Origin of the sequence: Klebsiella sp. D5A (genome assembly GCF_001620885.1) — a bacterium.
Classification (GTDB): domain Bacteria; phylum Pseudomonadota; class Gammaproteobacteria; order Enterobacterales; family Enterobacteriaceae; genus Klebsiella; species Klebsiella variicola.
Genome location: NZ_KV407481.1, coordinates 481,910 through 539,580 on the forward strand (window position 1 = coordinate 481,910; position 57,671 = coordinate 539,580).

At 59.2% G+C, this 57,671-nt stretch carries 48 protein-coding genes and 2 tRNA genes; 31 read left to right on the top strand and 19 right to left on the bottom strand.

Going from position 1 to position 57,671, the window contains the following annotated elements; genetic code table 11:
• Nucleotide 1: 1 nt before the first annotated feature.
• Both AS136_RS02385 and AS136_RS02390 read right to left on the bottom strand, forming a co-directional pair.
• A tRNA-Met gene (locus tag AS136_RS02385) sits at nucleotides 2-78 on the bottom strand.
• Between the two features lie 35 nt (nucleotides 79-113).
• Nucleotides 114-190 (bottom strand) — tRNA-Met (locus AS136_RS02390).
• A 210-nt stretch (nucleotides 191-400) separates the two neighbouring features.
• Between AS136_RS02390 and mltA the strand changes: the two genes are divergently transcribed.
• Both mltA and tcdA read left to right on the top strand, forming a co-directional pair.
• On the top strand, nucleotides 401-1,498 hold the full coding sequence (gene mltA / locus AS136_RS02395) for a murein transglycosylase A (protein ID WP_002915579.1): 1,098 nt from the start codon (nucleotides 401-403) through the stop codon (nucleotides 1,496-1,498).
• Between the two features lie 87 nt (nucleotides 1,499-1,585).
• Nucleotides 1,586-2,395 carry a tRNA cyclic N6-threonylcarbamoyladenosine(37) synthase TcdA gene (gene tcdA / locus AS136_RS02400; protein WP_008806278.1) on the top strand — a complete coding sequence of 270 codons (810 nt, stop codon included), beginning with the start codon at nucleotides 1,586-1,588 and terminating at the stop codon, nucleotides 2,393-2,395.
• Between the two features lie 140 nt (nucleotides 2,396-2,535).
• On the opposite strand, the gene csdE is transcribed toward tcdA, so the two are convergent.
• Together csdE and csdA are read right to left on the bottom strand one after the other, a co-directional pair.
• Nucleotides 2,536-2,973 carry a cysteine desulfurase sulfur acceptor subunit CsdE gene (gene csdE, locus AS136_RS02405; RefSeq protein ID WP_012967316.1) on the bottom strand — a complete coding sequence of 146 codons (438 nt, stop codon included), beginning with the start codon at nucleotides 2,971-2,973 and terminating at the stop codon, nucleotides 2,536-2,538.
• Entirely contained in the window at nucleotides 2,973-4,178 is a 1,206-nt protein-coding gene (gene csdA, locus AS136_RS02410; protein WP_023323207.1) for a cysteine desulfurase CsdA, read from the bottom strand. The genes csdE and csdA overlap by 1 nt, the downstream gene beginning before the upstream one ends.
• Before the next feature lie 197 nt (nucleotides 4,179-4,375).
• Between csdA and AS136_RS02415 the strand changes: the two genes are divergently transcribed.
• From AS136_RS02415 to rlmM, 4 genes are all read left to right on the top strand, one after another.
• Nucleotides 4,376-4,600 carry a YgdI/YgdR family lipoprotein gene (locus tag AS136_RS02415; protein ID WP_002915549.1) on the top strand — a complete coding sequence of 75 codons (225 nt, stop codon included), beginning with the start codon at nucleotides 4,376-4,378 and terminating at the stop codon, nucleotides 4,598-4,600.
• Nucleotides 4,601-4,951: 351 nt separating this feature from the next.
• Nucleotides 4,952-5,869 carry a glycine cleavage system transcriptional regulator GcvA gene (gcvA, locus tag AS136_RS02420; protein WP_002915545.1) on the top strand — a complete coding sequence of 306 codons (918 nt, stop codon included), beginning with the start codon at nucleotides 4,952-4,954 and terminating at the stop codon, nucleotides 5,867-5,869.
• A 19-nt stretch (nucleotides 5,870-5,888) separates the two neighbouring features.
• Nucleotides 5,889-6,284 (top strand): DUF423 domain-containing protein, encoded by a 396-nt coding sequence (locus AS136_RS02425; RefSeq protein ID WP_002915543.1) that lies wholly within the window; start codon nucleotides 5,889-5,891, stop codon nucleotides 6,282-6,284.
• Nucleotides 6,277-7,377 (top strand): 23S rRNA (cytidine(2498)-2'-O)-methyltransferase RlmM, encoded by a 1,101-nt coding sequence (rlmM, locus tag AS136_RS02430; protein ID WP_008806275.1) that lies wholly within the window; start codon nucleotides 6,277-6,279, stop codon nucleotides 7,375-7,377. The genes AS136_RS02425 and rlmM overlap by 8 nt, the downstream gene beginning before the upstream one ends.
• 48 nt (nucleotides 7,378-7,425) lie before the next feature.
• Here the strand turns inward: rlmM and fucR are convergent, their stop codons facing one another.
• The 5 genes from fucR to fucP form a co-directional block, all read right to left on the bottom strand.
• Complete coding sequence (fucR, locus tag AS136_RS02435) at nucleotides 7,426-8,136, bottom strand: L-fucose operon activator (protein WP_012540709.1); 711 nt, start codon at nucleotides 8,134-8,136, stop codon at nucleotides 7,426-7,428.
• A gap of 58 nt (nucleotides 8,137-8,194) precedes the next feature.
• Nucleotides 8,195-8,617 carry an L-fucose mutarotase gene (gene fucU, locus AS136_RS02440; RefSeq protein ID WP_008806274.1) on the bottom strand — a complete coding sequence of 141 codons (423 nt, stop codon included), beginning with the start codon at nucleotides 8,615-8,617 and terminating at the stop codon, nucleotides 8,195-8,197.
• 1 nt (nucleotide 8,618) lies between these two features.
• On the bottom strand, nucleotides 8,619-10,037 hold the full coding sequence (fucK, locus tag AS136_RS02445; protein ID WP_016161733.1) for an L-fuculokinase: 1,419 nt from the start codon (nucleotides 10,035-10,037) through the stop codon (nucleotides 8,619-8,621).
• A 107-nt stretch (nucleotides 10,038-10,144) separates the two neighbouring features.
• The gene (gene fucI, locus AS136_RS02450; protein ID WP_016161732.1) at nucleotides 10,145-11,920 is read right to left on the bottom strand and encodes an L-fucose isomerase; all 1,776 of its coding nucleotides are present in this window, start codon (nucleotides 11,918-11,920) and stop codon (nucleotides 10,145-10,147) included.
• A gap of 32 nt (nucleotides 11,921-11,952) precedes the next feature.
• A complete protein-coding gene (gene fucP, locus AS136_RS02455) occupies nucleotides 11,953-13,263 on the bottom strand; it encodes an L-fucose:H+ symporter permease (protein WP_023323205.1) in 1,311 nt (436 codons plus the stop codon).
• A gap of 566 nt (nucleotides 13,264-13,829) precedes the next feature.
• Here fucP and fucA point away from each other — a divergent pair.
• Together fucA and fucO are read left to right on the top strand one after the other, a co-directional pair.
• Nucleotides 13,830-14,477 carry an L-fuculose-phosphate aldolase gene (gene fucA / locus AS136_RS02460; protein WP_012540715.1) on the top strand — a complete coding sequence of 216 codons (648 nt, stop codon included), beginning with the start codon at nucleotides 13,830-13,832 and terminating at the stop codon, nucleotides 14,475-14,477.
• Between the two features lie 27 nt (nucleotides 14,478-14,504).
• Entirely contained in the window at nucleotides 14,505-15,653 is a 1,149-nt protein-coding gene (fucO, locus tag AS136_RS02465; protein ID WP_023323204.1) for a lactaldehyde reductase, read from the top strand.
• A 70-nt stretch (nucleotides 15,654-15,723) separates the two neighbouring features.
• Here fucO and xni read toward each other — a convergent pair whose 3' ends face one another.
• Entirely contained in the window at nucleotides 15,724-16,479 is a 756-nt protein-coding gene (gene xni / locus AS136_RS02470; RefSeq protein WP_023298149.1) for a flap endonuclease Xni, read from the bottom strand.
• A gap of 96 nt (nucleotides 16,480-16,575) precedes the next feature.
• Nucleotides 16,576-18,519, bottom strand: a complete 1,944-nt coding sequence (locus AS136_RS02475; protein ID WP_008806268.1) for a sigma-54-dependent Fis family transcriptional regulator — start codon at nucleotides 18,517-18,519, stop codon at nucleotides 16,576-16,578.
• 77 nt (nucleotides 18,520-18,596) lie between these two features.
• On the opposite strand from AS136_RS02475, the gene AS136_RS28555 reads away from it, so the two are divergent.
• The 9 genes from AS136_RS28555 (at nucleotide 18,597) to AS136_RS02515 (ending at nucleotide 28,325) form a co-directional block, all read left to right on the top strand.
• The gene (locus AS136_RS28555) at nucleotides 18,597-18,713 is read left to right on the top strand and encodes a hypothetical protein (RefSeq protein ID WP_004219275.1); all 117 of its coding nucleotides are present in this window, start codon (nucleotides 18,597-18,599) and stop codon (nucleotides 18,711-18,713) included.
• 77 nt (nucleotides 18,714-18,790) lie between these two features.
• Nucleotides 18,791-19,963 carry an FMNH2-dependent alkanesulfonate monooxygenase gene (gene ssuD, locus AS136_RS02480; RefSeq protein WP_063266658.1) on the top strand — a complete coding sequence of 391 codons (1,173 nt, stop codon included), beginning with the start codon at nucleotides 18,791-18,793 and terminating at the stop codon, nucleotides 19,961-19,963.
• Nucleotides 19,964-20,009: 46 nt separating this feature from the next.
• Entirely contained in the window at nucleotides 20,010-21,407 is a 1,398-nt protein-coding gene (locus AS136_RS02485) for an FAD/NAD(P)-binding protein (RefSeq protein ID WP_023323203.1), read from the top strand.
• A 73-nt stretch (nucleotides 21,408-21,480) separates the two neighbouring features.
• On the top strand, nucleotides 21,481-22,887 hold the full coding sequence (locus tag AS136_RS02490; RefSeq protein ID WP_002915313.1) for an LLM class flavin-dependent oxidoreductase: 1,407 nt from the start codon (nucleotides 21,481-21,483) through the stop codon (nucleotides 22,885-22,887).
• Nucleotides 22,884-23,906, top strand: a complete 1,023-nt coding sequence (locus AS136_RS02495; protein ID WP_008806264.1) for a methionine ABC transporter ATP-binding protein — start codon at nucleotides 22,884-22,886, stop codon at nucleotides 23,904-23,906. The genes AS136_RS02490 and AS136_RS02495 overlap by 4 nt, the downstream gene beginning before the upstream one ends.
• A complete protein-coding gene (locus AS136_RS02500; RefSeq protein ID WP_023323202.1) occupies nucleotides 23,903-24,601 on the top strand; it encodes a methionine ABC transporter permease in 699 nt (232 codons plus the stop codon). Before AS136_RS02495 ends, AS136_RS02500 begins: the two co-directional genes overlap by 4 nt.
• Complete coding sequence (locus AS136_RS02505) at nucleotides 24,598-25,476, top strand: MetQ/NlpA family ABC transporter substrate-binding protein (RefSeq protein WP_008806262.1); 879 nt, start codon at nucleotides 24,598-24,600, stop codon at nucleotides 25,474-25,476. Before AS136_RS02500 ends, AS136_RS02505 begins: the two co-directional genes overlap by 4 nt.
• 193 nt (nucleotides 25,477-25,669) lie before the next feature.
• Nucleotides 25,670-27,091 carry an MFS transporter gene (locus tag AS136_RS02510; protein WP_012540719.1) on the top strand — a complete coding sequence of 474 codons (1,422 nt, stop codon included), beginning with the start codon at nucleotides 25,670-25,672 and terminating at the stop codon, nucleotides 27,089-27,091.
• Between the two features lie 10 nt (nucleotides 27,092-27,101).
• Complete coding sequence (locus AS136_RS02515) at nucleotides 27,102-28,325, top strand: acyl-CoA dehydrogenase family protein (RefSeq protein ID WP_016161727.1); 1,224 nt, start codon at nucleotides 27,102-27,104, stop codon at nucleotides 28,323-28,325.
• Nucleotides 28,326-28,370: 45 nt separating this feature from the next.
• On the opposite strand, the gene AS136_RS02520 is transcribed toward AS136_RS02515, so the two are convergent.
• The 5 genes from AS136_RS02520 to queF form a co-directional block, all read right to left on the bottom strand.
• Complete coding sequence (locus AS136_RS02520; RefSeq protein WP_023323201.1) at nucleotides 28,371-29,312, bottom strand: aliphatic sulfonate ABC transporter substrate-binding protein; 942 nt, start codon at nucleotides 29,310-29,312, stop codon at nucleotides 28,371-28,373.
• 138 nt (nucleotides 29,313-29,450) lie between these two features.
• The gene (locus AS136_RS02525; RefSeq protein ID WP_023323200.1) at nucleotides 29,451-30,818 is read right to left on the bottom strand and encodes an L-serine ammonia-lyase; all 1,368 of its coding nucleotides are present in this window, start codon (nucleotides 30,816-30,818) and stop codon (nucleotides 29,451-29,453) included.
• A 65-nt stretch (nucleotides 30,819-30,883) separates the two neighbouring features.
• Nucleotides 30,884-32,173: an HAAAP family serine/threonine permease gene (locus tag AS136_RS02530; RefSeq protein WP_008806259.1), complete on the bottom strand. Its 1,290-nt coding sequence runs from the start codon at nucleotides 32,171-32,173 to the stop codon at nucleotides 30,884-30,886.
• 509 nt (nucleotides 32,174-32,682) lie between these two features.
• A complete protein-coding gene (ppnN, locus tag AS136_RS02535) occupies nucleotides 32,683-34,050 on the bottom strand; it encodes a nucleotide 5'-monophosphate nucleosidase PpnN (RefSeq protein ID WP_008806258.1) in 1,368 nt (455 codons plus the stop codon).
• A 111-nt stretch (nucleotides 34,051-34,161) separates the two neighbouring features.
• Nucleotides 34,162-35,007 carry an NADPH-dependent 7-cyano-7-deazaguanine reductase QueF gene (queF, locus tag AS136_RS02540; RefSeq protein WP_023323199.1) on the bottom strand — a complete coding sequence of 282 codons (846 nt, stop codon included), beginning with the start codon at nucleotides 35,005-35,007 and terminating at the stop codon, nucleotides 34,162-34,164.
• A 68-nt stretch (nucleotides 35,008-35,075) separates the two neighbouring features.
• Here queF and syd point away from each other — a divergent pair, with 68 nt between their 5' ends.
• The 8 genes from syd to AS136_RS02580 all read left to right on the top strand — a co-directional run bounded on the left by syd (nucleotide 35,076) and on the right by AS136_RS02580 (nucleotide 43,562).
• On the top strand, nucleotides 35,076-35,621 hold the full coding sequence (gene syd / locus AS136_RS02545) for a SecY-interacting protein (protein ID WP_008806256.1): 546 nt from the start codon (nucleotides 35,076-35,078) through the stop codon (nucleotides 35,619-35,621).
• A 632-nt stretch (nucleotides 35,622-36,253) separates the two neighbouring features.
• Nucleotides 36,254-36,583 carry a YqcC family protein gene (locus tag AS136_RS02550; protein WP_008806255.1) on the top strand — a complete coding sequence of 110 codons (330 nt, stop codon included), beginning with the start codon at nucleotides 36,254-36,256 and terminating at the stop codon, nucleotides 36,581-36,583.
• Nucleotides 36,583-37,377, top strand: a complete 795-nt coding sequence (gene truC, locus AS136_RS02555; protein ID WP_008806254.1) for a tRNA pseudouridine(65) synthase TruC — start codon at nucleotides 36,583-36,585, stop codon at nucleotides 37,375-37,377. Before AS136_RS02550 ends, truC begins: the two co-directional genes overlap by 1 nt.
• A 4-nt stretch (nucleotides 37,378-37,381) precedes the next feature.
• Nucleotides 37,382-37,825, top strand: coding sequence for a flavodoxin (locus tag AS136_RS02560; protein ID WP_008806253.1), 444 nt, complete (start codon nucleotides 37,382-37,384; stop codon nucleotides 37,823-37,825).
• A 471-nt stretch (nucleotides 37,826-38,296) separates the two neighbouring features.
• Complete coding sequence (locus AS136_RS02565) at nucleotides 38,297-39,655, top strand: MFS transporter (protein ID WP_008806252.1); 1,359 nt, start codon at nucleotides 38,297-38,299, stop codon at nucleotides 39,653-39,655.
• Nucleotides 39,652-40,992 (top strand): enolase C-terminal domain-like protein, encoded by a 1,341-nt coding sequence (locus AS136_RS02570; RefSeq protein ID WP_012540724.1) that lies wholly within the window; start codon nucleotides 39,652-39,654, stop codon nucleotides 40,990-40,992. Before AS136_RS02565 ends, AS136_RS02570 begins: the two co-directional genes overlap by 4 nt.
• Before the next feature lie 17 nt (nucleotides 40,993-41,009).
• Nucleotides 41,010-42,350: a glucarate dehydratase gene (gene gudD / locus AS136_RS02575; protein WP_008806250.1), complete on the top strand. Its 1,341-nt coding sequence runs from the start codon at nucleotides 41,010-41,012 to the stop codon at nucleotides 42,348-42,350.
• A gap of 72 nt (nucleotides 42,351-42,422) precedes the next feature.
• Nucleotides 42,423-43,562 carry a glycerate kinase gene (locus tag AS136_RS02580; RefSeq protein ID WP_008806249.1) on the top strand — a complete coding sequence of 380 codons (1,140 nt, stop codon included), beginning with the start codon at nucleotides 42,423-42,425 and terminating at the stop codon, nucleotides 43,560-43,562.
• 229 nt (nucleotides 43,563-43,791) lie between these two features.
• On the opposite strand, the gene barA is transcribed toward AS136_RS02580, so the two are convergent.
• Nucleotides 43,792-46,542 (bottom strand): two-component sensor histidine kinase BarA, encoded by a 2,751-nt coding sequence (gene barA / locus AS136_RS02585; RefSeq protein WP_023323198.1) that lies wholly within the window; start codon nucleotides 46,540-46,542, stop codon nucleotides 43,792-43,794.
• 112 nt (nucleotides 46,543-46,654) lie between these two features.
• Between barA and rlmD the strand changes: the two genes are divergently transcribed.
• The 5 genes from rlmD (at nucleotide 46,655) to eno (ending at nucleotide 54,819) form a co-directional block, all read left to right on the top strand.
• Nucleotides 46,655-47,959, top strand: a complete 1,305-nt coding sequence (gene rlmD / locus AS136_RS02590; RefSeq protein WP_023323197.1) for a 23S rRNA (uracil(1939)-C(5))-methyltransferase RlmD — start codon at nucleotides 46,655-46,657, stop codon at nucleotides 47,957-47,959.
• 121 nt (nucleotides 47,960-48,080) lie between these two features.
• Entirely contained in the window at nucleotides 48,081-50,318 is a 2,238-nt protein-coding gene (relA, locus tag AS136_RS02595; protein WP_008806246.1) for a GTP diphosphokinase, read from the top strand.
• A 412-nt stretch (nucleotides 50,319-50,730) separates the two neighbouring features.
• A complete protein-coding gene (mazG, locus tag AS136_RS02605; RefSeq protein ID WP_023323196.1) occupies nucleotides 50,731-51,522 on the top strand; it encodes a nucleoside triphosphate pyrophosphohydrolase in 792 nt (263 codons plus the stop codon).
• A 280-nt stretch (nucleotides 51,523-51,802) separates the two neighbouring features.
• On the top strand, nucleotides 51,803-53,440 hold the full coding sequence (gene pyrG, locus AS136_RS02610; protein WP_008806244.1) for a glutamine hydrolyzing CTP synthase: 1,638 nt from the start codon (nucleotides 51,803-51,805) through the stop codon (nucleotides 53,438-53,440).
• 80 nt (nucleotides 53,441-53,520) lie between these two features.
• Complete coding sequence (gene eno / locus AS136_RS02615; protein WP_008806243.1) at nucleotides 53,521-54,819, top strand: phosphopyruvate hydratase; 1,299 nt, start codon at nucleotides 53,521-53,523, stop codon at nucleotides 54,817-54,819.
• A 63-nt stretch (nucleotides 54,820-54,882) separates the two neighbouring features.
• Here eno and AS136_RS02620 read toward each other — a convergent pair whose 3' ends face one another.
• Entirely contained in the window at nucleotides 54,883-55,992 is a 1,110-nt protein-coding gene (locus tag AS136_RS02620) for an SDR family oxidoreductase (protein ID WP_008806242.1), read from the bottom strand.
• A gap of 475 nt (nucleotides 55,993-56,467) precedes the next feature.
• Between AS136_RS02620 and queE the strand changes: the two genes are divergently transcribed.
• Nucleotides 56,468-57,139 (top strand): 7-carboxy-7-deazaguanine synthase QueE, encoded by a 672-nt coding sequence (gene queE, locus AS136_RS02625; RefSeq protein ID WP_008806241.1) that lies wholly within the window; start codon nucleotides 56,468-56,470, stop codon nucleotides 57,137-57,139.
• A gap of 43 nt (nucleotides 57,140-57,182) precedes the next feature.
• Here queE and queD read toward each other — a convergent pair whose 3' ends face one another.
• Nucleotides 57,183-57,548, bottom strand: coding sequence for a 6-carboxytetrahydropterin synthase QueD (gene queD / locus AS136_RS02630; RefSeq protein WP_012967329.1), 366 nt, complete (start codon nucleotides 57,546-57,548; stop codon nucleotides 57,183-57,185).
• Nucleotides 57,549-57,671 lie beyond the last annotated feature (123 nt).

Here is a 57,671-nt window from a genome sequence, read left to right on the forward strand (position 1 = left end):
TTGGTTGCGGGGGCCGGATTTGAACCGACGACCTTCGGGTTATGAGCCCGACGAGCTACCAGGCTGCTCCACCCCGCGTCACCGTACTGCTTTGTACTTCATCAAATTTTAATTGGTTGCGGGGGCCGGATTTGAACCGACGACCTTCGGGTTATGAGCCCGACGAGCTACCAGGCTGCTCCACCCCGCGTCCGTGGAAGCGCACTATACTCCGCTAGCGAGATGATGCAACCTTTTTTCGACCAAATCGACATTTTTGTAAGAATTGGCTTATAAAACGCCATCTTGTGGTCTTTTTTTACACAAATCTGTGCCATCGATGAGATCGCGCATTTCAATAGCCCCGGCGCTTTGTTATCTTCAACACGCACTAAGGCTTCGCAGCAAAAGATGAGACACCATGAAAGGACGTTGGGCAAAATATGTAGCGACGGGGGCAATGCTGGCTATGCTCGCCGCCTGTTCCTCAAAACCGACCGACCGCGGTCAGCAATATAGCGATGGCAAGTTCACCCAGCCGTTTTCACTGGTAAACCAGCCGGATGCCGTCGGGGCGCCGATCAACGCCGGCGACTTCTCCGAGCAGGTTAATCAAATTCGTAACGCCTCGCCGCGCCTCTATAATAGCCAGAGCAACGTCTATAACGCGCTGCAGGAGTGGCTGCGCGCCGGCGGCGACACCCGCACGCTGCGCCAGTTTGGCATCGACGCCTGGCAGATGCAGGGCGTCGACAACTATGGCAACGTTCAGTTTACCGGCTACTACACGCCGGTGGTGCAGGCGCGCCACACCCGTCAGGGCGAATTCCAGTACCCCATTTACCGGATGCCGCCGAAACGCGGTAAGCTGCCGTCCCGCGCCAGCATCTATGCCGGCGCGCTGAGCGATAACTATGTGCTGGCGTACAGCAATTCGCTGATGGATAACTTCATCATGGACGTGCAGGGCAGCGGCTATATCGACTTTGGCGATGGTTCGCCGCTCAACTTCTTTAGCTATGCCGGGAAAAACGGCTGGCCCTATCGCAGCATCGGCAAAGTGCTGATCGACCGCGGGGAAGTGAAGAAAGAAGATATGTCGATGCAGGCGATCCGCGAGTGGGGTGAAAAGCACAGCGAAGCGGAAGTGCGCGAGCTGCTGGAGCAGAACCCGTCGTTCGTGTTCTTTAAACCGCAGTCTTTCGCGCCGGTGAAAGGGGCCAGCGCTGTGCCGCTGATCGGCCGCGCCTCGGTGGCCTCTGACCGGTCGATTATTCCGCCGGGAACCACCTTGCTGGCCGAGGTGCCTCTGCTGGATAATAACGGCAAGTTTAACGGCCAGTACGAACTGCGCCTGATGGTCGCTCTCGACGTCGGCGGGGCCATCAAAGGCCAGCATTTCGACATCTATCAGGGCATTGGGCCTGACGCAGGCCACCGTGCCGGCTGGTATAACCACTATGGCCGCGTATGGGTGCTGAAAAACGCCCCGGGCGCGGGGAATGTTTTTAGCGGCTAACTCCCCTGGCCCTGCCTGTTGACCAGGGCGCCCGGATGACGCCGTTTACGGCGGCCTCCGGGCGCTGTCATTTTGTTCTGAGGTTCTATGTCTGTTGTAATCAGCGATGCCTGGCGCCAGCGTTTTGGCGGTACGGCACGTTTATATGGTGAAAAAGCGCTGCAATGTTTTGCCGATGCCCACGTCTGCGTGGTCGGGATCGGCGGGGTCGGCTCCTGGGCGGCGGAAGCGCTGGCGCGAACCGGCATCGGGGCGATCACCCTTATCGATATGGACGATGTCTGCGTCACCAACACCAATCGTCAGATCCACGCCCTGAGCGGCAACGTCGGGCTGGCGAAAGCGGAAGTGATGGCAGAGCGTATTCGTCTCATCAACCCGGAGTGTCGGGTGACGGTGGTGGATGATTTCGTGACCCCGGAAAACGTGGCGGAATATCTTGGCGTCGGCTTTAGCTATGTTATCGACGCGATCGATAGCGTCCGGCCGAAAGCGGCGCTTATCGCCTGGTGTCGCCGCTACAAAGTGCCGCTGGTCACCACCGGCGGGGCGGGCGGTCAGATTGACCCAACGCAGATCCAGGTCGCTGACCTGGCGAAGACCATCCAGGATCCGCTGGCGGCTAAACTGCGCGAGCGGCTGAAAAGCCAGTTTGGGGTGGTGAAAAACAGCAAAGGCAAGCTCGGCGTGGACTGCGTCTTCTCTACGGAAGCGCTGGTCTACCCGCAAGCGGACGGCAGCGTCTGCGCGATGAAGAGCACGGCGGAAGGGCCGAAACGGATGGACTGCGCTTCCGGCTTTGGCGCGGCCACCATGGTGACCGCGACCTTTGGCTTCGTCGCGGTATCGCATGCTCTGAAGAAGATGCTGGCGAAGGCGGAGCGGCAGACGACGTAAATCCCGGGCCGCGGCGCAGGCGCCTTACCCGGTCTACAGGACAATTCCCCGGAGGCGGCGCTGCACACCTGTCCGGGCGACAAAACTGCATGAGCCCGTAGCCCGGGCAAGGCGCGTCAAGCGCCGCCCCCGGGATGAGCTTAAACCTCAACCTCGCGGGCGGCGGCGAGCACCGCCTCGCTGAGGGCGCTGAGGCCCTGGCTGCGCGAGGCGCTGAGCTGGCCGCGTAGCCCCAGCTCGTCGAACAGCGCCAGCGGATCCTGCGCCAGGATCCCGGCGCGGGTTTTTCCTTCCACGGCGGTCAACAGCACCGCCAGCAGACCGCGCACAATCCGGCCTTCGCTGTCGCCAAAGAAGTGCAGCCTGCCCTCGGCATCCTCCTCATAGCCCAGCCAGACGCGGTTTTCACACCCGGCAATCTCCCGGGCCTGCGCTTTGCGCTCATCGGTCAGCGTCGGCAGCTTTTTGCCCAATAAAATCAGCTGACGATATTTATCCTCCCACTGGTTCAGCGGGGCGAAGGTCTGGCGCAGCGTGGCGTCGGTAATGGTTGTGCCGAAGGGGTGCAGAGTTGTCATTAATCCACCAGAATTTCCAGGGCGCGATCCACCGCGTGGACCAGCGCCGCAACATCGTCTTGGGTATTGTAGGGGGCGAAAGAGGCCCGCAGCGTGCCGCTGACCCCTAAGGCCGCCAGCAGCGGTTGGGCGCAGTGTTGCCCGGCGCGCAGAGCAATGCCGGACTCCGCCAGCAGCGTCACCAGATCGCTGTGATGAACACCGTCGAACTCAAAGGCCAGCAGGCTTGACTGCTGGCAGCGGAAAGAGCGGAAGCCCGGCCGTTTCGCCAGCGCCTCTTCCGCCAGACTCGCCAGACTGCGGCTCCAGTTTTCCGCCTGGCCGATATCGCTCTGCGCCAGCCACTCCAGGGCGGCGCTAAGGCCGATTACCCCGGCGACATTCGGCGTGCCGGCCTCGAGACCATAAGGGGCCGGCTGCGGCGTAAAGCCGTCAAAGCTGACCTCGGCGATCATTTTCCCGCCGCCGAGCCAGGGCGACATCGCCGCCAGCAGCTCGCTTTTGCCGTACAGGGCGCCGATCCCGGTCGGGCCATATAGCTTATGGCCGGAAAAGGCGTAAAAATCGATATCCAGCGCCTGCACGTCAGCGGGGAAATGCACCGCGCCCTGGGCGCCATCGACCATCACTACCATCCCGGCGGCGTGAGCAAGGCGGATAGCCTGCGCCAGGTCCGGGCAGCCGCCGGTGACGTTGGACATCTGACCGATGGCCAGCACCCGGCTGCGCGGGGTGATGAGCGCGCTGAGGCTGGCAATATCCGGCAGGCGGTCAGCGCCAAGCGGTAGTTTGACCACTCTGGCGCCGGTCTGCCCGGCTACCATCAGCCAGGGCACGAGGTTGGCATGATGCTCGGCTTCGCTAACGATAATTTCATCGCCAGGCTGCAGGCGCGGCCGGAAGTAGCTCTGCGCCACCATATTGATGGCCTCGGTGGTTCCTCGCGTCCAGACGATATCTTTGCCGGACGGGGCGTTAAGCCATGCCGCCACGCGCTCGCGGGCCGCCTCGTAGCGCTCGGTCAGCCGCTGGGCGGCGGCGAACTGGCTGCGATGGACGTTGCCGGCGCTCAGGCGATAAAACTGGTCGCTGGCGTCGATCACCGCCTGCGGTTTGAGCGCGGTCGCCGCGCTGTCGAGATAGACGCCGGCATCGGCCAGAGCCGGAAACTGCGCGCGAAAGTGCGCCGGGTTGAATGCGTTCATGGAATTCCTCGTATCAATCCCGCGATCGTCGCGCAATTTGCCGGGCGTGACAAGGCCTCTGTGCCCTGTGGAATTGTCCGAATGTGACTCCAGGTGGGTCAAAGAGGGTTATGCTGAAAAGTGTTGGGTTTGTGTTTTAACCTATTACTTAACGAGTCACGAATAGTATAAATAGCCGTAAGGAGAGAAAAATGAAAATGACTAAGGCCGCTGCGATTATCTCTGCCTGTATGCTGACTTTAGGCCTGAGCGCCTGTTCCTCTAACTATGTGATGCATACCAATGATGGGCGAACCATCGTTACCGACGGGAAACCGCAAACCGATAATGATACTGGCATGATCTCGTATAAGGACGCGTGGGGCAACAAACAGCAGATCAATCGCTCTGACGTGAAACAGCTGGGTGAGCTGGACGAGTAAGGCAGTAAAAAGGCAAAAAAAAGCACCGCGCGTTGCGGTGCTACATTAAATCACTATGGACAGACAGGGTAAATGTACAGGAAGTGAAAAGGGGTAGCTTTGCTACCAGGGTCTGCAAAGACAGACCAATTGCAAACACAACAACACAACATCACAACCGTAAGCCAAAAGCTTGATGGAACACGCATTCCAAAAAAAGCTTCTCGTTCCGGCTCAGGAAGTGCCGCCACTATAGGTATTTGCTGGTAGAACCTCAACGGACAATTTATAATGGCTCAGATAAAAAAAACTAATAGGTTAATCATTGTTTCCTATTTGTTAAATTGAGTTAACATCTAAGCCAGAATAACCATGTCGAAGCGATTACCACCTCTGAATGCATTACGTGTTTTTGATGCAGCCGCACGTCATCTCAGCTTCACTCGGGCAGCCGATGAGCTTTTTGTGACGCAGGCCGCAGTCAGCCATCAAATCAAGTCTCTCGAGGATTTTCTGGGCCTTAAGCTGTTCCGGCGGCGCAATCGTTCGCTGCTGTTAACGGAAGAAGGGCAGAGCTATTTTCAGGATATTAAAGAGATTTTTTCGCAACTGACGGAAGCGACGCGTAAACTGCAGGCGCGCAGCGCCAAAGGGGCATTAACGGTCAGTTTATTGCCAAGTTTCGCCATTCAGTGGCTGGTGCCGAGACTGACAAGCTTTAACTCAGCTTATCCGGGAATCGACGTCAGGATCCAGGCGGTAGACCGCCAGGAGGATAAGCTGGCGGACGATGTCGATGTGGCGATTTTTTACGGCCGCGGCAACTGGCCGGGCCTGCGTGTGGAAAAATTGTACGCCGAGTATCTGCTGCCGGTCTGTTCCCCGCTCTTGCTCACCGGCGACAAAGCATTGAAAACGCCTGCCGATCTGGCGCAACATACGCTGCTTCACGATGCGTCCCGTCGCGACTGGCAAACTTATACCCGCCAGCTTGGTCTAAGCCATATTAATGTGCAACAGGGGCCGATTTTCAGCCATAGCGCGATGGTGCTGCAGGCGGCCATTCACGGGCAGGGTGTGGCGCTGGCCAACAACGTGATGGCGCAGTCCGAAATTGAAGCCGGTCGTCTTGTGTGTCCGTTTAATGATGTTCTGGTCAGTAAGAATGCGTTTTACCTTGTTTGCCATGACAGTCAGGCAGAACTGGGTAAAATAGCCGCTTTCCGGCAATGGATCCTGGCGAAAGCGGCAAGTGAGCAAGAAAAATTCCGCTTTCGTTATGAACAATAAATACTTGTAGGGTAAAAACATGACCAGCCGTTTTATGCTGATATTCGCCGCGATTAGTGGCTTTATCTTTGTGGCTCTGGGTGCCTTTGGCGCGCATGTATTAAGTCAATCGCTCGGCGCGGCGGAGATGGCCTGGATCCATACCGGCCTGGAGTATCAGGCCTTCCATACCCTGGCGATTTTTGGTCTGGCGGTGGCGATGCAGCGTCGGATCAGTATCTGGTTCTACTGGAGCAGCGTGTTTCTGGCGTTAGGGACCGTGCTGTTCAGCGGCAGCCTCTATTGTCTGGCGCTGTCTCATTTACGTCTGTGGGCGTTCGTGACCCCGGTGGGCGGCGTAAGCTTCCTCGCCGGTTGGGTTTTAATGTTAATTGGTGCAATTCGTCTGAAACGTAAGGGCGTTGTTCATGAATAAGGTTGTCCTCTATTGTCGCCCTGGGTTTGAGAAAGAGTGCGCAGCAGAAATTACCGATAAGGCCGCCCGCCTTGAGGTGTTTGGTTTTGCCCGGGTCAAAGAAGACTCTGGTTATGTGATTTTTGAAGGTTATCAGCAAGACGACGGTGAGAAGCTGGTACGCGATCTGCCGTTCAGCTCGCTGATTTTCGCCCGTCAGATGTTCGTGGTCGGCGAACTGCTGCGCGACCTGCCGCCGGAGGATCGCATTACCCCGATCGTCGGCATGCTGCAGGGCGTGGTGGAGAAGGGTGGCGAGCTGCGTGTGGAAGTGGCGGATACCAACGAAAGCAAAGAGCTGATGAAGTTCTGCCGCAAGTTCACGGTGCCGTTACGCGCGGCGCTGCGCGAGGCGGGCGTGCTGACCAACTATGAAACGCCAAAGCGACCGGTGGTGCATGTGTTCTTTATCGCACCCGGCTGCTGCTATACCGGCTACTCGTACAGCAACAACAACTCACCGTTCTATATGGGCATTCCGCGGCTGAAGTTTCCGTCCGATGCCCCGAGCCGTTCCACCCTCAAGCTGGAAGAGGCGTTCCACGTCTTTATTCCGGCGGACGAGTGGGACGAGCGCCTGGCGAACGGCATGTATGCCGTCGATCTCGGCGCCTGCCCGGGCGGCTGGACCTATCAGCTGGTGAAGCGCAACATGTGGGTCTCTTCGGTCGATAACGGCCCGATGGCCCAGAGCCTGATGGATACCGGCCAGGTGACCTGGCTGCGCGAAGATGGCTTCCGCTATCGTCCGAACCGCAACAACATCTCGTGGATGGTCTGCGATATGGTGGAGAAACCGGCGAAGGTGGCGGCGCTGATGGCGCAGTGGCTGGTCAACGGCTGGTGCCGGGAGACCATCTTCAACCTCAAGCTGCCGATGAAAAAGCGCTATGAAGAGGTGTCGCAGAATCTGGCCTATATTCAGGCCCAACTGGACGAGCACGGCATCAACGCCCAGATCCAGGCGCGTCAGCTGTATCACGATCGTGAAGAGGTGACCGTTCACGTGCGTCGCCTGTGGGCCGCCGTCGGCGGACGTCGCGACGAGCGTTAATCCTTCCCCCTCAGGCCGGAGACGCGTGCGCGTCCTCCGGCCTTCCCCTTAAGGCTGCGGCGCATCCGACACAATATGCGTCACGTCATCCAGATGACCAATTCTCGCCTCGCCGGAACGGTTGAACTTGCTTTTGTCGATCAGCAGTAGCGACTGCGCCGCGCGCTTAAGCAGGATCGATTTAAAGTCGGCATTGAACGCATTGGAGTCCCATAGCGCGCCCTGCGGGTCGATGCCTTCGCAGGAAAAAATAAACAGATCGATCTCCAGCGATTTCAGTTGGGAAATCAGCGCCGGGTTCACGTAGCAGCCATATTTCCGCTGCAGAGTGCCGCCGGAGCAGGTGAGCGTGATTTGGTCGCGTTTGGCCAGCTCCTGGCAGATGGGCTGGCTGTTGGTAAAGACGTGCAGCGGGCGGTCCGGCAGCTGGCGGGCGAGATACCAGCAAGTGGAGCTGGCATCGAGGGCGATCACCATCCCTTCGTCAATCCAGGCCAGCGCTTCGCGGGCGATATCGGCTTTATGCGCGTAATGGCTTTTCAGCCGCATGTGAAAAGGGTCGCCGCTGTCCTGGCTGCGCTGATGGATCACTTTGGCCCGGCCGTGGTTGCGCAGCACTTTGCCCTGCGCCTGCAGCTCGCTCAGATCGCGGCGAATGGTTTCCCTGCTGACGTTGAGCTGTTTTGACAAGGTTTCGGTGGTCAGGCTGCTGTGGTTGATCAGGAGATCGACGATCGCCTGCTGGCGGGCTGCTTTCATTTATTCTCATCCCATCATTGATTGAGCGTCTGCATCAGGCAGACGCTCCGGCATGAGATTACGGCGTGACTCCTTTTTTTAAAAGGATATTTCCGTACTTAGCACGCTCTCCTGTGATAACGATCGCAAAGGCTTTTTGCGCCCGGTCGTAGAAGGCAAAGCGGTCAATCCGCACGATATCCGGGCAGGGGGCCTGCGCCGATAGCGCCTGCCGATAGCGCTGTTCCACCGTCGGGTCCAGCGCATCGCCTTCGACGGCGGCCATCATCACCAGCGGCGGCGCGTAGCTGTCTAACTCGAACAGCGGGATAATCGCCTGCAGCAGATCGCTGACCCGCAGGCCATCGGCGCGGATCACCTGTGGCCCCATGCTGTGCGCCGGGAAATGGGCATCGGAAAAAATGATTTCATCCCCATGGCCCATTTCGGCCAGCACTTTCAGCAGCTCCGGCGATATCAGCGGGGAAATGGTTTTGAGCATCTCAGGCTTCCTCTGTTAATTCAGGTTCAGTTTGCGGCCAAAAATAGCGGTAGCGGTACGCGACCTGCGCTCTGGCCTGTTCCGGCGAAGAGAACTCGCCCACGCCATACCAGCCAAACATCGCCGCGCCGGCCACCGTGGTTTCGGCATCATCGAGAACTTTGATCGGTATTCCAAGCCGGTCGGCCTTGATCTGGTTCCACAGCGCGTTGCGGCTGCCGCCGCCCACCAGCAGCAGCTCTTTCGCCCTGAAGCGGCCGATGTTTTCCAGGGTTTGCAGATGCTGCGCCAGCTGGTCGCTTAACCCCTCCAGCGCGGCGCGGTAAAAATGGCCGCGGGTGGTGTTGAGCGTGACGCCCTGCCAGCCGGCGTGCTGGCTGGCGAGCAGGTCGCACTGCATCCTGACGCCCTGGGCGCCGGGCGGGATCGCCTGCGCTTCGGCAATCAGCGTCTGCCACGGCGTGTCAGCGCTCCACAACAGCTTGCGCACCCATTCGAGCACGCCGGAGGCCAGCCACTGCATTCCCGGGTTATAGCGGCCCGGCTGGCTGTCCAGCTCGCAGGTGGAGCCGCTGTAGTCGCAGAGCAGCGAAGTGTCGACCTGGGCGCTGCGCACCATCAGGATCTCCCAGGTCCCGGAGGAGAGCACCGGCTCATCCTGCCCGGCGCCGGCGCCAAACAGAGCGAACTGGGTGTCATGCCCGGCCGAGATAACCGGGATCCCGACGGGAAGGCCCAGCAGCGCAGCGGCCTCCGGCAGCAGGGCGCCGATCGGCTGGCCTGCTTCAACCAGCCGCGGGAACAGGCGGCGCGGCAGGCCGGTCGCCTGCAGGATTGGCGCGCTGAAATCGCGCTGCCGGAGATCGAGCATCTGGCTGGTGCCCGCCATGGTGAGGTCGGTGGTGAACTCCCCGGTCAGCCGATGGTTGATCAGCGACGAAATAAACAGCCAGGCATGGGCCTGCGCCAGCAGCTGCGGGTGGCACTCTTTCAGCCAGATCAGCTTATACAGGGTGTTGAACGCAAACGCGCCGACGCCGGCAATCTGCTGCAGCTGGTGTGCTGGCATATACTGGCTGATATTCTCCATCACCGCCGCGGTGCGCGGGCATTTCCAACTGATGATCGGATACAGCAGGGCACCCTGCTCATCCACCAGCGCGCCATCGACGCCAAAGGTCGTGACGGTGATGCCGCGCACCGTGCAGGAGGCCAGCTGGTCATGGATCTGCCGACAGCAGTCGGCAAAGCGCTGCATAATGGCCTCCAGCGACCACTGGTGCCAGTCGCTGTTCTCCGCCGCGATGTCGCTGGCGTTCGCCGTTGCGGCGCGGGCGATAATGTTTCCCTGTCGGTCAACGGCCATCGCCCGCACGTTGGTGGCGCCGCAGTCGAGGACCAGGATAACGTCTTGCTTCATAGTGACTCCCGAAACAACATCGCCGGATGGCGCGGCGCTTATCCGGCCTACAGACCGCGCGCATCTGTAGGCCAGGTAAGCCTGCGCCACCGGGCGAAACCAACCTGTTAACGCTTATACAGCGGCCCGTAGTTCTGGCAGGCGCGGTAGTCCTGGCCCTCGATATTCATGCCATGCGCAGCCCAGGCGGAGGGGCGGTAGATTTTCGCCGCTTCCACGTTGTGCATGCAGACCGGAATGCGCAGCATGGCGGCGAGGGTAATGAAATCCGCGCCAACGTGGCCGATGGTCAGCACGCCGTGGTTGGCGCCCCAGTTAGCCATCACCGAGTACACATCGCTGAACGGACCCTTGCCGGTCAGGCGTGGGGCAAACCAGGTGGTGGGCCAGGTGGAGTTGGTGCGGGCGTCGAGCTGGTCGTGCATCGCTTTGGGCAGCGCCACGCTCCAGCCTTCGGCAATTTGCAGCACCGGCCCCAGACCTTTGATGATGTTCACCCGGGTCATGGTGAACGGCACGCCGCCTTCGGTCAGGAAGCGGGAAGAGAAGCCGCCGCCGCGGAAGTATTCGTGGATCGCCGGGCACCATTCGGTCGCCGCGAGGCAGGCATCCGCCTCGTTCTGTTCAATCTCCCAGTGAGGTTTCATCGTCGGGTTGCCCTGCGCGTCGCGTTGCTGGCAGGAGCCGTCCAGCGCCGCAGAGCCGGAGTTAATCAGGTGAATAATGCCGTGCTCCGCCCGCCCGGTGAGCGGCTGCCCGGTGACCCGCTCAACGGCGTCCGGCGACCAGTAGGTGCGCACGTCGGCAAACACCTGGGCGGTGCCGGTGAGCTGATGACCCATCAGCATGGCCACGCCGTTGAGGCTGTCGTTTTCGGTAGCGACGACAAATGGCTCGCGCACCCCGTTCCAGTCAAAAGAGCTGTTGAGCAGCGCTTCGGCGGTATCGCCATTGGGGTATTGATCGGTCCAGTGGCGCTGACCCTGGAAACCGGCGGCGATGGCGTTGTAGCCCAGCGACTCCTCCACCAGCCCTTTTTCCGCCAGTTTCGGGTTGCCCTGCATCATGTCGCGGATGCACATCGCCATCAGCAGGCTCTCTTTCAGCACCGCGCGGCTCTGTGTTTCATTGCGCTTATACTGCTCAGCGTTCTGATCTTCGCCGTAGCGGAAGTGTTTATCCGCCCACGCCAGCGCCATCTCCAGCTCGGTTTCATCATAGATTTTCTGATCGATTCGCCGGCGCAGCTCCGTCATGTCGACAGCCTGGACCTTCATGCCGAGCCAGGATTCAAAGAAATTGTGGTCGACGATGGAGCCGGCGATGCCCATTGAGACGCCGCCCAGCGACAGATAGCTTTTCCCTTTCATACTGGCGACGGCCAGGCCGGCGCGCGCGAAGCGCAACAGTTTTTCTTCGACATCCGCCGGGATCGAGGTGTCATCGGCATCCTGCACGTCATGTCCGTAGATGGAGAACGCCGGGATCCCTTTCTGGCTATGGGCCGCCAGCGCGGCGGCCAGATAGACCGCCCCCGGACGTTCGGTGCCGTTAAAGCCCCAGATGGCCTTCGGGCGCAGCGGATCCATGTCGATGGTTTCGCTGCCGTAGCACCAGCAGGGGGTGACGGTGATGGTGACGCCGACGTTCTGGCTGCTGAATTTCTCTTCACAGGCGGCCGACTCGGCCATGCCGGCGATGCAGGTATCGGCAATCACGCACTCCACCCGGGCGCCGCAGGCGTGGCGCAGTTTCTCGCTGATAAGCGCGGCGGTGGCTTTCGCCATGTTCATGGTTTGCGCTTCCAGCGACTCGCGGACCCCCATGCGACGACCATCGATTACCGGGCGGATACCGATCTTCGGTAAGCTGATTTTTTTCATTACAGATCCCTCAGGTTATGCGGATAACAGGTTTAGTTCGTCGCCGCTTGTGAACGGAAACGGGCAAAAATAAAGATGATGGCGAAGCACAGCGCCGGGACCAGTTCGGCGGTCGGGATATTGCCGGCGGCGTCGCTGACAAAGCCCATCACCGGGGTGACGATCCCGCCGCCGATAATGGTCATGACGATAAAGGACGAGCCATATTTGGTGTCCTGGCCCAGATGCTTAATCCCCAGCGAGAAGATGGTCGGGTACTGAATGGACATAAAGGCGCTGCACAGGGTCAGGGCCAGCAGACCGACGTGGCCGCCGCTGAAGGCGGAGAGCAAACAGAGCAGCATGGCGATAAACGCATAGATAGCGAGCACGTTATGCGGTGCAAAGCGGCGGATAAGCCAGGTGCCGGTAAAACGGCCAATAAAGAAGCAGACCATGGTGGCGGTCAGGTAGTTGGCGGCGAAACCGGCCGTCATGCCCGGGATCTCTTCGATAGCGTAGCGAATCAGGTAGCTCCAGCAGGCGGTTTGCGCGCCGACGTAGCAGAACTGGGCCAGCACCGCCCAGCGCCAGTGACGGATGCGCATCAGGCGCGTCAGCGAGGCGAGGAAGGTGCTCTGCGCGCTGTCGCTGTGGTCATCGCTCTGCAGGGAGGGGAAGCGGGTGCAGACGATCAGCAGGGCGACCAGCAGGACGATGGCCACGATAATCATATAGGGGGTTTGTACCGACAGGACCAGGCTGTGCTTCCAGGCGCTGAGCTGTTCTGGCGTCATTTTATCCAGCACATCCTGCGGCTGATGCGGGACGTTAGACAAAATAAGACTCTGGCCAAATACCACGGCAATAATGGCGCCAAATGAGTTAAAGGTCTGGGCCAGATTAAGGCGGAAGTGACCGCCGCTTTCCGGACCGAGAACGGTCACAAACGGGTTGGCCGCCGTTTCCAGGCAGCCAAGCCCGGCGGCGATAATAAATAATCCAATCAGGAATAAAGTGTAGTTCATCACTTCGGCGGCAGGCCAGAACAGCGCGGCGCCGCAGGCATATAAAAACAGACCCGTAAGAATGCCTGTTTTATAGCTAAATTTTTTCATCAGCATCCCGGCGGGGATGGGAATAATAAAATAGCCAAAATAAAAGGCCGACTGAATTAATCCGGCCTGGAAATTAGTCAGAGTAAAGGCCTGTTGAAATTGCGGTAATAAAATATCATTCAGATTATTAGCCACCGCCCACAGAAAAAAGAGGGAGCACAGCAGAGCAAAAGGAATAATGTAGCTCTTACTCTGCCCGCTCTCCATGGCGCGGTAACTTTGCGTTGGTATCGTTGTGTTTCCCATAGCGTCCTCATCAGTTCAGAAGCATTTACAACAGCATTCAGGGCGCAGTCTGGTGCTGCAGCAGACCGCAAAATTAAGTGAGCTCAGGTGACGCGCCGGTGAGTGAAATGAAAGTCACGGCGGAACTCATGACTTCATTTTCAAATAAAAACCGTCTGTTAATATGATGATGGTCACACTTAACGCGCTGTGGACCATTTTATGTGATAATTGTCACTTTAATTTTTCAAAAACGCTGACCGTTTGAGAAAATAAATTCACAAAACCACAACGCTAATGACCGAATGAATGTATATCGTGGAAAACGGGCAAATGTTACAAAGAAATAAAATGCCCGCTTGATGAAATATTATTAAGAACGGGCATTTTAAACACTCTCTTAACCGGCATAATTCCTTTATTTATGCTGGAATAATTGACGCGGCTCACAAAATATAGTCATGAAAATTCCCCTTCGATTATTCAGGTTGATGATGAAGACCATTATTCACCTTATCCCACGGTAGCCGACGATATTTCTGTTGCCCTGCCGTTGACGGATGATGAGTCACCACAAGAGGAACGCAATGGAAAGAAACAGACTGGCCCGGCAGATTATCGATACCTGCCTGGAAATGACCCGCCTGGGGTTAAATCAGGGGACCGCCGGCAATGTCAGCGTGCGCTATCAGGGAGGAATGTTGATCACCCCCACCGGTATCCCGTATGAAAAGCTGACGGAAGACAAGATCGTCTTTATTGATGCCGACGGCCAGCATGAGCAGGGAAAACTGCCCTCCAGCGAATGGCGTTTTCATCAGGCGGCCTACCAGACGCGGCCCGATGCCCAGGCGGTGGTCCACAATCACGCTGTCCATTGTACGGCGGTGTCGATCCTCAACCGGCCCATCCCGGCCATCCACTATATGATCGCCGCGGCCGGCGGGAATTCGATCCCCTGCGCGCCCTATGCCACCTTCGGCACCCGCGAGCTGTCTGAGCATGTCGCGGTAGCGCTGAAGCACCGCAAAGCCACGTTGCTGCAGCATCATGGCCTGATCGCCTGCGAGGCCAGCCTGGAGAAAGCGCTCTGGCTGGCGCATGAAGTGGAAGTCCTGGCCCAGCTCTACCTCAGCACCCTGGCGATTATCGACCCGGTACCGGTGCTGAATGACGAGGCGATCGCCATCGTGCTGGAGAAGTTCAAAACCTACGGATTACGTATTGAAGAGTGATGCCGCAACGCTAACAGGAGAGACGCGATGGCAAACCGAATGATCCTCAACGAAACGGCGTGGTTTGGCCGGGGGGCGATAAACGCATTAACCGATGAAGTAGCGCGGCGCGGCTATCGCAAAGCATTGATCGTCACCGACAGCACCCTCGCCCGCTGCGGCGTGGCGGCGAAAGTCACCGACAAACTGGATGCCGCCGGGCTGGCATGGGATATGTTCAGCGACGTGATCCCTAACCCGACCATTGCCGTGGTCCAGCAGGGGCTGCAGGCCTTTCAGCGCAGCGGGGCGGATTACCTGATCGCCATCGGCGGCGGTTCGCCGCAGGATACCTGTAAGGCGATCGGTATTATTCAGCGTAACCCGGAATTCGCCGATGTCCGTAGCCTCGAGGGGCTGTCGCCCACCCGTCAGCCCAGCGTGCCGATCTTCGCGGTGCCGACCACCGCGGGTACCGCGGCGGAGGTGACGATTAACTATGTCATCACCGATGAAGAACAGCGGCGTAAGTTCGTCTGCGTCGATCCGCATGATATCCCGCAGGTGGCCTTTATCGATGCCGATATGATGGACGCCATGCCGCCGGCGCTGAAGGCGGCCACCGGCGTGGACGCCATGACGCACGCTATCGAAGGATATCTCACCCGCGGCGCCTGGGCTTTGACCGATGCGCTGCACCTCAAGGCCATCGAGATCATTGCCGGGGCGCTGCGCGGCTCAGTTGCCGGGGACGCCGGCGCGGGCGAAGCCATGGCGCTGGGCCAGTACGTCGCGGGGATGGGATTTTCCAACGTCGGACTCGGGCTGGTGCACGGCATGGCGCATCCGCTCGGCGCTTTTTACAACACGCCCCACGGCGTGGCGAATGCCATCCTTTTGCCGCACGTGATGCGCTTTAATGCTGAGGCGACGGGGGAAAAATATCGCGATATCGCCCGGGCGATGGGCGTCAGGGTGGAAGCGTTAAGCCTGACAGCTGCACGCGAGGCGGCAGTGGAGGCGGTCTACGAGCTAAACCGCGATGTCGGTATTCCCGGCCATCTGCGCGAGGTGGGCGTCAGGAAAGAGGATATTCCGGCGCTGGCGCAGGCGGCGCTGGAGGATGTGTGTACCGGCGGTAACCCGCGTGAGGCGAGCCTGGCCGATATCGTCGGGTTATATCAGGCGGCCTGGTGATTGCCTGGCCCGGGTAAAGCAGGCAGTGCCGGAGGCAGTTACCCTGCACCGGCGCACCTCTTAACGATAGTTAGCGCGTCAGCCGCAGCTGCTGCAGATTGCCGTCCAGCTGGAGGTCGGTCTGCAGGCGGGCCACTTCCCGGCAGGTGAAAGCCATCTCCTGATGCGCGGCCAGTTTTTTACGCCACTTCTCCGGCACCTCGGCCAGACGGGCGTACAGCCCCTCCAGGTCCTGAAACTCGTTCAACAGCTGGGCGGCGCTTTTGGGGCCAATGCCCGCCACGCCCGGTACTTTCGAGCTGCTGATCCCCGCCAGCCCCCAGTAATCCGCCAGTTGCTCCGGAGTGACACCGAACTCGCTGGCGATAAAGGGCGCATCCAGCCAGCGCTTCTGAAAGTAGTCGCGGATGCGGATGGTGGGCGACAGCAGCTGACAGTAGCCTTTGTCGGTGGAGACAATGGTGGCCTGATGGCCCGCCTGGGCCACCTTTACCGCCAGGGTGGCGGCGAGGTCGTCCGCTTCGCTGCCCGGCAAGGCCCAGCAGCGGATCCCCCGCTGTTCGAAGGCCGCCCGCAGCGCTGGCATCTCGGCCACCAGCGTCTCCGGCATCGGCGCGCGGCCGGCTTTGTACTCTGGCAGGCGCTGGTGGCGCCAGCCGTGGGCGCGATCCTCATCATCGAACACCGCCACCGCGTGGGTGGGCTGACTGTGGACGATCAGCTGCTCTAGCGCATGCAGGCAGGTATCGACGCAGGGCGAACCCTGCACCGCATGGATGCGGCGGATCAGATTTAACGCGTCGACGATTAACAGATGAACAGCCACAGATACCCCCTTATTCTCAGCGTCTTTAGGGTAACATCGCCATCAGATCGAGGCTATCTGCGCCTGAACAATCAGGAAGATAACGCGCAAATTTCGCTAACTGACCGCCATCAGCGGGCTGATGACGCCCGGCGCGGGTTCGCCGTACCACACCGCTTCGCGCACCGGGACCGGTTTGGCGATAAGCCCGAGGGCGTAAAAGCGATCGGCGATGGTCTGCTGGGCGCGGATCACCGACAGATCCATCGGCCGCGGGCGATGGCTGCGGCGGGCGAGGGCCATGCTCAGCGACCGGGCGTCAATCCCCAGCTCTGCCGAGAGTAAGCGGGCCGCTTCGCCACGATGCGAGTCGATAAACTGCCCGGTGTGGGTCAGCTCCGTCAACAGACGGCGCATGATATCGCCATGCTGAGCGAGGTAGTCCCGTCGCGAAAGATAAAACTGATGGTTGTTGACTCGTCCTTCGCCGCTGGCGACCACCCGCAGCTCGCCGGTGTGTTCGGCGTCGCTGAGCAGCGGGTCCCACATCATCCAGGCGTCAACCGCCAGGTAGTCGCTGGCGGTCAGCGGGTATTTCGGCGGGGTATACACCACCCGCACGTCGTTCAGCCCCAGCCCGGCGTCTTCGAGGATCTGCAGCAGCAGCCAGTGGACATTCGACCCCTTATTGAGGGCGATGCGTTTGCCGCGCAGATCGCTGAGCTGGCGAATGTCGCTCTCCTGCGGGACGACCATCGCCACGCTGCGCGGCGCCGGCGGCTCCCATGCGACGTACATCAGTTCGCTATTGCTGGCCTGGGCAAACACCGGCGGCGCTTCCCCGGTGGTGCCGAAGTCGATCTCGTTGCAGGCGAGGGCGTGGAGGAGCTGCGGTCCGGCAGGAAACTCACTCCACAGCACGTTGACGCCGAGGCTGGCGAAGGCGGTTTCCAGACTCTGACGGGCTTTCAGGATCCCGAGGCTGCCGAAGCGCTGGTAGCCAATGCGCAGTTCGCGATCGGCCCCGGCTGCGTTGGCGAACGCCCGCGGCGGCGCAGGCGGGCGGCGGCGGCTTTTGATCAGCCCGAGGTTAGCGAGCTGGGTGCGCAAGGTATGCCGGCTGATCCCCAACAGCGCGGCCGCCTGGCTCTGGTTATCGTCGCAATGCGCCATGGCGTGGCGAATCAGGGCGCTGGTCACTCGCTGCCACAGCGGCTCGCCGGGAAGCGCCAGCTGGTGGCGAATAAAGTCGTCCAGTTCATGATCGCTCGCCGGCGCCGGGGCGTCGTTGAGCGTCGCCAGGCGCAGCTGGGCAGGACTGATCTCCTCTTCTTTACTGAGCAGCACCGCGTTGTGCAGGGTGTTTTCCAGCTCGCGAATATTGCCCGGCCACGAATAGTCCATCAGCCGGGCCAGTGATTCCGGCGCCAGACGCAGGGTTGGCCGCCCGAGGCGCCGGGCGTAGAGTGATAAAAAGTGGTGTGCCAGCAGCGGGATATCCTGCCGACGCTGGCGCAGCGGCGGCAGCGGCACCACCGCGATATTCAGTCGATAGTAGAGATCCTCGCGAAAGCGGCGCTCGCGGATCGCCTGGGCCAGGTCGACGTGGGTGGCGGCAATCACCCGGACATTCACTTTAATCGCTTTGCGTGAGCCGACGCGGGTAATTTCACGCTCCTGCAGCACTCGCAGCAGCTTGACCTGCAGCGGCAGGCTTAATTCGCCGATCTCGTCCAACAGCAGCGTCCCCCCTTCCGCGGCTTCAAACCAGCCGGGCTGTCCCTGCTGCGCGCCGGTGAAGGCGCCTTTCTCATGGCCGAACAGTTCGGCTTCGGCGAGGCTCTCGGTCAGCGCGCCGCAGTTAACGGCCAGAAACGGCTGCTGGCGACGGGCGCTGTGATGATGGAGATAGCGGGCCACCACCTCCTTGCCGGTGCCGGTTTCGCCCACGATCAGCACGGTCGCCTCCGTTGGCGCGAGCTTGTCCAGCAGGCTCTGGAAGGCCTTCGACGCCGGGTCGATCAGCGCGGGAGCGGTGGAAGGGGATTCTGGGTTCAGCATAGCGGGCCTCCGATCGTTGACGCTCTGAACTTATCCTGCGGCGGCCGCAGAAACCAGAGGGGGAAGGCCCGCGGCTGTTGCAAATGCGCCAGCGGATGCGCGGCGGCTGCGCGATTTGCAACAGCGCGGCGCGGAGAAGCCGTTTTCAGTGCATTGATTTTAAAAGATTAATTTTTTATTCACCATTGGCATGATTATCGCTAACACTCATATAACCAAATTAAAACATCTCTTCGATAAATATCGGATATGGTTATATAGGAAATAGATAATGACGCAGCAAGCTCCCGACAAGATCAATGTCTTCTGGTTCTTACCTACCCATGGCGATGGCCGTTATCTGGGTACCACCGAGGGTGGACGCCCGGTCGATTTACCTTATCTGCAGCAGGTGGCGTTGGCGGCCGACAGTCTGGGCTACTACGGCGTGCTGATCCCCACCGGTAAAAGCTGTGAAGATTCGTGGCTGGTGGCCTCGGCGCTGGCGCCGTTGACCCGCCGTCTGCGCTATCTGGTGGCGGTCAGGCCGGGCCTGCAGCCGCCAACCCTGGCGGCGCGGATGGCGGCCACCCTCGACCGTTTATCGGAAGGTCGGCTGCTGATCAACGTCGTTACCGGCGGCGACCCGGTGGAAAACAAAGGCGACGGTATCTTCCTCAGCCACAGCGAGCGCTATCAGGTGACCCGCGAATTTCTTGATGTTTACACCCGCCTGCTGCGCGGGGAAAAAGTGGACTATCACGGCGAGCATATTCACGTGGAAGGCGCTGAAGTGCTGTTCCCGCCGGTACAGGAGAATGGCCCGCCGCTCTATTTCGGCGGCTCTTCTGATGCGGCCATTGATGTGGCGGCCGAGCAGATCGACAGCTATCTGACGTGGGGCGAACCCCCGGAACTGGTGGCGGAGAAGCTGGCGGTGGTGCGCGAGCGCGCCGCGGCCCGCGGACGCACCCTGCAGTACGGCATTCGTCTGCACGTCATTGTGCGCGAAACGGAAGAAGAGGCATGGGCCGCCGCCGACCGGCTGATCGCCCATCTTGACGACGATACCATTGCCCAGGCGCAAAAGATCTTCGCCCGCATGGACTCGGCCGGCCAGGCGCGGATGAGCGCCCTGCATCAGGGGTCGCGCGATAATCTGCGCATTGCGCCCAATCTGTGGGCCGGCGTCGGACTGGTGCGCGGCGGCGCGGGTACCGCGCTGGTAGGTAATCCGCAGCAGGTAGCGGAACGCATCCGCGAATATCAGGCGCTCGGCATCAGCAACTTTATCTTCTCCGGCTACCCACATCTGGAAGAAGCGCACCGCCTTGCTGAGCTGGTGATGCCTCTGTTGCCGCTGGAAAACGCGGCCTCGTCGAAGGCGCGTAGCGTGAACACCGGTCCGTTTGGCGAAACCATCGGCGGCGATAAGCGCCCGGTGCGCCAGGTCAGCGCCAGTTGATGGCCCGGAGCGCGACCATGAGACAGCATACCGGAGGAGGGCAGCGATGAGTGCAGAACCGCATATCGTGATTATCGGCGGCGGCTTTAGCGGCGCGGCGGTGGCGATTGAGCTGCTGCGCCTGGCGCCGAACGGGGTGCGCGTGACGCTGCTGGAGCCGCGCCAGTCCCCCGGGGCCGGGGTGGCCTACTCCACTGCGGAGCCGACGCACCGGATTAACGTCCCGGCCGCTCGCATGCAGCTGGCCGGCGACGAAGAGGGCGCCTTCGATCATTGGTACCGCCATCAGCCTGCCTTTGCCGTCGATGTGCAGGCGCTGCGCCCGGACGGTTCCGTCTACCCTCAGCGCGGCCAGTTTGGTCGCTATGTGGCGCAGCGTTTTGCCGACGCCGTGGCGTCCAGCGGCGGACGGCTTCGCCACCTGCGCGATCGGGCGCTCGCTTTTCACCAGGGGACGGTGACCACCGACGGCGGCCTGCAGCTTAAGGCCGATCTGCTGGTGCTGGCGATCAGTCATCCACCGCCTTCGCTGCCGCCGCAGGCCGAAGCCTGGCGTCATCATCCGGCGCTGATTGCCAACCCGTGGCAGCCCGGCGCGCTCGATGCCATCGCCCCGCACGCCCGGGTGGCGGTGATGGGCACCGGATTAACCATGGCCGATACGGTCGCGACGCTGGACCGGCTGGGCCACCGCGGCAGTATCGTCGCCTTTTCGCGCCACGGCCTGCTGTCGCGCGGCAACCTTAGCGGCGCAGGGACAACCTGGCCCGGCGACTATCAGCAGGGTAACCTGCGTCAGCGCCTGCGTCAGATCCGCCTCGACGTCGCGTATGCGGCGCAGCAGGGCCTGAGCTGGCAGGTGGTGCTGGATGCGGTTCGTCAGCAGGGGCAGCGGATCTGGCAGGCGCTCAGCGTCGCCGATCGCCAGCGTTTTCTGCGCCATCTGCGCCATTACTGGGATGTCCACCGCTACCGCGTGGCGCCGCAGGTCGCCGAGGTGCTGGAGGCGCGCCAGCGCACGGGCAGTCTGCAGGTGCAGGCGGCCAGGCTACTGTCGATAAGCGGTGAAGGCGAAACGCTGCGACTGACGCTGGCGCGGCGCGGCGGCGGCGTGCAGACGCTGAGCGTCGATCACCTGATCCTGACCACCGGACCCGCACACCGCGCCCTGACCGACAGCCAGCCATTTTTACAGGACCTCGCCCGCCGCGGCCTGATTCGCGCCGATGCCCTCGGCATGGGCCTGGAGGTGGACAGCCGTTCCCGGGCAGTGGCTGAGCCGCACGTTGAGGCGCTGCCGGTGCTGGTGGCCGGTCCGGCCGCCCGCGGGCGTTTTGGCGAACTGATGGGCCTGCCGCAGGTAGCCGACCATGCCGCTGACGTGGCGGCGCAAGCGTTACTCACGCTCGGGATCCCGCAGGACTCCCGATGTCCTGCGTACTGAATACCTCCCTTTATTTTCCCTGATTCATTTTGACGCGTGCGCCCTGGCGACGGGCCGCGCTATGGAGATTGCTATGTCATCACAACGTGAAATTCGTCTTAACGCTTTCGATATGAACTGCGTCGGCCATCAGTCGCCGGGCCTGTGGGCGCATCCCCGGGATCGCTCCTGGCAGTATAAAGATCTGGAGTACTGGGTGGATCTGGCGCGGCTGCTCGAGCGCGGCAAGTTCGACGGGCTGTTTATCGCCGACGTGCTGGGGATCTATGACGTACTGAACGGCAGCGGCGACGCGGCGATCCGCCAGGCGACGCAGGTTCCTGTCAACGATCCGCTGGCACTGATCACCCCGATGGCGCTGGTGACGGAGCATCTGGGCTTCGGCCTGACCGCCTCGCTGTCGTTTGAGCATCCTTACCCCTTCGCTCGTCGTCTGTCGACGCTCGATCATCTGACCAAAGGGCGGGTGGGCTGGAATATCGTCACCTCCTATCTGGAGAGCGGGGCGCGCAATATCGGCCAGCAGACTCAGACCGACCATGACACCCGCTATGACTATGCCGATGAGTATTTGCAGGTGATCTACAAACTGCTGGAGGGAAGCTGGGAGGATGGGGCGGTGCTGCGCGACAGAGAGCGGAAGATCTTCAGCGATCCGCGGAAAATCCATCCCATTAACCATCAGGGACAGTTCTTTTCCGTGCCGGGGATCCACCTCTGCGAGCCATCCCCGCAGCGCACGCCGGTGCTGTATCAGGCGGGGGCGTCCAGCCGCGGCAAACAGTTCGCCGCCGGCCATGCCGAATGCGTCTTCGTCGCAGCGCCGTCGAAGGTGCTGCTGAAGAAGACGGTGGCGGATATTCGCCGCCGGGCAGCTGAAGCGGGGCGAGATCCGCACAGCATCCTGATCTTCAACCTGCAGACGGTGATTGTCGGCGACACCGACCGCGAGGCGCAGGCGAAGTGGCAGGAATATAAGCAGTACGTCAGCTATGAAGGCGCGCTGGCGCTGCTCTCCGGCTGGACGGGGATCGATTTCGGCCAGTATCAGCCGGATCAGGTGCTGAAGTATCTGCACACCAACGCCATTCAGTCGGCGGTGGAGGCCTTTTCGACCGCTGATCCGAACCGCCAGTGGACGGTGCAGGCCCTGGCCGATTGGGCGGGGATCGGCGGCTTCGGTCCGCTGGTGGTTGGCAGCGCGCAAACCGTGGCGGACGAACTGCAGTCCTGGGTCGAAGAGACGGACGTCGATGGCTTTAACCTCGCCTATGCCGTCACTCACGAAACCTTCCGCGACGTCGTCGAGCTGCTGGTGCCTGAGCTGCAAAAGCGCGGCGTCTTTAAGCAGGAGTACCGCGAGGGGACCCTGCGCGAAAAACTGTTCGGCGGCGGCCCGCGTCTGGCCGCGCCTCACCCGGGCGCCAGCTACCGCCGCGATGCGCGCACGGCGGCATCGGTAGAGGAGAAGGTGACATGATCGCTATTGATGACCTGCATAAAAGTTACCGCACGGCGGATGGCCGGCTCAGCGCGGTGCTGAAAGGGCTGTCGCTGCAGGTGCCTGAGCGCTCCATCACCGCGGTGGTGGGGCCGAGCGGCGCCGGTAAATCAACCCTGGCGCGCTGCATCAGCCTGCTGGAGCAACCGGACAGCGGCAGCATTCGTATCAATGGCCAGGATCTGTCGGCGCTGTCCGGCGAGGCGCTGCGCCGGGAACGGCGGGCGATTGGCACCGTTTTCCAGTCTTCGGCGCTGTTGAGCCGCAGGACCGCCTGGGAGAATGTCGCCCTGCCGCTGGCGTGGCTGGGTGTGGTGGAGCGCGATATCAAGGCGCGGGTTGGCGAGCTGCTGGAGAGCGTCGGCCTGAGCCACAAAGCGGATGCTTGGCCGGCCCAGCTCTCAGGCGGCCAGCGCCAGCGGATCGGCATTGCCCGCGCGCTGGCGCTGCGCCCGTCCGTTCTGCTGGCGGATGAAGCCACCTCCGGCCTCGATCCTCAGGCCACGGCCTCGGTGCTGGCTCTGCTCAAGCGGCTGCGTGATGAGTACCAGCTGGCGATCGTCCTGATCACCCATGAAATGGACGCAGTGCGCACGGCGGCGGATGCGGTGGCGGAGATCCGCGACGGGACGATCGTCCAGTACGGGCGGATCGAAGATCTGCTGGCGCGTCCCGATTCTCTGCTCGGCCAGCAGCTGTTGCCGCTGACGCCGGCGGCAGCGGCCCACAGCGATCTGCTGCTGCGTCTGAGCTACCGCTGGGATGTGCCGGTGGCCACCGACTGGATCAGCCGCCTGAGCCAGCAGTGGGCGCTGCAGATCGATCTCCTTGGCGGTCACGTCGAGGTGATTAATGGTCGGCTGGCCGGTCGCCTGCAGGCCGGAGTGCGCTTTCAGGGCGAACGCCTGTCGCCCGCGCGACTGCAGGGCCTGCTGGCGCAGCTCGGCATAACGGCGGAGATCCTCGACAGCGCGCCGTTGCTCAGGGAGGTGGTATGAAACCGACAGTCATCAGCCAGGATACCCCCTGGGGCGAAATCCCTTCGCTGCTGCTCCCCGCCTATGGCGAAACCTGGCTGATGGTGGCCATTGTGATGCTGTTTGTCGTCACGCTGGGGGGGCTGGTGGGGGTGGTGTTGTTTAACGCCTCGCCGCGGGGCTTATTTCCGCACGCGCTGCTGTACCGGCTGCTGAACTGGGTGGTCAATATGGGACGTTCGCTGCCGTTTCTGGTGCTGATGGCCGCCATTATCCCGTTCACATACTGGCTGACCGGCACCACGATTGGCATCCCCGCCGCGGTGGTGCCGATGATCGCCGCCGGCGTCCCGTTCTTTGGCCGTCTGGTGGAGAACGCGCTGCGCGAGTTGCCGGCGGAGGTCACCGCGGTGGGGGTCGTCTGCGGCGGGTCGCGCTGGCAAATCATTGCCAGCGCACAGCTCAGTGAAGCCTTGCCCGCGCTGGTGGCGGCGGTGACGCTAAACCTGGTCTCGATGATTGAGTATTCGGCTATCGCCGGGACCATCGGCGCCGGCGGCATCGGCTACCTGGCCGTGGTGTACGGCTATCAGCGCTTCGACAACCACATCATGATCGCGACGATTGTTGCCCTGATCGCCACGATCCAGTTGATTCAATTTTTGGGTGACCGTCTGGTCTACCGTTTACGCCACACGCAGGGGAACCTTGTATGACAACAGAGCAATTTGAGTTACGTAAAGCGCGGCGCTGGCCCTGGCTGGCGGCGCTGGCGGTGATAATCCTGCTCGCCATCGCCTTCTGGTGGTGGCGGGGACATACCCAAAGCCAGCAGGTGGTCTTCGGCAGCACGTTAAAAATTCACTACGAGCCGGCGATGGCCGGCGAGCAGCGGATCATTGAGTATATTAATCAGCATATTGCGCCCGATTACGGTCTGAAACTGGAGGCGGTGGGGGTGCAGGATCCGGTCCAGGCTGACCGCGCGGTAGCGGAAGGACAGTATGCCGGGACGATCTATCAGCATCAGTGGTGGCTTAAACAGGTGGTGGACGCTAACGGCTTTGCGCTGTCGACCACGGTGCCGGTGTTCCAGTGGGCGTTTGGCATCTATTCCGACCGCTACTCGTCGGTACAGGCGTTGCCCAACGGCGCGACCATTGTCGTGCCTGACGATGGCGCCAATCAGGGGCAGGCCCTTTGGCTGCTCCAGCGCATTGGGTTGATCTCGCTCGACCCGGCGGTGGAGCCGCGTACGGCGAAGCTGAAAAATATTGTCGGTAACCCGCATCAGTTTGTCTTTAAAGAGCTGGATCTGCTGACCATGCCGCGGGCGTTAAATTCGGTGGATGCCGCCATCGGCTATGTCTCGCAATTTGACGCCGGGAAAGTGCCGCGTGAGAAAGGCATATTATTCCCGCCGGCGCCGCGCACCTTTGCTTCGCAATTAGTGATTGGTACACCGTATTTATCGCAGGAAAATATCGTCAAATTAAAACAGGCTTTTTCTGACCCGCGGATCCAGACGTGGTTACAAACCACCGATGACCCGCTGGTAAAAGACGTATTAGTTCCAGTGTCCGCGGAATAAGCGTCCTGCACGACGTCTATTTTCGTTGTTATTTATTTCCCTTGAGGATGCGCGAAAGCGCGTCCTTTTTGTGCTGGTAATATTTATTAACTTATTGATTATATTGATTTTTATAGAATGATTTGTTGTTTTGATTCTCGTCGCGCGCGGTCTATAACCGCTGATGACCTGCACAAAATAATAAGGTGAAAAAATGAGTACATTACCAGTGGATAATCCCGGTATCGCTTCGGTACCGGTCAGTAGCGTCGGGGATGTGGCGCGGCTAATTAATTCCGGCAAGGAACAAGCGAAATATGCGCGGATGATTGTCTTCCTCGCGCTGGGGGGCGTTTTTCTCGACGCATATGACTTAACCACGCTCTCCTACGGTATTGATGACGTTGTACGTGAATTTCAGCTCTCACCGCTGCTGACCGGCCTGGTGACTTCGTCCATTATGGTCGGGACTATCGTCGGCAATATTATCGGCGGCTGGCTGACCGATAAATATGGTCGCTATTCGGTTTTTATGGCCGATATGTTCTTTTTCGTGATTTCGGCTATCGCCGCCGGGCTGGCGCCGAACGTCTGGGTGTTGATTGGCGCCCGCTTCCTGATGGGCATCGGCGTTGGCATCGACCTGCCGGTAGCGATGTCCTATCTGGCCGAGTTTTCCCGCTTTGCCGGCAAAGGCAACAAAGCGGCTCGCCTCGCGGCGTGGTGCCCGATGTGGTACGCCGCCTCAACCGTCTGCTTTCTCATTATCTTCGGCCTCTATTTCCTGCTGCCGCAGGAGCATCTTGACTGGCTGTGGCGCGCCTCCCTGCTGTTCGGCGCCGTGCCGGCACTGCTGATTATTGCCGTCCGCAGTCGATTTATGAATGAATCCCCGCTGTGGGCGGCGAACCAGGGCGATCTGACCTCTGCAGTGCGTATTTTACGCGACTCCTGGGGGATCCATGCCCATGAGGTCCCGGCGGCGAAGCCCGCGCCAGCGCCGAAAGTGAGCTTCCGCGTGCTGTTCGAAAAACCCTACCGCGAGCGGACTATCGTCGCCGGGGTGATGAATATCTGTATCTCCTTCGAGTACACGGCGATTGCCTTTTTCCTGCCGTCAATTCTTGCCCAGTTCCTCGGGGCTGGCGTCTTCGAAACTATTTCGGCATCGCTGGGGCTGAACGCCCTGTTTGCTTTTACCGGCGGGCTGCTCGGTATGCATCTGGCGTGGAAATATCCTTCGCGTCATGTGGCGATAGCCGGCTTCGCCCTGCAGTTTGTGGCGCTGATTGTGCTGGCGATGGTGGGGCAACCGCACGCGACGGCAGGTATCGTGCTGGCTATCGCGATGCTGGGGCTGTGGCTGTTCGCCGAAGGGTTTGGCCCGGGGGCGCAGCTGATGATCTACCCGGCGCTCTCCTATCCTACTGCCATTCGCGCCACTGGGGTCGGTTTCAGCCGGGCGCTCTCCGGGATCGGCAGCGCGCTGGCGTTGTTTATTCTGCCGCTGCTGCAGGCCTCCCTCGGCACGCAGATGTTCTGGGTGGTCTCGCTTGCCGCCATTATTCCCATTTTCTTCCTGCTGGCGGTCCGTCATGAACCGACGCGAGAAGATATCGACGCACTCCATGAATAAGGAACTGACAATGACCCTGCTCTCCACTGGCACCGATTATGACGCGCTGGCGGCCGCCTTCCGCCCGATATTCACCCGTATCGCCCAGGGCGCTGCGGAGCGCGAACAGCAGCGCATTCTGCCCGATGAGCCGATCCGCTGGCTGAAAGAAGCGGGCTTCGGCACGCTGCGTATCCCGCGCGAGAAGGGCGGCTGGGGCGCTTCGCTGCCGCAGCTCAGCGCGCTGCTGATCGAGCTGGCGCAAGCGGACTCTAACCTGCCGCAGGCCCTGCGCGCGCACTTTGCCTTTGTGGAAGATCAGCTGAATCAGCCGGATTCCGCCGGGCGCGACCGCTGGTTTCGTCGCTTCCTCGACGGTGAGCTGGTGGGCAGCGGCTGGACCGAGATCGGCGCGGTTAAGCTGGGAGAGGTGAACACCAGAGTGACGCCGACAGAGGGCGGCTGGCGACTCGACGGCGAGAAGTTTTACAGCACCGGCGCGCTGTACGCCGACTGGATCGATGTGTTTGCCCGGCGCAGTGATACCGCCGGCGATGTGATAGCCCTGGTCAGTACCCAGCAGACCGGCGTGGCGCGGGAAGATGACTGGGATGGCTTTGGCCAGCGGTTGACCGGCAGCGGAACCACCCGCTTTACCGGCGCTCGGGTGGAAACCGAACATGTCTATGATTTTGCCCAGCGCTTTCGCTATCAGACCGCCTTCTACCAGCATGTGCTGCTGGCGACCCTCGCGGGCATTGGCCTGGCGGTTGAGCGGGATGCCGCGCAGGGCGTCAAACATCGCTCCCGGATGTACAGCCACGGCAACGCCGCCGTGCCGCGCGATGACGCTCAGGTTCTGCAGGTCGTTGGGCAGATCAGCAGCTGGGCATGGGCGACCCGGGCCGCGGTCCTGCAGGCCGCGGAATCGCTGCAGCAGGCCTATGTGGCGCACGTCAGCGACGACGAAGCATTGATTGCCCGGCGTAACCAGCTGGCGGAAGTGGAAGCGGCGCAGGCGCAGGTGATCGCCAGCGACTGGATCCCGCGGGCGGCGACGGAGCTGTTTAATGCCCTCGGGGCGTCGGATACGCGAACTCGCCTTGCGCTGGATCGCCACTGGCGCAATGCGCGGACGGTCGCCTCGCATAATCCGGTGATTTATAAGGCACGTAATATCGGTAACTGGCTGGTGAACGGTGAAGCGCCCACCTTTATCTGGCAGATAGGCAATGGTGAGAAAACGGCGGGGTAAGCCTGTCGGCGACGGGAGGCGCAGTGCTTCCCGTCGTCAGGAAAATCAAGGTTTATCCAGCGACCAGGTGGCGCTGCGCACGTCGACTTTCACCGGCAGCAGGCCGATGCGCGTAAAGGTATCCGCCAGCGCCTGCTGTTCGTTATACACCGCCGGGGTCATGCGTTCGGCACCGTAGGGCAGGCGGGCCAGGGTCTTCAGCCAGATGGCTTTATCCAGTCCGGTTGAGGTCGACAGCAGCCCGGCGGCCTCGTCCTGATGGCTGTTCGCCCACGCGCTGAGTTTACCCAGCTCATCCACCACCTGCTTTGCTGTCTCCGGGTAGGTATCTGCAAACTTGCGGCTGGCGAGATAGAAGGTGTAGTGAGGCACCAGCCCCTCGGCATTGCGGATCTGTCGGGCTTTCGTGTTGGTTTCCACTTCTGCGAGGAACGGATCCCAGATCACCCACGCATCAATCGCCCCGCGCTGGAAAGCGGCGCGGGCATCCGCCGGCGGCAGATAGACCGGGGTGATGTCTTTATAGCTGAGGCCCGCTTTTTCCAGTGCGGCAACCAGCAGGTAGTTGACGTCAGACCCCTTGTTCAACCCCACGCGCTTGCCCTTCAGGTCGGCCACGCTGTGGATTGCCGACTGTTCAGGCACCACAATCGCTTCCGTTTTCGGGTTAGCGGGGGAATGGGCAAGGTAGACCAGATCGGCTTGCGCCGCCTGGGCAAAGGCCGGAGGCGCATCGCCGGTCGCGGCCAGATCGATACTACCGACGTTCAGCCCCTCCAGCATTTGCGGTCCGGCGGGGAATTCGACCCAGCGTACGGCAATACCCTGTTTTTTCAGGCTCTCATCCAGCGTGCCGCGATACTTCAGCAGCGCGAAGATATTCGCCTTTTGATAGCCGATGTTGACGGTTTCCGGCGCTTTGGCCAGCGCGGAGGTAGAGAGGGCGGCGAGGACCAGCAGCCAGGCGGGGCGGAATCGGTTGGACATTGTCTGTTCTCCTTAGCGGTTTTGCGTAAGGTAACAAACAGCGCTTATAACCATTAAATAACTAAAATTTTATTGATATAACAAAAAGAGTTATTCAGGACGATGACCCGACACGTCGACGCGTGCCGGGTCTGAGGATTAATCGCAGGCGACGATCTTCATCGCCAGGCCACCGCGAGAGGTTTCCCGGTACTTGGCGTTCATGTCTTTACCGGTTTCGTACATGGTCTCGATCACTTTATCGAGGCAGACGCGCGGCTCGCTGGTTCGGCGCAGCGCCATTCGCGCGGCGTTGACCGCTTTCACGGCGGCGATAGCGTTGCGTTCGATACACGGTACCTGCACCTGGCCGGCAACCGGGTCGCAGGTCAGGCCGAGGTTATGCTCCATGGCGATCTCTGCCGCGATGCACACCTGACCCGGACTACCGCCCAGCAGTTCCGCCAGACCGGCCGCCGCCATCGAGCAGGCGACGCCCACTTCACCCTGACAGCCGACTTCGGCGCCGGAGATTGACGCGTTCATCTTATACAGCGAACCAATCGCGCTGGCGACCAGCATATAGCGGGCCAGAGAGTTGCTGTTCACCTTGCGGATAAACTTGTCATAGTAGGCCAGCACCGCCGGCACGATACCGCAGGCGCCGTTGGTTGGCGCGGTAACGACCCGGCCACCGGCGGCGTTCTCTTCGTTCACCGCCAGGGCGAACATATTGATCCAGTCGACCACCGCCATCGGATCGCTGTTGGTGGTGTCCTGACTCACCAGCATGCGGCGCAGCGCGGCGGCCCGGCGCGGCACGCGCAGTTTGCCCGGCAGAACGCCTTCGGTGGTGATGCCGCGTTCGATACCGGCGCTCATCACTTCCCATACCGCGGCAAAGTGTTGCTCCAGCGCTTCTTTGCTGTGCAGCGCCAGTTCGTTCTGCATCATCAGCCCAGAGAGCGACAGCCCGGTTTCACGGCAGTGACGCTGCAGGTCGGCGGCGTTTTTATAAGGGTAAGGAACCGCACCCGGCGCATCGGCGATCTGGCCGAAGTGCGCTTCGTCGACGATAAAGCCGCCGCCGATAGAGTAATACGTCTGGCTGTAGATCACCTTGTCACCGGCCAGGGCGGTAATGCGCATGCCGTTCTCATGCAGCGACAGGTTGTCGGCATGGAAATTCATGCACTGATCGACCGGGAAGTCCACTTCGTGCTGACCGTTGGCCAGCATCAGGCGGCCATGGGTGTTAACGTCCTGAATAAAGCCCGGAATGGCGTCGATGTCGACGGTGTCCGGCAGGTTGCCGGCGAGTCCCATGATAATCGCGATGTCGGTATGGTGGCCTTTACCGGTCAGGGAGAGGGAGCCATAGACGTCGACGACGACTTTGCTGACGTCGGCCAGCAGGCCGCGTGCGATCAGATCGTCAGTGAATTGTTTGCCCGCTTTCATCGGTCCAACGGTATGGGAGCTGGAAGGGCCAATGCCGATTTTAAAGATATCGAATACGCTGATCATATGTATTCCCGTGCTGTCGGAAAGCGCGCCGCCGTTAAGCGGCGCGGGGGGAGGTATTGACTGAATTAGCTGAACAGCGAGTAGAAGATCGCGGAGATGGCAATCAGACCCATAATCACCACGAAGACGTTGCTGATATGGCCGCTGTATTTACGCATCGCCGGCACTTTCTGAATCGCGTACATCGGCATCAGGAACAGGATCATCGCGATAATCGGGCCGCCAAGGGTCTCGATCATCCCGAGGATGCTCGGGTTCAGCGTCGCCACAATCCAGGTGGTCACCAGCATGAACAGCGCGGTCAGCTTGTTCAGTTTGTTGACTTCGATAGATTTGCCTTTACTGCGCAGGGATTTAATCACCATGCCGTTAAAGCCTTCGCGGGCGCCCAGATAGTGGCCGAGGAAGGATTTGGTGATGGCGATCATCGCGATGATCGGTGCCATCCAGGCGATAACCGGCGCGTTAAAGTGGTTTGCCAGGTAAGACAGAATCGAGATGTTCTGCTCTTTCGCCGCCGCCAGGTCCGCCGGAGAGAGGCTCAGGACGCAGCTGAATACGAAGAACATCACGGTCAGCACCATCATAATGTGAGCGCGGGCCAGGATGCTGGAGCATTTCTTCTCGGCGCCTGCGCCGTACTCTTCACGCTTGGCCACCGCGAAGGAGGAGATGATCGGCGAGTGGTTGAAGGAGAAGACCATCACCGGGATCGCCAGCCACAGGGTCATCAGCAGGCCATTGCCGGTTGCGGAGGCGCTGCTCAGGGAGAGCGTCTCCAGCGCCGCGCCGTTCCACTGCGGGATCAGGTACAGCGCCAGAATCATCAGGGCGATAACGAACGGGAACACCAGGATGCTCATCGCTTTCACAATCATCTGCTCACCGAAACGCACGATGGTCATCATGCCGACGATCAGGATCAGCGACAGAATGGCGCGCGGCGGCGGCGTCATGTGCAGCTGGTGCGCCATGAAGGTTTCGACGGTGTTAGTGATCGCCACGCTGTACACCAGCAGGATCGGGTAGATAGCGAAGAAGTAGAGCAGGGTAATCAGCTTCCCTGCGCCTACGCCAAAGTGTTCTTCCACCACTTCGGTGATGTCTTCGCCCGGATTTTTCCCGGAGAGGACGAAGCGAGTCATACCGCGGTGAGCGAAGAAGGTCATCGGGAAGGCCAGAATCGCCATGATAATCAGGGGGATCATGCCGCCGACGCCGGCGTTGATCGGCAGGAACAAGACGCCCGCGCCGATCGCTGTACCGTACAGGCCCAGCATCCACATGGTGTCGGTTTTACGCCATCCGCTGCGGGTTTCGCCCGAAACGATGGTGCTGGTTTGAGTGGTTTCCATCTGTATCTCCTGGAGGAATCAACAAAATCTAATGAACAAATACAATTGCGTAACATGAAATTCGTTTAATTACGGTTTTTTTAGAAATTTTCTCCGTAATAATTGGGCCGGAAAGATACATTTATATGGTTTATGCATCAGTGATCGCGATCTCAAATGCAATAATCCACTTTCAATGTGCGTATTTTTAGTCCAACAGCCTGTTTCTGGTGATCAGCCAGCGATTTGTGGCGCGCAGGCTACCATTTGCAGCATATGAGATAAAAGCGGAGCGGCGTAATAACGAGGGATTTACTGTAAAAAAGAGATGTAGTCGACGTTTTTGCGCTTAAAACCATTTTTTGCAGTGATAATTGTCGCAGTTTTTACCAACGCAAACGATTGGCTATGTAGAAATGATTCAGGTGACTGAATAATAACAGAAAGGTTTTTAGCGTGTTCTGGAAGTCAGAGGAAGAGAGCCCGCCGGGGGCAGGCTGTAGAAGATACCCCGGCGGGAGAGTGAGAAATCAGGCGATGATTTCGTAGCAAGGAATATAGGCGGTGCCGCCCGGCAGTTTCATACGATGCTGGGCGACGAAGCCCTGCAGCAGATCGTCCATGCGGCGCATCATCTCCGGATCGCCATGCAGCTTGTAAGGACCGTACTGCTCAATGGCCTGGATGCCCACCTCTTTGACGTTACCCGCGACAATCCCGGAGAAGGCGCGACGCAGGTCGGCGGCCAGCACTTCCACCGGTTGGTCCGGGGAGAGCTTGAGATTGGCCATGTTTTCATGGGTCGGATCAAACGGCATCTGCAGGTCCGGCGAGATGCGAATCGACCAGTTGAAGCTGTAGGCGTCATCGGTCTCGCGACGGCTCTCTTTCACCAGCGGCATCGCTTTTTTCATCTGCCGCGCCACTTCCGCCGGATCGTCGATGATGATCCGATAGTGACGACGGGCGGACTCGCCCAGAGTATGGGTGATAAACTCGTCCAGCACGCGGAAGTAGTCGGCGCTCTCTTTCGGTCCGGTGAGGATCAGCGGCAGCACCTGCGCTTTGTTCTCCGGATGCATCAGAATACCCAGCAGATAGAGCAGCTCTTCGGCAGTGCCGACGCCGCCCGGGAAGATAATGATCCCGTGGGCGATGCGCACGAAGGCTTCCAGACGCTTTTCGATATCCGGCATGATGATCAGTTCGTTGACCAGCGGGTTCGGCGGTTCTGCGGCAATGATGGACGGTTCGGTCATGCCGATAAAGCGGCTGTCTTTGTAGCGCTGCTGCGCGTGGCCGACGGCGGCGCCTTTCATCGGGGCCTCCATTGCGCCAGGCCCGCAGCCGGTGCAGATGTTCAGTTCGCGCAGTCCCAACTGCGTACCGACGCGGCGGGCGTAGAGATATTCGTTTTCATTAATGGAGTGACCGCCCCAGCAGACGATCATGTTCGGTGCTTCGCCGACGTGCAGCGCGCGGGCGTTGCGCAGGATCGAAAACACCAGGTTGGTGATATGGACCGAACTTTCCAGATCGAGGTTCGGGAAGCGAACGGTATTGTGGATCTGGCCGTAAACGAACAGGATATCGCGCAGCACGGCGAACAGGTTGGCCTGCAGGGAACGGATAATACGCCCGTCAACGAAAGCCTCTTCCGGCGGGTTGATCAGTTCCAGCTTCACGCCACGTTCGCGACGCAGCACGTTAATATCGAAGTTTTCAAAACGGGAGAGCAGCTCCTTGCTGTTATCGGTCAGGCTCCCCGAGTTGAGCACAGCAAGCGAGCAGTTGCGAAAGAGTTGATACAGGTCACTGCTGGCGGTGCGCTTAAGCATATCCACTTCCAGCTGCGACAGCATATCCATTGAACCAAGCGGGCTAACATGTGTAATCAAGTGAACTCCTTACAGGACGCTTATGGTCTTCCTGTGATTACAATAGCCCTGCGAGCGGCGTTTCCACAACCTTGCGCGCGCCTAAACGCACGCATATTGTGAAATTATTTATTATTGTCGGGCGAGGCGGCCAGTGGCGGGGGAAAAGTCGCCGTTGCTGCGCCAGGGGTTGATATCCAGACCGCCGCGTCGCGTATAGCGGGCGTAAACGGAAAGCGATTCCGGCTGGCAGAAACGGAGAATATCGTTAAAGATGCGCTCGACGCACTGCTCATGGAATTCGTTATGATGGCGGAATGAGACCAGATAGCGCAGGAGCTGCTCGCGGTCGATTTTCGCCCCCCGATACTGGATCTGCACCGAGCCCCAGTCCGGCTGGTGGGTGATCAGGCAGTTGGATTTCAGCAGATGGCTGACCAGCGTCTCTTCCACGATTTTGCCGCTGGCGGCGCCCTGCAGATAGTCGGTGCTGAACTGATAGTTATCGATCTCGATATCCTGATCGTCGATGCAGGCGCCGTGCAGGTGGGCAATCGGCTGGCCTTCCAGTTCATCCAGCCGATACAGCGCCACCTTGACCTCGCCCTGCGCGCAGGCGCTCAGATCGCGAGTCAGCGTCTCTGCAACGTCCTGCCAGCTGGCGAAACGCGTCTGGTTAAAGCTGTTGAGATAGAGCTTAAAGCTTTTTGACTCCACCAGATTGGCGCTGGTGTCGGGGAGTTCGACGTGGCCGACGGCCACCTGCGGCAGGCCTTTGCCGTTCAGCCAGGAGAGTTCGTACAGCGTCCAGATATCGGCGCCGTGGAACGGCAGGTTATCGGCATGCAGGCCCAGCGGATCGCGGTTAAGGCTGCGCGGGACACCCTGCAGCAGCGAGGCGTCATAAGTATCGCGGTAATCGGTTGATTTACCGAGCGTCAGGCCGGCCAGCGCCTGATGATTATCGTAAGAAGACATGTTTCACCATAGTAAAGCGGGTACACTATCTCTCCAGTGTATCCTGTCTAACGTGAAGAGAGAAACCGGTGGACCATCAGACCGCAGAAGCGCTGCGCGCTTTTACCCAACGTTACTGCGCCGCCTGGCAGCAACAGCGCAACAGCCTGCCGCGCAGTGAAGAGCTTTACGGCGTTCCGTCGCCTTGCGTCGTTGATACCCAGGGCGAGGCCGTATTCTGGCAGCCGCAGCCGTTTTCGCTGGCGCAAAATATCAGCGCGGTTGAACGCGCCCTGGATATTGTGGTACAACAACCGCTTCATTCTTATTATACCACTCAGTTTGCCGGCGACATGACCGGCCGGTTTGCCGACGAAACGCTGACGCTGCTGCAGACCTGGAGTGAAGAGGATTTCCAGCGGGTGCAGGAAAACTTAATCGGGCACCTGGTGGTACAGAAGCGCTTGAAGCTGGCGCCGACGCTGTTTATCGCCACCCTCGAGAGTGAACGGGATGTGATTTCCGTCTGTAATCTCAGCGGCGAGGTGATCAAAGAGACCCTCGGCACCGCCAAACGCATCACGCTTTCCCCCTCGCTTGCGAGTTTCCTCAGCCACCTTGAGCCGGTTCTGTAATCCAGTCTACCTGGTCGTTTGTGAGAGATCTCTTACAAAACCTGTAAGAGATCGTCATCATTTAAGGCAAATTTAATCCCTTCTTTTTTTTATAAGTCATTGGTATCAAATCAGATCTTAATTTTTTCGTCCTTTTGAGTGGGGACTAATCTTAAGAGATTGTCTCAAGAAGGGTTGTAAGACGAGGCAGAATCAGTGATCCTATGTCTGTCGACAGGAAGTCGCGAAATGAAGCGAACATCAGGATGATGGCGCTTCTGCAGGACCCGCCAGGATGGCGTTGCAAGGACAGGCTTCAGGATGAAGCAAGGATAACGCAGGAACGCGTAATGGACACCTCCAGGATGGAGAACGAGAGCCGCTCAGGATGAACGGTGGATCAGGAAGATCGGGACAAACTTAAGGATAAGTCATTTCGCATCGGGGTGGTGTGAAAGCAGGATGCGCGAGTTTATGGATGAACATTGGTCAGGAGACCTCAGGAAAAGTTTTCAAGGACGAGCAGGGAGCACCAATGTAGCGGGAATGCTGCAAAACGAACCGGGAGCACTGTTTATACAGTGCTCCCTTTTTTTATTTCTTCTGCGGATTTGCTATCCTGCGCCCGGTTTTTAACTCATCGAGGTTTCCCCATGACTCTTCACGATAGCGTGCGCGATCGCCTGCGCGCCATTGAAGCCCTGCTGCGCGAAACAGAGCACTGGCAGGCGACGGCGCCGGACAGCAGCGCCTTCGCCAGCGATAAGCCGTTTTGCCTGGATACCCTGGAGCCGCTGGAGTGGCTGCAGTGGGTCCTGATCCCGCGTATGCACCAGCTGCTGGAGAGCGGTCAGCCGCTGCCGCAAAATTTTGCCGTTGCGCCTTATTACGAGATGGCTCTGGATCAGGCCCACCCGGTCCGCGAATCCATGCTGGCGGAACTTCTGCTGTTAGACGCGCTGTTTGCCGGTGAGCAGGCCTGATGCTGGAGATTATCTACCAGGACGACTGGCTGGTGGCGGTCAATAAACCCTCGGGCTGGCTGGTGCATCGCAGCTGGCTCGATCGCGACGAGAAAGTGGTGGTGATGCAGACCGTGCGCGACCAGATTGGCCAGCACGTTTTTACCGCTCATCGTCTCGACCGGCCCACCTCCGGCGTCCTGCTGATGGGGCTGTCGAGCGAGGCGGGCCGCCTGCTGGCGCAGCAATTTGAACAGCATCAGATCCAGAAGCGCTACCATGCGATCGTCCGCGGCTGGCTGATGGACGAAGCGCTGCTGGATTACCCGCTGGTGGAAGAGCTGGATAAAATCGCCGATAAATTTGCTCGTGAGGACAAAGATCCGCAGCCGGCGGTGACCCACTACCGCGGCCTGGCGACGGTGGAGATGCCGGTGGCAACCGGGCGTTATCCCACCACGCGCTACGGGCTGGTGGAACTGGAGCCGAAAACCGGCCGCAAGCACCAGCTGCGCCGTCATCTTGCTCATCTGCGTCATCCGATCCTTGGCGACAGCAAGCACGGCGATCTGCGGCAAAACCGCAGCGCCGCAGAACATTTCGGCTGTCACCGCCTGATGCTGCACGCCAGCGAGCTGTCGTTAACCCATCCGTTTACCGGCGAGCCTCTGACCCTGCGCGCTGGTTTTGACGAGGTCTGGATGCGCGCCCTGTCGCAGTTTGGCTGGCGCGGGCTTCTCCCGCTAAATGAAAGGGTTGAGTTTGCCGACGACTGCGGTCAGGATGAAGGGAATAAGGTCAATCCAGGGAGATAATAGCATGGCGGAAGTCGGAATTTTTGTCGGCACCATGTACGGCAACTCGCTGCTGGTCGCGGAAGAAGCGGAAGCGATCCTCAGCGGACTGGGACACAAGGCAACCGTGTACGAGGATCCGCAGGTCAACGACTGGGAATCCTATACGGGTAAATATGTGCTGGTGGTCACCTCCACCACCGGGCAGGGCGATCTGCCGGACAGCATTGTTCCGCTGTATGAGGGGATGAAAGATATGTATCAGCCCCATCTGCGCTACGGCATTATCGCGCTCGGCGACAGCACCTATGCTAACTTTTGCGGCGGCGGGCTGAAGTTCGACCAGCTACTGCAGGAGCAGGGCGCGAAGCGCATCGGCGAGATGCTGAAGATTGACGCTAGCGAAGACCCGGAGCCGGAGAGCGTCTCCAATCCGTGGGTTGAGCAGTGGGCCACCCTGCTCGAATAAAAGCGCTGCCCTCTCCCTACGCAGAGGGCGCTCTTTCAATACGTCGCGGCCAGATACGCGGACGTCAAAATGGTAGCGCGTTCCTGGCGCCACGCCTTTAGGCAAACGCCACAATATCCTTAGCAATATCATGGCTTAAGCCAGCCAGTTTCACCGGGTCAAGTGAGGTATTTCACACTCCGGCCCTTTTTGCTGTGCTTTGCGGCTCCAGCGGCGCTGGTTTTTCATTTCCGTGAACTTCCCCCCATTCTTTCAGGCATTCGCCACAAACCACCTGCAATAGCGGCGTAAAAGCTGTGTAGATGCACGGTGAGCCGCGGTGTGCCTCTTCATATACTGCTCCAGCCAGTGATAAATGCAGTGCCAGATATAACGACAACTATCAAAACACGACCACGTCATTCTGATTACCCTACAGGTTGTGCTGTTCAGAATGAACGTAGCTAAACGCTATGATTCAGGAGTACAACAATGAGTTCATTAAGTCAGGCGGCGACGGCGGCTGAAAAGCGCACCAACGCCCGCTACTGGATAGTGGTGATGCTGTTTATCGTCACTTCTTTTAACTATGGTGACCGGGCGACGCTGTCGATCGCCGGTTCGGAAATGGCCAAAGATATCGGCCTCGATCCTGTTGGCATGGGGTATGTGTTCTCCGCGTTCTCATGGGCGTATGTCATCGGCCAGATCCCGGGCGGCTGGCTGCTTGACCGCTTCGGTTCGAAGCGCGTCTATTTCTGGTCGATCTTCATCTGGTCGATGTTTACCCTGCTGCAGGGCTTCGTCGATATCTTCAGCGGCTTTGGCATTATCATCGCGCTGTTCACTCTGCGTTTCCTCGTCGGCCTTGCCGAGTCGCCGTCATTCCCGGGCAACAGCCGTATCGTCGCCGCCTGGTTCCCGGCGCAGGAGAGGGGGACGGCGGTATCGATTTTTAACTCCGCCCAGTACTTTGCCACCGTTATCTTCGCGCCGATCATGGGCTGGCTGACGCATGAGGTGGGTTGGTCGCACGTATTCTTCTTTATGGGCGGCCTGGGGATTGTGATCAGCTTTGTGTGGTTGAAAGTGATCCACGATCCGAACAACCATCCGGGCGTGAACCAGAAAGAGCTGGACTATATCGCCGAAGGCGGGGCGCTGATCAACATGGATCAGAAGAGTAGCGCGCAGAAAGTGCCGTTTAGCGTCAAAATGGGACAGATCAGACAGCTGATCGGATCGCGGATGATGATCGGCATCTATATCGGTCAGTATTGCATCAACGCCTTAACCTACTTCTTTATCACCTGGTTCCCGGTTTATCTGGTGCAGGCGCGCGGCATGTCGATCCTCAAAGCCGGCTTTGTCGCCTCCGTTCCGGCGGTGTGCGGCTTTGTCGGCGGGGTGCTGGGCGGGGTGATTTCCGACTGGTTAATGCGCCGCACCGGCTCGCTGAACATCGCGCGCAAAACGCCGATCGTGCTGGGGATGCTGCTCTCCATGACCATGCTGATGTGTAACTATGTCAACGTGGAGTGGATGGTGATCGGCTTTATGGCAATGGCCTTCTTCGGCAAAGGGATCGGGGCGCTCGGCTGGGCGGTGATGGCGGATACCGCGCCGAAAGAAATTAGCGGTCTCTCCGGCGGCCTGTTCAACATGTTCGGCAATATCTCCGGTATCGTCACTCCCATCGCCATCGGCTATATCGTTGGCACCACCGGCTCGTTCAACGGCGCGCTGATCTACGTCGGCATCCATGCCCTGGTGGCGGTGCTGAGCTACCTGGTGCTGGTGGGCGATATCAAACGCATCGAACTGAAACCTGTGGTGGGGCGCTCATCATGACTACCCAATCCAGCCCGATTATCACAGAGATGAAGGTCATTCCGGTGGCCGGGCACGACAGCATGCTGCTGAACATCGGCGGGGCGCACAACGCCTGGTTTACCCGCAATATCGTGGTATTGACCGATAATGCCGGCCACACCGGCGTTGGCGAAGCGCCCGGCGGGGAGGTTATCTACCAGACGCTGCTGGCGGCGATCCCGCAGGTGGTGGGCCAGGAGGTCGCCCGACTCAATCGCGTAGTGCAGCAGGTGCACAAAGGCAATCAGGCGGCGGATTTCGATACCTTCGGCAAAGGGGCATGGACCTTCGAACTGAAGGTTAACGCGGTGGCGGCGCTGGAAGCGGCGCTGCTCGACCTGCTCGGCCAGGTGCTGAAGGTGCCGGTCTGCGAGCTGCTGGGGCCGGGTAAGCAGCGTGATGCCGTCACCGTGCTGGGCTACCTGTTCTATATTGGCGATCGGCAGAAAACCGACCTTGGCTATCTGGACCATACGCCGGGCGATCATGAATGGTACCGCCTGCGCCATCAGCAGGCGTTGAGCAGCGAGGCGGTAGTGCGTCTGGCGGAAGCCGCCCAGGATCGCTACGGTTTCAAAGACTTTAAGCTGAAGGGCGGCGTGCTGCCCGGCGAGCAGGAGATCGACACCGCGCGGGCGCTGAAAAAGCGTTTTCCGGAGGCGCGCATCACCGTCGACCCGAACGGCGCCTGGCTGCTGGATGAGGCCATCGCGCTGTGCAAAGGGCTGCAGGATGTCCTGACTTATGCCGAAGATCCGTGCGGTGCCGAGCAAGGTTTCTCCGGCCGGGAGGTGATGGCCGAGTTCCGTCGTGCCACCGGGCTGCCGGTCGCCACCAATATGATCGCCACCAACTGGCGTGAAATGGGCCATGCGGTGATGCTCAATGCCGTCGACATCCCGCTGGCGGATCCGCATTTCTGGACGCTCTCCGGCGCGGTACGGGTGGCGCAACTGTGTGACGACTGGGGGCTCACCTGGGGCTGCCATTCCAACAACCACTTTGATATTTCCCTGGCGATGTTTACCCACGTGGGCGCCGCCGCGCCGGGCAACCCCACCGCCATTGACACCCACTGGATCTGGCAGGAGGGCGACGCGCGCCTGACCAAATATCCGCTGCAGATTATTCACGGCAAGATTGCCGTGCCAGACGCGCCGGGACTCGGCGTGGAACTTGACTGGGAGCAGGTGCGCAAAGCCCATGAGGCCTATAAAGCGCTGCCGGGCGGCGCGCGCAACGACGCAGGCCCGATGCAGTACCTGATCCCCGGCTGGACATTCGACCGCAAACGTCCCGTTTTCGGCCGCCACTAATTAAAAAGGATGATGCTATGACGACTTTCACTTCAACGCCCGTTGTTACGACCATGCAGGTGATCCCGGTTGCCGGCCATGACAGCATGCTGATGAACCTGAGCGGCGCGCACGCCCCGTACTTCACCCGCAATATTGTGATTATCAAAGATAACGCCGGGCATACCGGCGTCGGCGAAATCCCCGGCGGCGAAAAAATCCGCCAGACCCTGGAAGATGCCGCGCCGCTGGTGGTGGGCAAAACGCTGGGCGAGTACAAGAATGTGCTGGGCGCGGTGCGCAACCAGTTTGCCGACCGTGACGCCGGGGGCCGCGGCCTGCAGACCTTCGACCTGCGTACCACCATTCACGTGGTAACCGGGATTGAAGCGGCGCTGCTGGACCTGCTGGGCCAGCACCTTGGCGTCAATGTCGCTTCCCTGCTTGGCGATGGCCAGCAGCGCAGCGAAGTCGAAATGCTGGGCTATCTGTTTTTTGTCGGCAACCGCCACGCCACGCCGCTGGCCTATCAGAGCCAGCCGGATGAGCAGTGCGAATGGTATCGCCTGCGCCATGAAGAGGCGATGACGCCGGATGCGGTGGTCCGCCTGGCGGAAGCGGCGTATGAAAAATATGGCTTCAACGACTTTAAGCTGAAGGGCGGTGTGCTGGCCGGTTTTGAAGAAGCTGAGGCGATCAGCGCCCTGGCGAAACGCTTCCCGAATGCCCGCGTCACTCTCGACCCGAACGGCGCCTGGCTGCTGGAGGAAGCCATCCAGATTGGTAAACAGCTGAAGGGCGTGCTGGCCTATGCGGAAGACCCATGCGGCGCCGAACAAGGTTTCTCTGGCCGCGAAGTGATGGCCGAGTTCCGCCGCGCGACGGGCCTGCCGACCGCGACCAATATGATCGCCACCGACTGGCGACAGATGGGCCATACCTTGTCCCTGCAGTCGGTGGATATCCCGCTGGCGGACCCGCACTTCTGGACCATGCAGGGGTCGGTGCGTGTGGCGCAGATGTGCCATGAGTTCGGCCTGACCTGGGGATCGCACTCCAATAACCACTTCGACGTGTCGCTGGCGATGTTCACCCATGTCGCGGCAGCGGCGCCGGGTAAAATCACCGCGATTGATACCCACTGGATTTGGCAGGAGGGCAACCAGCGTCTGACCAAACAACCTTTTGAAATCAAAGGCGGTATGGTGCAGGTACCGAGTACCCCGGGCCTGGGGGTTGAGCTGGATATGGACCGCGTGATGCAGGCAAATGAGCTATATAAGAAACATGGTCTTGGCGCCCGCGACGATGCGATGGCGATGCAGTATCTGATCCCGGGCTGGACCTTTGACAACAAGCGTCCATGCATGGTGCGCTAAAAGGCCGCCGGCCTCTGCGGGGGCCGGCATTGCGCGACAGCGCCAGGGGTTGGCTCAGAGTAAGGACAGCACATGAAAATAGTGATCGCACCGGATTCCTGGAAGGAGAGTCTGAGCGCGCTGGAAGTGGCCACGGCGATAGAGCAAGGCTTTCGCGAGATTTATCCTGACGCGGAGTACGTCAAGCTGCCGGTTGCCGACGGTGGTGAAGGGACGGTGGAAGCCATGGTGGCGGCGACCGGCGGGCATCAGGTTCCGCTGACGGTCACCGGGCCGCTGGGTGAACCGGTTGAGGCATTTTATGGGCTGTCCGGCGATCGCCAGTGCGCCTTTATCGAAATGGCGGCAGCCAGCGGGCTGGAGAGCGTCCCGCCGGCGCAGCGTAATCCGCTGCTGACCACTTCCTGGGGAACCGGGGAGCTGATCCGACACGCGCTGGACGCCGGCGTGCGACAGATCATTATTGGCATTGGCGGCAGTGCGACCAATGACGGCGGCGCCGGGATGGCGCAGGCGCTGGGGGCGAAACTGTTGACCGCCGACGGCCAGCAAATCGCCTCCGGGGGCGGCGCGCTGGAGACGCTGGCGCGTATCGACCTTAGCGAACTCGATCCGCGGCTGGCAGATTGCCGGATTGAGGTTGCCTGCGACGTCACCAACCCGCTAACCGGCCCGCAGGGGGCCAGCGCGGTGTTTGGCCCGCAAAAAGGGGCGACGACGCAGATGATCGACCGCCTCGACAGCGGCCTGCTGCACTATGCCCGGATTATCGCCCGCGATTTAGATATCGATGTGCTGAGCCTGGAAGGCGGTGGCGCGGCGGGCGGCATGGGGGCGGCGCTGTATGCGTTTTGTGGCGCAACGCTGCGCCCGGGCATTGAGATCGTCACCGATGCGCTGCAACTGGCGACGCGGGTGGCGGATGCCGATTTAGTGATCACCGGCGAAGGGCGTATCGATAGCCAGACGATCCACGGCAAGGTTCCGGTGGGGGTAGCTAAGGTGGCGAAGCGTTTTAACGTTCCGGTGATTGGGATTGCCGGCAGCCTTACCGCCGATGTCGGGGTGGTGCATCAGCACGGACTGGATGCGGTATTCAGCGTGTTATATACCATCTGTACCCTGGATGAAGCGCTGGCCAATGCCGCCGCCAACCTGCGGATGACGGCGCGTAACGTCGCCGCGGTTTTGCAGATGGGCGATAAGCGGTAACCCGGCTGGCGCAGTGGTATTTGTAACCCGGATAAGGTGCGTAGCACCGCGATCCGGGAACCATCCCCGGTGGCGCTTACGCTTACCGGGGCTACCAACCGAGTACTGGACCGTAACACTGCGATCCGGGAACCGTCCCCGGTGGCGCTTACGCTTACCGGGGCTACCAACCGAATACCGGACCGTAGGGCGTAGCCTGGATGAGGCGCGTAGCGCCGCTATCCGGGGTTTACACGCCCATCCGGCACGCTTCGCGGGCCACATTATCCATCTCGTCTAACAGCTCGAGCAGCTCCGGCTCCAGGTCCTCGGCGGCGGTACCCGCCCGCAGCTGGCTCTCCAGGGTGTGGCACAGCTTTTTCAACCGCGGCACGCCGCTGTAGCTACAGCTGCCGTGCAGCTTGTGGATCAGATCCACCAGCCCTTCCGGCTGCTCGCCCACCAGTTGCTCTTCCACTTTATTACGCACTTCCGGCATAAAGGCGATCAGCATCTGCAGCATCTCCCGCGCCAGATCCGGCTTCATGGCGGCCTGACGCAGCGCCAGCTGCCAGTCAAGCGTCAGGTTATGGTCGATGACCGGCTCTGCGGGCGGTAGCGCCGCCGGAGCGACGCTGAGCAGGCCGGGCTGATAGCGCAGCAGCAGAGCGTGCAGTTTCTCTTCTTCGATTGGCTTCGCCAGATAATCGTTCATGCCGGCGCTCAACAGCTTCTCCCGCTGGCCCTCCAGGGCGTGCGCGGTGACCGCAATCACCGGGGTTTGCTGATGATGCGACAGATGATGAATCAGCTCGCAGGCGCGGATGCCGTCCATATCCGGCATCTGAATATCCATCAGGATCAGATCCATCTGCAGCCGCTTGGCCTGGTCCACGGCCTGCTGGCCGCTGTCGCAGAGGATCACCTGCTGCACAAGGTCGTCCAGCAGGGCGCCAATCAGCTTCAGGTTAGCCGGATTGTCGTCGACGGCCATCACGGTCATCGGCAGCTTATGGCTGTCGGTTTGCGTCAACGGCGCGGAAGCCGGCGCATGATTGGTGGCCACCAGCGCCGGCAGCAGGCGGGTGGTAGTGAGCGGTTTCAACAGGCAGGCAGCGACGCCGTCGCGCTTCAGGGCTTCGGCGCTGACCTGGGCATGACATGGCAGAGCAAGCAGCACGTTGTCAGACATCGCGCAGGCTTTGACTAATTTTTCCCGATGCGGCGACAAATCGCGCATTGAGACCGGGATGCCGACCAGCAGAATGTCGTACTGCGCTTCCGCCAGCGAGGAGAAGGTAGGGCTGTAGATCACCTCCAGCGGCGTGGCGGCCAGCATCTCCAGCGTACATTGCGCCGCTGTCGCGTTGGCTTCCACATAGGCCAGACGTTTGCCCGTCAGCCCGTCGGTGTTCAGCATATCCGGAATGGCGTTCGGGTTGAGATCAAGGCTGATATGGAACCAGAAGGTGGAGCCGCGGTTCGGCTGACTGTGGAACGAAATATCGCCGCCCATCTCTTTGACCAGACGCTGGGTGATCACCAGCCCAAGCCCGGTGCCGCCGTGCCGGCGTGAAATGCTGGCATCGGCCTGACGGAAGGCCTGGAACAGTCGGGACTGGTCGCGCTCGGGGATGCCGATGCCGGTATCGTGGATCTGAATTTCGATCTGTACCCGCGAGTTGCTGATGGCTCGCTGCTCCACCAGCACGTCGATATTGCCGTGCTCGGTGAATTTAATCGCATTGCCCACGAGGTTGGTCACAATCTGCTGCAGACGGAGCGGATCGCCAATGACGTTATCCGGCACATTGTTCTTAATGTTCAGCGTCAGCTCCAGCCCTTTATCATGTGCGGAATGCGCCAGCAGGGTGACCACTTCATCAAGCGAGGTGCGCAGCAGGAACGGAATACTCTCCAGAATCAGCTTCCCGGCTTCCAGCTTGGAAAAGTCGAGCACGTCATTGATGATCGCCAGCAGATTATTGGCCGAACGTTCGATGGTGGTCAGGTGGTCGCGCTGCGTGGCGTTGAGATCGGTTTTCAGCGTCAGGCGGGTAAAGCCGATCACCCCATTGAGCGGGGTGCGCAGCTCGTGGGACATATTGGCCAGGAACTCAGACTTAATGCGCGCCGCCTCCTGGGCGCGCTTTTTCGCCAGGTCCAGCTCAACGTTCTGGATCTCCATCTGCTCAAGGGTTTCCCGCAGATCGGAGGTCGCCTGGTCGACGTTGTGCTGCATCTCCTCATGGTAGGCCGCCAGCGACATGGCCATCGAGTTAATGCCGTTTTTCAACATATCCAGTTCGCCGAGCATAAAACCCTCGACCCGGCTGTCCAGCTGTCCGCGGCGGATGCGGTCGACGGTGTTGACCATATTGCGGATAGGCCCGGTGACGTCGCGCATCAGGCGCCAGCCGAAGATTAGCGCGATGCCAATGCAGAACAGCATCATCACACTGGAGATGAAAATCTCTTTGTACTGCTGGAGGCGGACTGATTTCAGATCCAGCTCCAGCGCGACGTAGCCCAGCATATTGCCCGGCATTTTGGCGTCAGATTCGGGGGACTCATCGGGCGAATAGCTTTCCGAGACGATCGGCGTGCGCAGGATCATGATGTCACCGTCGCGGATGACGCTGAGATGGCGGGGAAATGCCTCGCCTTTGGGGATCTGCAGTTCGCTGGGGTTAAGCTGGTAATTGGAGGTGACAAACAGCCGGTTATGCGAATCATACACCGAGATGGCCCGCACGATCTCCGAATGACGCCGATGCAGGACGCTGATCAGCTGGCCGATGGATTCGCGGTTTTGCAAATTCATCCCATATTCGCTGGAGACCGCCAGCGGCTCAATAATGCTGGCGCCGGCGTCCTCAAGCTGGCGTTGCAGGTCGTTATAACGATGAGCGACAAAGAAAATACTGAGCAACAGCCCAATCAGGACGGTTGGCGCCAGTATCAGAATCATCATGCGAGCACGCAGGCTGTAGTTGGTCATGCGGTTCCATTATGGGAGAATATAGACATCATCGTTCTGTGCGCGTCGGTGCGCTTCGCGGCACTGCCGCCCTGAACGAGCTCGTTTTATTTGATTGAGACAACTCTCTACGATGGCGCAATTCTACTCTGCAAAACGGCGTGTGACGACGCGCCAGATCATAACCGTTACAGTCAATGACCTCGATCCCTTTGGTCAGGGCGTTGCCCGCCACCAGGGGAAGGCGCTGTTCGTGAGCGGTGTGCTGCCGCAGGAGCAGGCCGAGGTGGTGCTGGTGGAAGACAAAAAACAGTACGCCCGCGCCCAGGTGAAACGCCGTCTAACCGACAGCCCGCAGCGCCAGGCGCCGCGCTGCCCGCATTTTGGCGTCTGCGGCGGCTGCCAACAGCAGCATGCCAGCGTCGCGCTTCAGCAGCAAAGTAAACGTGCCGCGCTGGCGCGGCTGATGAAGCGTGAGGTGGATGAGGTCATCGCCGGCATGCCGTGGGGCTACCGCCGTCGCGCGCGCTTAAGCTTGAATTATCAGCCAAAGACCCAACAATTGCAGATGGGTTTTCGCCAGGCCAACGCCAAAGCGATCGTCGATGTGGTGCAATGCCCTGTTTTGGTGCCCCAGCTTGAGGCATTGCTGCCCGCCGTGCGCGAGTGCTTAAGCGCGCTGAGCGCATTACGCCACCTCGGCCACGTCGAGCTGGTGCAGGCGGACAACGGCCCGCTGATGGTGCTGCGCCATACCGCCGCGCTGCCAGCGGGCGACAGGGAAAAACTGGAACGCTTTTCGCAAACTCACGGTCTTTCTCTGTACCTCGCGCCGCAAAGCGAGATACTGGAACATATTCATGGCGAAGCGCCATGGTACACCTCAGACGGACTACGCTTAGTGTTCAGTCCGCGGGATTTTATCCAGGTCAACGACGGCGTGAATCAGCAGATGGTGCGTACTGCGCTGGAATGGCTGGATCTGCGGCCGGAGGACCGGGTGCTGGATCTGTTCTGCGGGATGGGGAACTTTACCCTGCCGCTGGCGACGCGAGCCGCCCAGGTGGTGGCGGTGGAAGGGGTGCCCGCGCTGGTAGAAAAGGGGCGGGAAAACGCCGCCCTCAATGGTTTATCAAATGTCACTTTTTTCCATGAAAATCTGGAAGAGGATGTCACCCGTCAGGCCTGGGCGAAGCATGGCTTCGATAAAGTGCTGCTGGACCCGGCCCGCGCCGGCGCGCCGGGCGTGATGCCGCATATTATAAAACTGGCACCGCGGCGGGTGGTGTATGTTTCCTGCAACCCGGCGACGCTGGCGCGAGACAGCGAAACCCTGTTGCAGGCTGGATATCAGATTCAACGCCTGGCGATGCTGGATATGTTCCCGCATACCGGTCATCTGGAATCAATGGTGTTGTTTGAGCGCAGGCTTACATAAGGTCATTCACAACGTCGCAGAAGAGCCACCCTGGCCGTCAATGCTGACGCGACCTGCAGGATGACATGTAGAAAGTTGAGGCTTGCCGACTTCGGCAGGCCGGTCCCTTAAGGAGAGGACAATGGTTGCGGTAAGAAGTGCACATCTTAATAAAGCTGGTGAATTTGACCCGAAGAAATGGATCGCGAGTCTGGGGATTTCCAGCCAGCAGTCGTGTGAGCGCTTAGCCGAAACCTGGGATTATTGTCGCGAAAAAACGCAAGGACACCCGCAGGCAGACCTGCTGCTGTGGCGTGGCGTCGAAATGGTGGAGATTCTGTCCACCCTGAGTATGGATCTCGATACGCTGCGCGCGGCGCTGTTGTTCCCACTGGCGGACGGTGAAGTCGTTAGTGAAGAGGTCATGCAGGAGAGCGTGGGTAAATCGGTCGTGACCCTGATTCACGGGGTGCGGGACATGGCCGCTATCCGCCAGCTAAAAGCCACCCATAACGACTCGGTATCTTCCGAGCAGGTGGATAACATTCGCCGCATGCTGCTGGCGATGGTTGACGATTTCCGCTGCGTGGTCATCAAGCTTGCTGAGCGGATCGCGCATCTGCGCGAGGTCAAAGACGCGCCGGAAGATGAACGCGTGCTGGCGGCGAAAGAGTGCACCAATATCTATGCGCCGCTGGCGAACCGCTTAGGTATCGGCCAGCTGAAGTGGGAGCTGGAAGATTACTGCTTCCGTTATCTGCATCCGGCAGAATACAAGCGCATTGCTAAACTGCTCCACGAACGCCGTATCGACCGTGAGCATTACATCGACGAGTTCGTCGGTCACCTGCGCTCGGAGATGAAAGCCGAAGGCGTCAAGGCGGAAGTCTATGGCCGGCCGAAGCACATCTACAGCATCTGGCGCAAAATGCAGAAAAAACACCTCGCGTTTGACGAGCTGTTTGACGTTCGCGCGGTGCGCATCGTGGCCGAGCGTTTGCAGGATTGTTACGCCGCGCTGGGGATCGTCCATACCCACTATCGCCACCTGCCGGATGAATTCGATGACTACGTGGCCAACCCGAAACCCAACGGCTATCAGTCTATTCATACCGTGGTGCTGGGCCCGAGCGGCAAGACGGTGGAGATTCAAATTCGCACCCGGCAGATGCATGAAGATGCTGAGCTTGGCGTGGCTGCGCACTGGAAGTACAAAGAGGGGGCGGGAGCGGGCACCGGCGGTGGCCGTGGCTATGAGGACCGCATCGCCTGGCTGCGTAAGCTGATTGCCTGGCAGGAAGAGATGGCCGACTCTGGCGAAATGCTCGACGAAGTGCGCAGTCAGGTTTTCGACGATCGGGTGTATGTCTTTACACCGAAAGGCGACGTGGTGGACCTGCCAGCGGGGTCGACGCCGCTCGACTTTGCCTACCATATCCACAGCGACGTCGGCCATCGCTGCATCGGCGCCAAAATTGGCGGCCGTATCGTGCCGTTCACCTATCAGCTGCAGATGGGCGATCAGATTGAAATTATTACCCAGAAGCAGCCGAACCCGAGCCGCGACTGGCTGAACCCTAACCTCGGCTACGTGACCACCAGTCGCGGACGCTCGAAGATCCACGCCTGGTTCCGTAAACAGGACCGCGACAAGAATATTCTCGCCGGTCGGCAGATCCTCGACGACGAGCTGGAGCATCTGGGCATCAGTCTTAAGGATGCGGAAAAACACCTGCTGCCGCGCTACAACTTCAACGAGCTCGATGAACTGCTGGCTGCCATTGGCGGCGGCGATATCCGTCTCAACCAGATGGTCAATTTCCTGCAGGCGCAGTTCAATAAACCGAGCGCCGCTGAGCAGGATGCGGCCGCGCTGAAGCAGCTGCAGCAGAAAACCTACGCCCCACAGAACCGCACCAAGGACAATGGCCGGGTGGTGGTGGAAGGGGTAGGCAACCTGATGCACCATATTGCCCGCTGCTGCCAGCCGATCCCGGGCGATGAGATCGTCGGCTTTATCACCCAGGGGCGCGGGATTTCCGTGCATCGCGCCGACTGCGATCAGCTGGCTGAACTGCAGTCGCATGCTCCGGAGCGCATCGTCGATGCGGTATGGGGTGAAAGCTACTCGGCGGGCTACTCGCTGGTGGTCAGGGTGGAGGCGAACGATCGCAGCGGTTTACTGCGCGATATCACCACCATCCTCGCCAATGAGAAGGTGAATGTGCTGGGTGTCGCCAGCCGCAGTGATACCCGTCAGCAGCTGGCAACCATCGATATGACCATTGAGATTTACAACCTGCAGGTGCTGGGCCGGGTGCTTGGTAAGCTCAACCAGGTGCCCGATGTCATTGACGCGCGCCGTCTGCACGGCGGTTAAGCCCTCTCCAGGCCAGGTCAATGAATGACCGCTGGGGCAATGGCTGCTGAAACTGCCGGCGTTGGCGGCCTCAAAATCGCTGAGACGTTCCCGGAAGGCAGGGGCAGCCCGCATGGATGCGGGCTGAGGGCCGTGTTTTGCAGGGACGCTGCCTCGGCCCGATCCGAAGCCTGCAGGGATAAGTCGAAGGCACCGCGCAGCGGCGATTTTGCTGGCCGGAGCCCGGGGGTACAGGGGGCGGCGGCGACTGGCCGCCTCCTGTGCGCTCCCTGTACCACAGGAGACATATGGCAGAACATTTACCGGGAGCGCAAAGTACGCTGGAGTCACACGTGAAAAACGCTTTTCCCGGGCTCAAAAGTTGCAAACCGATATCAATTTCTACCATTTTTTACATTTCCAGGATCCTCACATGACCCAAATCGACCGCCTGCTCGGCATTATGAAGCGCCTGCGCGACCCGGAAAACGGCTGCCCGTGGGATAAAGAGCAGACCTTTGCCACTATCGCCCCTTACACCCTTGAGGAGACCTACGAGGTCCTCGATGCTATCCAGCGGGAAGATTTTGACGACCTGCGCGGTGAGCTGGGCGATCTGCTGTTCCAGGTGGTGTTCTATGCGCAAATGGCGCAGGAAGAAGGACGCTTTAACTTTGACGATATCTGCGCTGCCATCAGCGATAAGCTGGAGCGTCGCCATCCCCATATTTTCGCTGATGCTACCGCAGGAAACAGCAGCGAAGTCCTGGCGCGCTGGGAGCAGATCAAAAGCGCGGAGCGGGCGGAAAAAGCCCAGCACTCGGCGCTGGACGATATTCCCCATAGCCTGCCGGCGCTAATGCGCGCGCACAAAATCCAGCGCCGCTGCTCGGCAGTGGGTTTCGACTGGACCTCGCTGGGACCGGTGCTCGACAAGGTGCATGAAGAAATTGATGAAGTGATGCATGAAGCGCAGCAGGCGGTGGTGGATGAAGCAAAACTGGAAGAGGAAGTGGGCGATCTGCTGTTCGCCACGGTGAATTTATCCCGTCATTTAGGAGTCAAAGCCGAGGCGGCGCTGCAGAAAGCAAACCGCAAATTTGAGCGTCGCTTCCGCGAGGTCGAGCGCATTGTCGCCGCCCGCGGCCTGGAAATGACCGGCATCGACCTCGATACCATGGAAGAAGTGTGGCAGGAAGTAAAACGCCAGGAAACTGATCTCTAACGAGTTTTCGTGATCAAGCGCGATTTGTGTGATTTTATAAATAACAAGCGCTTGATTTACGTCAAAAACATTTCGCCAAAAGCGTCTATTTTCTCTTTCCGTTATGTCGTTGAAACACCATGTAGCCTGCCTCTTCGAGTTGTTCGAGTCGCAACACAGGTGCAACTTGAAGAACGAAGGGGAGGGGAAGAATGAAAGTTTGTGGCGTCACGCATGTTCGGGTATACTACTTTCCCGTCCTGGTTATTCCATCGTTTTACCCTAACTTCTCAGGTTCAGCATGACAACGAACTATATTTTTGTGACCGGCGGGGTCGTATCCTCTCTGGGTAAAGGCATTGCCGCAGCCTCCCTGGCAGCCATTCTTGAAGCCCGTGGTCTCAACGTGACCATCATGAAACTGGATCCGTATATCAACGTCGATCCGGGCACCATGAGCCCAATCCAGCATGGGGAAGTGTTCGTTACTGAAGACGGCGCAGAAACCGATCTGGACCTGGGCCACTATGAGCGTTTCATCCGTACCAAGATGACGCGTCGCAACAACTTCACCACCGGCCGTATCTACTCCGACGTACTGCGCAAAGAGCGCCGTGGCGACTATCTGGGTGCCACCGTTCAGGTTATTCCGCACATCACCAACGCTATCAAAGAGCGCGTACTGGCGGGCGGCGAAGGCCATGACGTCGTACTGGTGGAAATCGGCGGTACCGTAGGCGATATCGAATCCCTGCCGTTCCTCGAAGCCATTCGTCAGATGGCGGTAGAGATCGGCCGCGAGCATACCCTGTTTATGCACTTGACCCTGGTGCCGTACATGGCCGCTGCGGGCGAAGTCAAAACCAAGCCGACCCAGCACTCCGTGAAAGAGCTGCTCTCCATCGGTATCCAGCCAGATATCCTGATCTGCCGCTCAGACCGCGCGGTTCCGGCCAACGAACGAGCCAAAATTGCTTTGTTCTGTAACGTTCCGGAAAAGGCTGTGATTTCTCTGAAAGACGTCGATTCCATTTATAAAATTCCGGGCCTGTTGAAATCTCAGGGGCTGGACGATTATATTTGTAAACGATTCAGCTTAACTTGTCCGGAAGCAAACCTGGCCGAATGGGAACAGGTAATCTATGAAGAAGCCAATCCGGCAGGCGAAGTCACCATTGGTATGGTCGGTAAGTACATTGAACTGCCGGATGCCTACAAGTCGGTGATTGAAGCGCTGAAACACGGTGGTCTGAAAAACCGCGTGACCGTCAACATCAAGCTGATCGATTCGCAGGATGTGGAAACGCGCGGCGTCGAAATCCTCAAGGATTTAGATGCTATCCTTATCCCGGGCGGCTTCGGCTACCGCGGTGTGGAAGGTAAGATCGCCACCGCGCGCTATGCGCGTGAGAACAATATTCCTTATCTGGGCATCTGCCTGGGTATGCAGGTTGCGCTGATTGAGTTCGCGCGCAACGTAGCGGGTATGGAAAACGCCAACTCGACGGAATTTGTGCCAGACTGTAAATACCCGGTTGTGGCCCTGATTACCGAATGGCGTGACGAAGATGGCAACGTTGAAGTCCGCTCCGAGAAGAGCGATCTGGGCGGCACCATGCGCCTGGGCGCACAGCAGTGCCAGCTGGATGATGAATCTCTGGTGCGCCAGCTGTACGGCGAGCCGACCATCACCGAGCGCCATCGTCACCGCTACGAAGTCAACAACATGTTGTTGAAACCGATTGAAGCTGCTGGTCTGCGCGTTGCGGGCCGTTCCGGGGATGATCAGTTGGTCGAGATCATCGAAGTGCCGAACCATCCGTGGTTTGTTGCCTGCCAGTTCCACCCGGAGTTTACTTCGACGCCGCGTGATGGGCACCCGCTGTTTGCTGGCTTTGTGAAAGCCGCGAGCGAGTACCAGAAGCGTCAGGCGAAGTAAAAGAGTTAGAACGGCAATGCACCCAACTGGGTGCATTGTTTGTCTGGAGTTTTAGTTTAACTTGTACTGAGGAAAACCTAATGTCCAAAATCGTTAAAGTCATCGGTCGTGAAATCATCGACTCCCGTGGTAACCCGACTGTTGAAGCCGAAGTACACCTGGAAGGTGGTTTCGTCGGTATGGCAGCTGCTCCGTCAGGTGCTTCTACTGGTTCCCGCGAAGCGCTGGAACTGCGCGATGGCGACAAATCCCGTTTCCTGGGTAAAGGCGTAACCAAAGCTGTTGCTGCGGTAAACGGCCCGATCGCTCAGGCAATCCTGGGCAAAGATGCTAAAGATCAGGCTGGCATCGACAAGATCATGATCGACCTGGACGGTACTGAAAACAAATCTAACTTCGGTGCGAACGCTATCCTGGCTGTTTCTCTGGCAAACGCCAAAGCAGCTGCAGCGTCCAAAGGCCTGCCGCTGTACGCGCACATCGCGGAACTGAACGGCACTCCGGGCAAATACTCCATGCCGGTTCCGATGATGAACATCATCAACGGTGGTGAGCACGCTGACAACAACGTCGACATCCAGGAATTCATGATTCAGCCGGTTGGCGCGCCGACCCTGAAAGAAGCCGTACGCATGGGTTCTGAAGTGTTCCATCACCTGGCGAAAGTGCTGAAGTCCAAAGGCATGAACACTGCCGTTGGTGACGAAGGCGGCTACGCGCCGAACCTGGGTTCTAACGCCGAAGCACTGGCTGTTATCGCTGAAGCGGTTAAAGCTGCTGGCTACGAGCTGGGCAAAGACATCACCCTGGCGATGGACTGCGCAGCATCTGAATTCTACAAAGACGGTAAATACGTTCTGGCTGGCGAAGGCAACAAAGCGTTCACCTCTGAAGAGTTCACTCACTTCCTGGAAGACCTGACCAAACAGTACCCGATCGTCTCCATCGAAGATGGCCTGGACGAATCTGACTGGGACGGTTTCGCATACCAGACCAAAGTACTGGGCGACAAAATCCAGCTGGTTGGTGACGACCTGTTCGTAACCAACACCAAGATCCTGAAAGAAGGCATCGAAAAAGGCATCGCTAACTCCATCCTGATCAAATTCAACCAGATCGGTTCTCTGACCGAAACTCTGGCTGCCATCAAGATGGCGAAAGACGCTGGCTACACCGCTGTCATCTCTCACCGTTCTGGCGAAACTGAAGACGCGACCATCGCTGACCTGGCTGTCGGTACCGCTGCAGGCCAGATCAAAACCGGTTCTATGAGCCGTTCTGACCGCGTTGCTAAATACAACCAGCTGATTCGTATCGAAGAAGCGCTGGGTGAGCAAGCGCCGTTCAACGGTCGTAAAGAGATCAAAGGCCAGGCATAATCCTGTCTTTGTGAAATAATAATGCCAGCCTCAGGGCTGGCATTTTTTTTACCTCGTCGGCGATTATTTAAAATCGACGGCCATTTGCTGGGGGATCGACAGCCCGCGAGTGGTCTCCACGCAGCGGTCGATGTAATCCGTAAAACGCGGTGGTTTTGGCATTCCCATGCTCAACAGCTTGTCGTTACTAAAGCGCACATTCAACGTAGCGAACGCGCCATATAAGCGCATGGCTTTCAGCATCAGACGTTCATTGCATGGCCCAAATATCCCTTTCAGTTCACGACGCATTTTGACCAGCGTGTCATAGCTGACCTGGGCGTACTTATCCCCCACCGGGGCCTGTTCGAGGGCCTGAGCCATCGCCCGGTCGATTTCGGCAAACTTCACGCTATTCTCCTCCCCGGCAGAGATGTGCACCACTTCGCCGTGAGCCAGCGGCTGGTTAAGCAGCATCAGCAGGGCATCAGCGCAGTAGTCCACCGGGATGACATCGATTCGGTCCTCCATGGAACATAAAAATTTCTGCAGCATCAGCCCCATGCTGAACACCCAGAAAATACTGCTGGAAGGCCGGCAGCCGTGATGGGTATGACCCACCACGATAGAAGGGCGGGCAATGACCAGCGGCAGTGTAGGGCAATGCTGCTGCATCAACTGCTCGATGGTTGATTTCGAGTGGGTGTATTCCACCAGGTGCTCAGCGCGTTCCCGAAACTCCGCGCTTTCGGCGACCAGTGAATCCGGCTCAGGCGAACATGACATCGCTGTGCCGACGTGCAGAAAACGCTGCAGACCCTCAACCTGCGCCATCCGTTGCGCCAGGCGCAGCGTACCCTCAACGTTAACCTTCCAGATGAGCGGGTTGCTGCCAAACGAGGCGACAGCGGCGCAGTTGAGGACATGCGTCACCTGATCGAGGCGCGGATCGTTAAGAAAATGCTCCGGAGAAGCGAGATCGCCCAGCAGGATATGCTGCGGGTGAAGCATCGCCAGCTTCTCCTCGGCGATGTTGAACTTACGCATGTTCTCTTTGACTCGTTCGAGGCCTGCCTCGGGGCTATCAGCACGCACGAGCAGTAGCAGATCTAACCGGGTTTCCTGATGGAGTATTTTCTCTAACGCGGCACCGCCCAGAAACCCCGTAACGCCGGTAATTAATAATGTGGTCATAAACGCTATCTCATTATGGTTGGTCTGCGGGATTCTAGGCGGGCAAAAGTAAACGACGATTAAATAAAGAAGGGGCCCGATCAGGGATTTATTAAGACCAGTTTAAGGTTATTATTACCGGCGGATTGAATTGGACTCGCAGATCGGCCAGATAATTCACTCTTTCATGTATCAGTTTGTACATCACTGTATTTTAAGGTTTTTTATTTTGCTGTCTGGACCTTTTATTTTATCCTGAATGACAGGAATAACATTTTCTGTTACACATTTTCAGTCCACGTGTCAGAATATTAATTATTTTAATTCTTATCATGCTAATAAATTAAGCCAAAAGAAAAGATTGTTTCTTTAATCAATAATATTATTCCCGACACGGATATTGACGAAGGGGTAAAAAAGGGATCGCAGCGCAGGACAAGACCTGTGCGCTGAAATCTGCGATAATGGACGTTTATGACCCTAAACAGAGATGACTATGCAGTACCCGATTAACGAGATGTTCCAGACCCTGCAAGGCGAGGGTTACTTCACCGGCGTGCCTGCCATTTTTATTCGTCTGCAGGGATGCCCGGTAGGATGCGCGTGGTGCGACACTAAGCATACCTGGGACAAGCTGGCCGATCGGGAAGTGTCGTTGTTCAGCATCCTGGCGAAAACCAAAGAGAGCGATAAGTGGGGGCCGGCAAGCAGCGAGGATCTGCTGGCGATTATTGGGCGCCAGGGGTGGACTGCCCGCCACGTGGTCATTACCGGCGGTGAACCCTGCATTCATGATTTAACGCCGTTAACCTCGCTTCTGGAACAAAACGGCTTTAGCTGTCAGATTGAAACCAGCGGCACCCATGAAGTGCGCTGCAGCCACAACACCTGGGTGACGGTATCCCCGAAGGTTAATATGCGTGGCGGGTATGATGTGCTGTCGCAGGCTCTGCAGCGGGCGGATGAGATCAAGCATCCGGTAGGGCGCGTCCGCGACATCGAAGCGCTGGACGAACTGCTGGAAACGCTGAGCGATGACAAACCGCGGATCATCGCCCTGCAGCCGATCAGTCAGAAAGAAGACGCGACGCGCCTGTGTATCGACACCTGCATCGCCCGTAACTGGCGCCTGTCCATGCAGACGCACAAATATTTGAATATTGCCTGATAAAAAAAAGCCCGGCAGCGTACTGACCGGGCTTTTTTTTCGCTTACTCGCCGCGATAGATGCAGCCAGCGGTGCAGGTCTCTTTGACCATCACGGCGCTCAGCAGCGGTACCCGCGGTTTCATCTCATCCCAGATCCATTTCGCCAGCACTTCGCTGGTGGGGTTTTCCAGACCGGGGATATCGTTCAGATAATAGTGGTCCAGGCGATCGTATGTCGGCTTGAAGGCGGCCTTCAGCTCGGCAAAATCCATGATCCACCCGGTATGGGGATCGACTTCACCGGTGATCTCCAGACGCACCATAAAGGAGTGGCCATGCAGGCGACCGCATTTGTGTCCTTCCGGGACGTGCGGCAGGTGGTGGGCGGCTTCGAAGGTGAAATCTTTAAACAGCGTGGTGGACATCATTGACTCTCAACAGGACGAAAAAAACCGCCGTAGGGTACCGGAAAGCACATTTTTTCGCATTAACTAAAACGGCCCTGAACAGAAAATGGACACATTTATCTGGGTTATCTGAATTAAATATTT

Coding starts and splice junctions, on each gene's coding strand:
- gudD (WP_008806250.1), top strand. CDS start 41,010: ATGACGACTTTCACTTCAACGCCCGTTGTTACGACCATGCAGGTGATC.
- queE (WP_008806241.1), top strand. CDS start 56,468: ATGCAGTACCCGATTAACGAGATGTTCCAGACCCTGCAAGGCGAGGGT.
- csdE (WP_012967316.1), bottom strand. CDS start 2,973: ATGACAACTCTGCACCCCTTCGGCACAACCATTACCGACGCCACGCTG.
- rlmM (WP_008806275.1), top strand. CDS start 6,277: ATGAATAAGGTTGTCCTCTATTGTCGCCCTGGGTTTGAGAAAGAGTGC.
- AS136_RS02565 (WP_008806252.1), top strand. CDS start 38,297: ATGAGTTCATTAAGTCAGGCGGCGACGGCGGCTGAAAAGCGCACCAAC.
- truC (WP_008806254.1), top strand. CDS start 36,583: ATGCTGGAGATTATCTACCAGGACGACTGGCTGGTGGCGGTCAATAAA.
- relA (WP_008806246.1), top strand. CDS start 48,081: ATGGTTGCGGTAAGAAGTGCACATCTTAATAAAGCTGGTGAATTTGAC.
- pyrG (WP_008806244.1), top strand. CDS start 51,803: ATGACAACGAACTATATTTTTGTGACCGGCGGGGTCGTATCCTCTCTG.
- AS136_RS02570 (WP_012540724.1), top strand. CDS start 39,652: ATGACTACCCAATCCAGCCCGATTATCACAGAGATGAAGGTCATTCCG.
- gcvA (WP_002915545.1), top strand. CDS start 4,952: ATGTCGAAGCGATTACCACCTCTGAATGCATTACGTGTTTTTGATGCA.
- tcdA (WP_008806278.1), top strand. CDS start 1,586: ATGTCTGTTGTAATCAGCGATGCCTGGCGCCAGCGTTTTGGCGGTACG.
- AS136_RS02580 (WP_008806249.1), top strand. CDS start 42,423: ATGAAAATAGTGATCGCACCGGATTCCTGGAAGGAGAGTCTGAGCGCG.
- fucR (WP_012540709.1), bottom strand. CDS start 8,136: ATGAAAGCAGCCCGCCAGCAGGCGATCGTCGATCTCCTGATCAACCAC.
- AS136_RS02495 (WP_008806264.1), top strand. CDS start 22,884: ATGATCGCTATTGATGACCTGCATAAAAGTTACCGCACGGCGGATGGC.
- fucU (WP_008806274.1), bottom strand. CDS start 8,617: ATGCTCAAAACCATTTCCCCGCTGATATCGCCGGAGCTGCTGAAAGTG.
- fucO (WP_023323204.1), top strand. CDS start 14,505: ATGGCAAACCGAATGATCCTCAACGAAACGGCGTGGTTTGGCCGGGGG.
- AS136_RS02560 (WP_008806253.1), top strand. CDS start 37,382: ATGGCGGAAGTCGGAATTTTTGTCGGCACCATGTACGGCAACTCGCTG.
- mltA (WP_002915579.1), top strand. CDS start 401: ATGAAAGGACGTTGGGCAAAATATGTAGCGACGGGGGCAATGCTGGCT.
- AS136_RS02515 (WP_016161727.1), top strand. CDS start 27,102: ATGACCCTGCTCTCCACTGGCACCGATTATGACGCGCTGGCGGCCGCC.
- fucP (WP_023323205.1), bottom strand. CDS start 13,263: ATGGGAAACACAACGATACCAACGCAAAGTTACCGCGCCATGGAGAGC.
- AS136_RS02490 (WP_002915313.1), top strand. CDS start 21,481: ATGTCATCACAACGTGAAATTCGTCTTAACGCTTTCGATATGAACTGC.
- ssuD (WP_063266658.1), top strand. CDS start 18,791: ATGACGCAGCAAGCTCCCGACAAGATCAATGTCTTCTGGTTCTTACCT.
- eno (WP_008806243.1), top strand. CDS start 53,521: ATGTCCAAAATCGTTAAAGTCATCGGTCGTGAAATCATCGACTCCCGT.
- AS136_RS02475 (WP_008806268.1), bottom strand. CDS start 18,519: ATGCTGAACCCAGAATCCCCTTCCACCGCTCCCGCGCTGATCGACCCG.
- AS136_RS02425 (WP_002915543.1), top strand. CDS start 5,889: ATGACCAGCCGTTTTATGCTGATATTCGCCGCGATTAGTGGCTTTATC.
- AS136_RS02485 (WP_023323203.1), top strand. CDS start 20,010: ATGAGTGCAGAACCGCATATCGTGATTATCGGCGGCGGCTTTAGCGGC.
- AS136_RS02530 (WP_008806259.1), bottom strand. CDS start 32,173: ATGGAAACCACTCAAACCAGCACCATCGTTTCGGGCGAAACCCGCAGC.
- fucK (WP_016161733.1), bottom strand. CDS start 10,037: ATGAAGCAAGACGTTATCCTGGTCCTCGACTGCGGCGCCACCAACGTG.
- queF (WP_023323199.1), bottom strand. CDS start 35,007: ATGTCTTCTTACGATAATCATCAGGCGCTGGCCGGCCTGACGCTCGGT.
- AS136_RS02525 (WP_023323200.1), bottom strand. CDS start 30,818: ATGATCAGCGTATTCGATATCTTTAAAATCGGCATTGGCCCTTCCAGC.
- AS136_RS02415 (WP_002915549.1), top strand. CDS start 4,376: ATGACTAAGGCCGCTGCGATTATCTCTGCCTGTATGCTGACTTTAGGC.
- AS136_RS02500 (WP_023323202.1), top strand. CDS start 23,903: ATGAAACCGACAGTCATCAGCCAGGATACCCCCTGGGGCGAAATCCCT.
- fucA (WP_012540715.1), top strand. CDS start 13,830: ATGGAAAGAAACAGACTGGCCCGGCAGATTATCGATACCTGCCTGGAA.
- AS136_RS02505 (WP_008806262.1), top strand. CDS start 24,598: ATGACAACAGAGCAATTTGAGTTACGTAAAGCGCGGCGCTGGCCCTGG.
- rlmD (WP_023323197.1), top strand. CDS start 46,655: ATGGCGCAATTCTACTCTGCAAAACGGCGTGTGACGACGCGCCAGATC.
- AS136_RS02520 (WP_023323201.1), bottom strand. CDS start 29,312: ATGTCCAACCGATTCCGCCCCGCCTGGCTGCTGGTCCTCGCCGCCCTC.
- fucI (WP_016161732.1), bottom strand. CDS start 11,920: ATGAAAAAAATCAGCTTACCGAAGATCGGTATCCGCCCGGTAATCGAT.
- csdA (WP_023323207.1), bottom strand. CDS start 4,178: ATGAACGCATTCAACCCGGCGCACTTTCGCGCGCAGTTTCCGGCTCTG.
- queD (WP_012967329.1), bottom strand. CDS start 57,548: ATGATGTCCACCACGCTGTTTAAAGATTTCACCTTCGAAGCCGCCCAC.
- AS136_RS02550 (WP_008806255.1), top strand. CDS start 36,254: ATGACTCTTCACGATAGCGTGCGCGATCGCCTGCGCGCCATTGAAGCC.
- mazG (WP_023323196.1), top strand. CDS start 50,731: ATGACCCAAATCGACCGCCTGCTCGGCATTATGAAGCGCCTGCGCGAC.
- AS136_RS02620 (WP_008806242.1), bottom strand. CDS start 55,992: ATGACCACATTATTAATTACCGGCGTTACGGGGTTTCTGGGCGGTGCC.
- barA (WP_023323198.1), bottom strand. CDS start 46,542: ATGACCAACTACAGCCTGCGTGCTCGCATGATGATTCTGATACTGGCG.
- AS136_RS02510 (WP_012540719.1), top strand. CDS start 25,670: ATGAGTACATTACCAGTGGATAATCCCGGTATCGCTTCGGTACCGGTC.